Source organism: Cognatundibacterium jejuense, assembly GCF_014284255.1.
Lineage (GTDB): Bacteria > Pseudomonadota > Gammaproteobacteria > Burkholderiales > Burkholderiaceae_D > Undibacterium > Undibacterium jejuense.
Window position 1 is genome coordinate 1 of the sequence record NZ_JACOFV010000019.1, and the last position, 57,671, is coordinate 57,671.

54 protein-coding genes, 1 tRNA gene and 1 pseudogene (1 of these 56 running past the window's edge) are annotated in these 57,671 nt (G+C 46.8%); 34 read left to right on the forward strand and 22 right to left on the reverse strand.

Translation table 11 applies throughout. The features are described 5' to 3' along the window. The 16 genes from H8K32_RS17445 to H8K32_RS17520 all read left to right on the forward strand — a co-directional run. Positions 1-260, forward strand: a 260-nt coding sequence (locus H8K32_RS17445) for an EF-Tu C-terminal domain-related protein (RefSeq protein ID WP_456243415.1), incomplete at its 5' end; no start/stop codon positions are given. A 68-nt stretch (positions 261-328) separates the two neighbouring features. Then, positions 329-404: transfer RNA gene (locus H8K32_RS17450), tRNA-Trp, on the forward strand. Between the two features lie 36 nt (positions 405-440). Then, positions 441-824, forward strand: coding sequence for a preprotein translocase subunit SecE (gene secE / locus H8K32_RS17455; protein WP_186913844.1), 384 nt, complete (start codon positions 441-443; stop codon positions 822-824). Next, the gene (nusG, locus tag H8K32_RS17460; protein ID WP_186913845.1) at positions 824-1,417 is read left to right on the forward strand and encodes a transcription termination/antitermination protein NusG; all 594 of its coding nucleotides are present in this window, start codon (positions 824-826) and stop codon (positions 1,415-1,417) included. Before secE ends, nusG begins: the two co-directional genes overlap by 1 nt. A 145-nt stretch (positions 1,418-1,562) precedes the next feature. Further along, on the forward strand, positions 1,563-1,994 hold the full coding sequence (gene rplK / locus H8K32_RS17465) for a 50S ribosomal protein L11 (protein ID WP_186913846.1): 432 nt from the start codon (positions 1,563-1,565) through the stop codon (positions 1,992-1,994). Then, entirely contained in the window at positions 1,994-2,686 is a 693-nt protein-coding gene (rplA, locus tag H8K32_RS17470) for a 50S ribosomal protein L1 (protein ID WP_186913847.1), read from the forward strand. The genes rplK and rplA overlap by 1 nt, the downstream gene beginning before the upstream one ends. Positions 2,687-2,973: 287 nt before the next feature. Next, on the forward strand, positions 2,974-3,510 hold the full coding sequence (rplJ, locus tag H8K32_RS17475) for a 50S ribosomal protein L10 (RefSeq protein WP_186913848.1): 537 nt from the start codon (positions 2,974-2,976) through the stop codon (positions 3,508-3,510). Positions 3,511-3,561: 51 nt separating this feature from the next. After that, complete coding sequence (gene rplL, locus H8K32_RS17480) at positions 3,562-3,936, forward strand: 50S ribosomal protein L7/L12 (RefSeq protein WP_186913849.1); 375 nt, start codon at positions 3,562-3,564, stop codon at positions 3,934-3,936. Positions 3,937-4,150: 214 nt separating this feature from the next. Continuing rightward, complete coding sequence (gene rpoB / locus H8K32_RS17485; RefSeq protein WP_186913850.1) at positions 4,151-8,257, forward strand: DNA-directed RNA polymerase subunit beta; 4,107 nt, start codon at positions 4,151-4,153, stop codon at positions 8,255-8,257. 273 nt (positions 8,258-8,530) lie between these two features. Beyond that, positions 8,531-12,760, forward strand: coding sequence for a DNA-directed RNA polymerase subunit beta' (rpoC, locus tag H8K32_RS17490; protein ID WP_186913851.1), 4,230 nt, complete (start codon positions 8,531-8,533; stop codon positions 12,758-12,760). Positions 12,761-12,976: 216 nt separating this feature from the next. Next, entirely contained in the window at positions 12,977-13,783 is an 807-nt protein-coding gene (locus H8K32_RS17495; protein WP_186913852.1) for a biotin--[acetyl-CoA-carboxylase] ligase, read from the forward strand. After that, positions 13,776-14,570, forward strand: coding sequence for a type III pantothenate kinase (locus H8K32_RS17500; protein ID WP_343068058.1), 795 nt, complete (start codon positions 13,776-13,778; stop codon positions 14,568-14,570). Before H8K32_RS17495 ends, H8K32_RS17500 begins: the two co-directional genes overlap by 8 nt. An 18-nt stretch (positions 14,571-14,588) precedes the next feature. Then, complete coding sequence (locus H8K32_RS17505; protein WP_186913853.1) at positions 14,589-15,278, forward strand: SPOR domain-containing protein; 690 nt, start codon at positions 14,589-14,591, stop codon at positions 15,276-15,278. A gap of 230 nt (positions 15,279-15,508) precedes the next feature. Beyond that, entirely contained in the window at positions 15,509-16,258 is a 750-nt protein-coding gene (locus tag H8K32_RS17510; protein WP_186913854.1) for an IclR family transcriptional regulator, read from the forward strand. A 60-nt stretch (positions 16,259-16,318) separates the two neighbouring features. Continuing rightward, a complete protein-coding gene (gene hutG / locus H8K32_RS17515; protein ID WP_186913855.1) occupies positions 16,319-17,134 on the forward strand; it encodes an N-formylglutamate deformylase in 816 nt (271 codons plus the stop codon). Then, positions 17,131-18,498 carry a formimidoylglutamate deiminase gene (locus H8K32_RS17520; protein WP_186913856.1) on the forward strand — a complete coding sequence of 456 codons (1,368 nt, stop codon included), beginning with the start codon at positions 17,131-17,133 and terminating at the stop codon, positions 18,496-18,498. The genes hutG and H8K32_RS17520 overlap by 4 nt, the downstream gene beginning before the upstream one ends. Before the next feature lie 74 nt (positions 18,499-18,572). Here H8K32_RS17520 and H8K32_RS17525 read toward each other — a convergent pair whose 3' ends face one another. The 6 genes from H8K32_RS17525 to H8K32_RS17550 all read right to left on the reverse strand — a co-directional run bounded on the left by H8K32_RS17525 (position 18,573) and on the right by H8K32_RS17550 (position 23,663). After that, positions 18,573-19,970 (reverse strand): hypothetical protein, encoded by a 1,398-nt coding sequence (locus H8K32_RS17525; protein ID WP_186913857.1) that lies wholly within the window; start codon positions 19,968-19,970, stop codon positions 18,573-18,575. Positions 19,971-20,019: 49 nt separating this feature from the next. Further along, positions 20,020-21,387, reverse strand: coding sequence for a hypothetical protein (locus H8K32_RS17530; RefSeq protein WP_186913858.1), 1,368 nt, complete (start codon positions 21,385-21,387; stop codon positions 20,020-20,022). Then, positions 21,384-22,232 carry an ABC transporter ATP-binding protein gene (locus tag H8K32_RS17535; RefSeq protein ID WP_186913859.1) on the reverse strand — a complete coding sequence of 283 codons (849 nt, stop codon included), beginning with the start codon at positions 22,230-22,232 and terminating at the stop codon, positions 21,384-21,386. The genes H8K32_RS17530 and H8K32_RS17535 overlap by 4 nt, the downstream gene beginning before the upstream one ends. Continuing rightward, positions 22,225-22,662, reverse strand: a complete 438-nt coding sequence (locus H8K32_RS17540; protein WP_246447454.1) for a GntR family transcriptional regulator — start codon at positions 22,660-22,662, stop codon at positions 22,225-22,227. The genes H8K32_RS17535 and H8K32_RS17540 overlap by 8 nt, the downstream gene beginning before the upstream one ends. A gap of 163 nt (positions 22,663-22,825) precedes the next feature. Then, entirely contained in the window at positions 22,826-23,329 is a 504-nt protein-coding gene (locus H8K32_RS17545; protein ID WP_186913860.1) for a hypothetical protein, read from the reverse strand. Continuing rightward, positions 23,322-23,663: an NIPSNAP family protein gene (locus tag H8K32_RS17550; protein ID WP_186913861.1), complete on the reverse strand. Its 342-nt coding sequence runs from the start codon at positions 23,661-23,663 to the stop codon at positions 23,322-23,324. The genes H8K32_RS17545 and H8K32_RS17550 overlap by 8 nt, the downstream gene beginning before the upstream one ends. A gap of 128 nt (positions 23,664-23,791) precedes the next feature. Here H8K32_RS17550 and H8K32_RS17555 point away from each other — a divergent pair, with 128 nt between their 5' ends. Beyond that, entirely contained in the window at positions 23,792-24,250 is a 459-nt protein-coding gene (locus H8K32_RS17555) for an Lrp/AsnC family transcriptional regulator (RefSeq protein WP_186913862.1), read from the forward strand. A 102-nt stretch (positions 24,251-24,352) separates the two neighbouring features. Here H8K32_RS17555 and H8K32_RS17560 read toward each other — a convergent pair whose 3' ends face one another. Beyond that, positions 24,353-25,408, reverse strand: a complete 1,056-nt coding sequence (locus tag H8K32_RS17560; protein WP_186913863.1) for a 3-deoxy-7-phosphoheptulonate synthase — start codon at positions 25,406-25,408, stop codon at positions 24,353-24,355. 414 nt (positions 25,409-25,822) lie between these two features. Here H8K32_RS17560 and H8K32_RS17565 point away from each other — a divergent pair, with 414 nt between their 5' ends. From H8K32_RS17565 to H8K32_RS17580, 4 genes are all read left to right on the forward strand, one after another. After that, the gene (locus H8K32_RS17565; protein WP_186913864.1) at positions 25,823-26,575 is read left to right on the forward strand and encodes a phytanoyl-CoA dioxygenase family protein; all 753 of its coding nucleotides are present in this window, start codon (positions 25,823-25,825) and stop codon (positions 26,573-26,575) included. 106 nt (positions 26,576-26,681) lie between these two features. Further along, positions 26,682-27,200, forward strand: coding sequence for a superoxide dismutase family protein (sodC, locus tag H8K32_RS17570; protein WP_186913865.1), 519 nt, complete (start codon positions 26,682-26,684; stop codon positions 27,198-27,200). Between the two features lie 185 nt (positions 27,201-27,385). After that, positions 27,386-28,204: an alpha/beta hydrolase gene (locus H8K32_RS17575; RefSeq protein WP_186913866.1), complete on the forward strand. Its 819-nt coding sequence runs from the start codon at positions 27,386-27,388 to the stop codon at positions 28,202-28,204. 166 nt (positions 28,205-28,370) lie between these two features. Continuing rightward, positions 28,371-29,231 (forward strand): substrate-binding periplasmic protein, encoded by an 861-nt coding sequence (locus H8K32_RS17580; protein ID WP_186913867.1) that lies wholly within the window; start codon positions 28,371-28,373, stop codon positions 29,229-29,231. Positions 29,232-29,279: 48 nt separating this feature from the next. Here the strand turns inward: H8K32_RS17580 and lysA are convergent, their stop codons facing one another. After that, entirely contained in the window at positions 29,280-30,527 is a 1,248-nt protein-coding gene (lysA, locus tag H8K32_RS17585; protein WP_186913868.1) for a diaminopimelate decarboxylase, read from the reverse strand. A gap of 133 nt (positions 30,528-30,660) precedes the next feature. Between lysA and H8K32_RS17590 the strand changes: the two genes are divergently transcribed. Both H8K32_RS17590 and H8K32_RS17595 read left to right on the forward strand, forming a co-directional pair. Beyond that, on the forward strand, positions 30,661-31,107 hold the full coding sequence (locus H8K32_RS17590; RefSeq protein ID WP_186913869.1) for an Lrp/AsnC family transcriptional regulator: 447 nt from the start codon (positions 30,661-30,663) through the stop codon (positions 31,105-31,107). 110 nt (positions 31,108-31,217) lie between these two features. Then, positions 31,218-31,739, forward strand: a complete 522-nt coding sequence (locus H8K32_RS17595; RefSeq protein WP_186913870.1) for a peroxiredoxin family protein — start codon at positions 31,218-31,220, stop codon at positions 31,737-31,739. Positions 31,740-31,839: 100 nt separating this feature from the next. Here the strand turns inward: H8K32_RS17595 and H8K32_RS17600 are convergent, their stop codons facing one another. The 10 genes from H8K32_RS17600 to H8K32_RS17645 all read right to left on the reverse strand — a co-directional run bounded on the left by H8K32_RS17600 (position 31,840) and on the right by H8K32_RS17645 (position 39,071). Continuing rightward, on the reverse strand, positions 31,840-32,400 hold the full coding sequence (locus tag H8K32_RS17600) for a hypothetical protein (RefSeq protein WP_186913871.1): 561 nt from the start codon (positions 32,398-32,400) through the stop codon (positions 31,840-31,842). 15 nt (positions 32,401-32,415) lie between these two features. Then, positions 32,416-32,775, reverse strand: coding sequence for a C40 family peptidase (locus H8K32_RS17605; protein WP_186913872.1), 360 nt, complete (start codon positions 32,773-32,775; stop codon positions 32,416-32,418). Positions 32,776-32,873: 98 nt separating this feature from the next. Then, positions 32,874-33,452 (reverse strand): hypothetical protein, encoded by a 579-nt coding sequence (locus H8K32_RS17610; RefSeq protein ID WP_186913873.1) that lies wholly within the window; start codon positions 33,450-33,452, stop codon positions 32,874-32,876. Positions 33,453-33,474: 22 nt separating this feature from the next. Next, a complete protein-coding gene (locus tag H8K32_RS17615) occupies positions 33,475-33,933 on the reverse strand; it encodes a TIGR02594 family protein (RefSeq protein ID WP_186913874.1) in 459 nt (152 codons plus the stop codon). Between the two features lie 60 nt (positions 33,934-33,993). Then, a complete protein-coding gene (locus tag H8K32_RS17620; protein ID WP_222613177.1) occupies positions 33,994-34,548 on the reverse strand; it encodes a hypothetical protein in 555 nt (184 codons plus the stop codon). A gap of 19 nt (positions 34,549-34,567) precedes the next feature. Continuing rightward, positions 34,568-35,095: a TIGR02594 family protein gene (locus tag H8K32_RS17625; RefSeq protein ID WP_186913876.1), complete on the reverse strand. Its 528-nt coding sequence runs from the start codon at positions 35,093-35,095 to the stop codon at positions 34,568-34,570. Then, entirely contained in the window at positions 35,096-35,650 is a 555-nt protein-coding gene (locus H8K32_RS17630) for a hypothetical protein (RefSeq protein ID WP_186913877.1), read from the reverse strand. An 18-nt stretch (positions 35,651-35,668) separates the two neighbouring features. Continuing rightward, positions 35,669-37,405, reverse strand: a complete 1,737-nt coding sequence (locus tag H8K32_RS17635; protein WP_186913878.1) for a LysM peptidoglycan-binding domain-containing protein — start codon at positions 37,403-37,405, stop codon at positions 35,669-35,671. A 38-nt stretch (positions 37,406-37,443) separates the two neighbouring features. Next, positions 37,444-37,659, reverse strand: a complete 216-nt coding sequence (locus tag H8K32_RS17640) for a hypothetical protein (protein WP_186913879.1) — start codon at positions 37,657-37,659, stop codon at positions 37,444-37,446. Between the two features lie 287 nt (positions 37,660-37,946). After that, entirely contained in the window at positions 37,947-39,071 is a 1,125-nt protein-coding gene (locus H8K32_RS17645) for a beta-ketoacyl-ACP synthase III (protein ID WP_186913880.1), read from the reverse strand. Between H8K32_RS17645 and H8K32_RS17650 the strand changes: the two genes are divergently transcribed. After that, positions 39,055-39,252: a hypothetical protein gene (locus tag H8K32_RS17650; RefSeq protein ID WP_186913881.1), complete on the forward strand. Its 198-nt coding sequence runs from the start codon at positions 39,055-39,057 to the stop codon at positions 39,250-39,252. The genes H8K32_RS17645 and H8K32_RS17650 overlap by 17 nt on opposite strands. 103 nt (positions 39,253-39,355) lie before the next feature. On the opposite strand, the gene H8K32_RS17655 is transcribed toward H8K32_RS17650, so the two are convergent. Further along, a complete protein-coding gene (locus tag H8K32_RS17655; RefSeq protein ID WP_186913882.1) occupies positions 39,356-39,985 on the reverse strand; it encodes a YitT family protein in 630 nt (209 codons plus the stop codon). Positions 39,986-40,127: 142 nt separating this feature from the next. Continuing rightward, positions 40,128-42,131 carry a site-specific recombinase gene (locus H8K32_RS17660; RefSeq protein WP_186913883.1) on the reverse strand — a complete coding sequence of 668 codons (2,004 nt, stop codon included), beginning with the start codon at positions 42,129-42,131 and terminating at the stop codon, positions 40,128-40,130. Positions 42,132-42,767: 636 nt separating this feature from the next. On the opposite strand from H8K32_RS17660, the gene H8K32_RS17665 reads away from it, so the two are divergent. Both H8K32_RS17665 and H8K32_RS17670 read left to right on the forward strand, forming a co-directional pair. Continuing rightward, positions 42,768-44,066, forward strand: a complete 1,299-nt coding sequence (locus H8K32_RS17665) for a hemolysin family protein (RefSeq protein ID WP_186913884.1) — start codon at positions 42,768-42,770, stop codon at positions 44,064-44,066. A gap of 31 nt (positions 44,067-44,097) precedes the next feature. After that, on the forward strand, positions 44,098-47,769 hold the full coding sequence (locus H8K32_RS17670) for an EAL domain-containing protein (RefSeq protein WP_186913885.1): 3,672 nt from the start codon (positions 44,098-44,100) through the stop codon (positions 47,767-47,769). Between the two features lie 115 nt (positions 47,770-47,884). On the opposite strand, the gene H8K32_RS17675 is transcribed toward H8K32_RS17670, so the two are convergent. After that, positions 47,885-48,745 (reverse strand): MBL fold metallo-hydrolase, encoded by an 861-nt coding sequence (locus H8K32_RS17675; RefSeq protein WP_186913886.1) that lies wholly within the window; start codon positions 48,743-48,745, stop codon positions 47,885-47,887. A gap of 223 nt (positions 48,746-48,968) precedes the next feature. Here H8K32_RS17675 and H8K32_RS17680 point away from each other — a divergent pair, with 223 nt between their 5' ends. After that, positions 48,969-49,763 carry a sulfite exporter TauE/SafE family protein gene (locus H8K32_RS17680; protein ID WP_186913925.1) on the forward strand — a complete coding sequence of 265 codons (795 nt, stop codon included), beginning with the start codon at positions 48,969-48,971 and terminating at the stop codon, positions 49,761-49,763. Between the two features lie 79 nt (positions 49,764-49,842). Continuing rightward, positions 49,843-51,135, forward strand: a complete 1,293-nt coding sequence (locus H8K32_RS17685) for an HD-GYP domain-containing protein (protein WP_186913887.1) — start codon at positions 49,843-49,845, stop codon at positions 51,133-51,135. A gap of 27 nt (positions 51,136-51,162) precedes the next feature. Here H8K32_RS17685 and H8K32_RS17690 read toward each other — a convergent pair whose 3' ends face one another. After that, positions 51,163-51,822 carry a GntR family transcriptional regulator gene (locus H8K32_RS17690; protein ID WP_186913888.1) on the reverse strand — a complete coding sequence of 220 codons (660 nt, stop codon included), beginning with the start codon at positions 51,820-51,822 and terminating at the stop codon, positions 51,163-51,165. A gap of 392 nt (positions 51,823-52,214) precedes the next feature. On the opposite strand from H8K32_RS17690, the gene dctP reads away from it, so the two are divergent. From dctP to H8K32_RS17720, 6 genes and pseudogenes are all read left to right on the forward strand, one after another. After that, on the forward strand, positions 52,215-53,180 hold the full coding sequence (gene dctP, locus H8K32_RS17695) for a TRAP transporter substrate-binding protein DctP (RefSeq protein ID WP_246447461.1): 966 nt from the start codon (positions 52,215-52,217) through the stop codon (positions 53,178-53,180). After that, positions 53,177-53,740, forward strand: coding sequence for a TRAP transporter small permease (locus H8K32_RS17700; protein WP_186913890.1), 564 nt, complete (start codon positions 53,177-53,179; stop codon positions 53,738-53,740). The genes dctP and H8K32_RS17700 overlap by 4 nt, the downstream gene beginning before the upstream one ends. Beyond that, positions 53,737-55,086 carry a TRAP transporter large permease gene (locus H8K32_RS17705; RefSeq protein ID WP_186913891.1) on the forward strand — a complete coding sequence of 450 codons (1,350 nt, stop codon included), beginning with the start codon at positions 53,737-53,739 and terminating at the stop codon, positions 55,084-55,086. Before H8K32_RS17700 ends, H8K32_RS17705 begins: the two co-directional genes overlap by 4 nt. Then, positions 55,086-56,750, forward strand: coding sequence for a malonate decarboxylase subunit alpha (mdcA, locus tag H8K32_RS17710; RefSeq protein WP_186913892.1), 1,665 nt, complete (start codon positions 55,086-55,088; stop codon positions 56,748-56,750). The genes H8K32_RS17705 and mdcA overlap by 1 nt, the downstream gene beginning before the upstream one ends. Before the next feature lie 8 nt (positions 56,751-56,758). Beyond that, positions 56,759-57,085, forward strand: coding sequence for a malonate decarboxylase acyl carrier protein (mdcC, locus tag H8K32_RS17715; RefSeq protein WP_186913893.1), 327 nt, complete (start codon positions 56,759-56,761; stop codon positions 57,083-57,085). Then, positions 57,082-57,671: pseudogene (locus tag H8K32_RS17720) on the forward strand (biotin-independent malonate decarboxylase subunit beta) (its annotated part continues 280 nt past the right edge of the window); the annotation flags it as partial. The gene mdcC and the pseudogene H8K32_RS17720, both read left to right, overlap by 4 nt.

Below are 57,671 nucleotides of genomic sequence, written 5' to 3' on the forward strand. Positions count from 1 at the left end.
TCTATGTATTGTCTAAAGATGAAGGTGGTCGTCATACACCATTCTTTAACAACTACCGTCCACAGTTCTACTTCCGTACAACGGACGTAACTGGTTCGATCGAGTTGCCAAAAGACAAAGAAATGGTGATGCCAGGTGATAACGTATCTATCACAGTAAAATTGATCAACCCGATCGCGATGGAAGAAGGCTTGCGCTTCGCTATCCGTGAAGGCGGTCGTACTGTTGGTGCGGGCGTTGTTGCTAAGATCATCGAGTAATAATTTAGTTGTAAAGCAATATAGCGACTTGCCAAGGTCGCTATATTGATCAAGTGGTAACAAGCAGTAGGGGTGTAGCTCAATTGGCAGAGCGTCGGTCTCCAAAACCGAAGGTTGTAGGTTCGATTCCTACCGCCCCTGCCACCATCAAGGCCGTAAGGCACCGAAAGTAAATTAAGTATGTCTAATCATTCCGTACAAACTGTAAGTACTTCCAATGACAAATATAAAGTCATATTGGCAGTTGCTGCGCTGGTTTCTGGAATTGCTGCTTTTTATATTCTCGCTGGTCAGTCTACCTGGGTTCGGGTTGCTGCACTGGTAGTCGGTTTGGGTATTGCTGTTGGCTTGGTTGCAGTGTCGGACATGGGCAGAAATTTTGTAGAGTTTGCAAAAGAAGCTGTTCGTGAAACGAAAAAAGTTGTTTGGCCTACACGTAAAGAAGCTGGTCAGATCACAGCGGTCGTGTTTGGTTTTGTTTTGATCATGGCGATTTTTCTCTGGGGAACTGATAAGTTTCTCGAGTTCTTGTTGTATGACGTAATCCTCGGATGGAAAAAATAATGAGCGATAACATTCAGGAAAACGAACAAGGTACAGCGCCAGAGGTGTCTGTACCTAAAAGTGCTAAAAAATGGTACGCAGTGCATGCGTATTCTGGCATGGAGAAAAGTGTCCACCGTGCTTTGTTGGAACGTATTGAACGTGCAGAAATGCAAGATTTGTTTGGCCGTATTTTAGTGCCAACAGAAGAAGTAATTGAAGTTCGTAATGGTCGTAAGGCAGTAACTGAGCGTCGTTTGTTCCCAAGTTATGTATTCGTTGAAATGGAAATGACTGACGATACATGGCACTTGGTGAAAAACACAAGCAAGGTAACGGGATTTATCGGTGGTAAGTCAAATAAGCCATCACCGATTCCTCAGCACGAAGTTGATAAGATTTTGCAGCAGATGCAAGACGGTGTTGAGAAACCAAGACCAAAAGTATTGTATGAAGTTGGTGAAATTGTCCGTATTAAAGAAGGTCCATTCACAGATTTCAATGGCAACGTTGAAGAAGTGAATTACGAAAAATCTAAAGTACGTGTAACAGTAACGATCTTTGGTCGTGCAACACCAGTTGAGTTAGAATTTGCTCAGGTTGAAAAAGTCTGAGTCGGGTAAAAAATATCGTTGATTAGTACGTTAAAAGACGTTTTAAAGCGCACTTTTTAAAACTAATTAGTAAGCAGGCAGAGGAGCCCGGCAACATTGAATGATGTTGTTGGGCGCTACTACTCATTTAATGAAGGAGCCAAACATGGCAAAGAAAATTATTGGTTTTATCAAGCTGCAAGTGCCAGCTGGTAAAGCAAATCCATCCCCACCAATCGGCCCAGCTTTGGGTCAACGTGGCTTGAATATCATGGAATTCTGCAAAGCATTTAATGCACAGACCCAAGGTATGGAACCAGGTATGCCGATTCCTGTTGTGATCACCGCATTTGCTGACAAGTCTTTCACATTCGTGATGAAGACACCTCCAGCAACTTACATGATCAAAAAAGCAGCTGGCATCACTAAAGGTTCTGCTAAGCCACATACTGACAAAGTTGGTAAGATCACTCGTGCGCAAGCTGAAGAAATCGCGACTGTAAAACGCGCTGATTTGACAGCAGCTGATATGGACGCAGCAGTGCGTACTATCGCTGGTTCCGCTCGCTCTATGGGCATCACGGTGGAGGGTCTGTAATGGCTAAGTTATCTAAAAAAGCAAAGTTGCTCGCAACTAAAGTTGATCGTCTGAAAGTGTACCCATTTGATAACGCTATCGCGTTGATCAAAGAATGCGCAACAGCAAAATTCAATGAGTCTATCGACGTTTCTGTACAACTCGGTGTTGATCCTAAGAAATCTGACCAAGTTGTTCGTGGCGCAGTTGTCTTGCCAGCTGGTACAGGTAAAACAGTTCGCGTAGCGGTATTCGCACAAGGCGCAAAAGCTGAAGAAGCTAAAGCCGCTGGTGCAGATATCGTTGGTATGGAAGATTTGGCTGAACGCATCAAAGGTGGCGATATGCCATTCGACGTTGTGATCGCTTCTCCAGACACTATGCGTATCGTTGGTACATTGGGTCAAGTTTTGGGTCCACGTGGTCTGATGCCTAACCCGAAAGTTGGTACAGTAACTCCTGACGTAGCAACAGCAGTTAAAAATGCTAAAGCTGGTCAAGTTCAATATCGTACAGACAAAGCAGGTATCATTCACACTACAATCGGTCGTAAGTCTTTCGCTGATGGTGATTTGAAATCTAACCTGGTGGCTCTGATCGAAGCATTGAACAAAGCTAAACCAGCATCCAGCAAAGGTGTGTATCTGCGTAAAGTCTCTATCTCATCTACGATGGGTGCAGGCGTACGTGTTGATCACGCTAACCTGGGTTAAGTAAAAAATTAAGTCCCTGTGCTGAAAAGTACGGGGCGCATCTTTGGGCTGGATGTTTGGAAATAAACATCCAGAGTGTCAAAGACCGTGGGGCTTAAATCAAGGTTTAAGTTAAACATCTGGAGAGCAATCGACAGAGCCCAACGCAGATGGTGTACCCGATCAAGTTTTGTAGTGAATACTGGTTCGCCAGTGAAACTCCTAACTTCGGACGCCGTGTTCGAAACGATATGAGGGAAGTACATCATTCCGATGTGCCGACTGAGTATCATTAATGGAGGTTGACCGTGAGTCTCAATCTGAATGACAAAAAAGCCGTCGTCGCTGAAGTCTCTGCAAAAGTAGCAACTGCTCAGACTATCGTCGTGGCTGAATATCGTGGCATCCAGGTCGGTCATTTGACGCAATTGCGTGCTTCTGCACGTGCTCAAGGCGTTTACATGCGCGTGTTGAAAAACACACTCGCACGTCGCGCTGTTGAGGGAACTGTATTTGCAAGTCTCGCTTCTGAAATGACCGGCCCGTTGATCTATGCGATCTCGGACGATGCTGTTGCTGCTGCTAAAGTCGTTCAAGACTTTGCAAAAGGCAATGACAAACTGGTTGTTAAAGCGGGTAACTATGCAGGCAAATCGCTGGATAAAGCTGGCGTTGTCGCATTGGCAAGCATTCCTGCGCGTGAAGTACTGTTGGCACAAGTGTTGGGTATGATGCAGGCTCCTGTATCTGCTATGGCACGTGCTCTGGCAGCACTTTCCGCGAAGAAAGCATCCGAATCTCCTGCAGCACCAGTAGCTGAAGCTACTGAAGCTGCAGCAGAGTAAGAACTTTCTGTCAAATACCGTATCAATGTAATTAATTAATTGGAGTTTCAAATGGCAATTAGCAAAGATGATATCCTGGAAGCCGTAGGCGCGATGTCCGTAATGGACTTGAACGACCTGGTTAAAGCTTTCGAAGAAAAATTTGGCGTTTCCGCTGCTGCAATGTCCGCTGGTCCAGCTGCTGCTGGTGCTGGTGCTGCTGCTGCTGAAGAACAAACAGAATTCAACGTAATTCTGGCTGAAGTTGGCGCGAACAAAGTTGGCGTAATTAAAGCAGTTCGTGAATTGACTGGTCTGGGCTTGAAAGAAGCTAAAGACGTAGTTGATGGCGCACCAAAAACAGTTAAAGAAGCAGTTTCTAAAGCTGATGCTGAAGCAGCTAAAAAGAAATTGGAAGAAGCTGGCGCGAAAGCAGAAATCAAGTAATGCTGTACATGGCAAACCTTCGGGTTTGCCAGAGTCAAAGTCAGGAATCTTCTCGAAAGAGAAGATTCCTCTTTGGCTTCTTTGTCGTTCAGGGTTGTTTTGCTGTTTATTAAGACCGAGGGCTGAGACTTGAGGTTTTTTGTCGCAGGGTTGATTTAATTTTGTGACAGGAATCCTGAATTCTCCATCCTTCCTTGTCACTCACGGAGTGTCCATGCACTACTCATTTACTGAGAAGAAGCGTATTCGTAAATCTTTTGCGAAGCGCGCCAACGTCCACAACGTTCCGTTCTTGCTGGCGACTCAAATCGAGTCGTATCAAAGCTTTTTGCAAGAAGACAGAACACCGGCAAACCGAAAAAATGAGGGTCTGCAGTCGGCCTTCACTTCGATTTTCCCTATCGTTTCACACAATGGATTCGCTCGTCTCGAATTCTTATCTTACGTTTTAGGCGATCCGGCATTTGACGTCAAGGAATGTCAACTGCGTGGTCTGACCTATGCGTCACCTTTACGTGCGAAAGTACGTCTGGTGATCCTGGATAAAGAATCCCCGACCAAGCCTGTCGTTAAAGAAATGAAAGAACAGGAAGTCTACATGGGCGAATTGCCTTTGATGACGACCACGGGTTCTTTCGTTATTAACGGTACCGAGCGTGTGATTGTTTCCCAGTTACACCGTTCCCCAGGTGTGTTCTTTGAACACGACCGCGGCAAAACGCACTCTTCGGGTAAGTTGCTGTTCTCAGCACGTATCATTCCTTACCGTGGTTCATGGCTGGATTTCGAATTCGATCCGAAAGATATCTTATTCTTCCGTATTGACCGCCGTCGTAAGATGCCAGTCACGATCTTGTTGCGTGCTATCGGCATGAGCAACGAACAGATCCTGGCTAACTTCTTTGTTTTTGACAATTTCAACCTGCACAATGATGGCGCAGAAATGGAATTTGTTGCAGAACGTCTGCGCGGTGAAGTTGCCCGTTTCGACATCGCTGACAAGTCCGGCAAACTGATCGTTGCCAAGGACAAGCGTATCAACGCTAAGCACGTGCGTGAAATCGAAGCTGGTGGTATCAAACACATATCCGTACCAGAAGACTACTTGTTAGGTCGTGTTCTCGCGAAGAACATCATCGACAACGACACTGGCGAAGTAATCGCTAACGCCAATGATGAACTGACAGAAGAATTGTTAGGCCGTCTGCGTGAAGCCAATGTGACAGATATCCAAACTCTGTACACCAACGATCTGGATCAAGGTGCATACATCTCCCAGACTTTGCGTGCAGATGATACTGCTGACCAGATGGCTGCGCGTGTGGCGATCTATCGCATGATGCGTCCTGGCGAACCGCCAACAGAAGATTCCGTTGAAGCATTGTTCAATGGCTTGTTCTACAGCGAAGAGCGTTACGACCTGTCCGCAGTGGGCCGTATGAAATTCAACCGCCGTATTGGCCGTGATGAATTGACTGGTGCCATGACATTGTCGAACGAAGACGTGTTGGCTGTGATTAAGATCCTCGTTGAGTTGCGCAATGGTCGCGGCGAAGTCGATGATATCGATCACTTAGGTAACCGTCGTGTTCGTTGCGTTGGTGAATTGGCTGAGAATCAATTCCGTGCTGGTCTGGTACGTGTAGAACGGGCTGTCAAAGAGCGTCTGGGTCAAGCTGAAGCCGACAATCTGATGCCACACGATCTGATCAACTCTAAGCCAATTTCTGCTGCCATCCGTGAGTTCTTCGGTTCTTCACAATTGTCTCAGTTTATGGATCAGACTAACCCATTGTCCGAGATCACGCATAAGCGTCGTATCTCCGCCCTGGGACCTGGTGGTTTGACACGTGAACGTGCAGGCTTTGAAGTACGTGACGTTCATCCAACGCACTACGGTCGCGTTTGCCCGATCGAAACTCCAGAGGGACCAAACATTGGTTTGATCAACTCGCTGGCGTTGTACGCTCGTTTGAACGAATACGGTTTCTTAGAAACACCATACCGCAAAGTTGTTGACAGCAAGATCACTAATCAGATCGACTATCTGTCCGCCATTGAAGAAGGTCGCTACATCATCGCTCAGGCGAATGCGACCATCGACGGCGTTGGTACATTGACGGATGAACTGGTTTCTTCTCGTCAAGCTGGTGAAACGATTCTGGTTTCTCCGGAACGCGTACAGTACATGGACGTGGCAACTGGTCAGGTGGTTTCTGTTGCGGCATCCTTGATTCCGTTCCTGGAACACGATGATGCGAACCGTGCGTTGATGGGTGCCAACATGCAACGTCAGGCAGTTCCTTGCTTGCGTCCAGAAAAAGCATTCGTCGGTACTGGTATCGAACGTACAGTGGCAGTTGACTCCGGTACAACAGTACAAGCATTGCGTGGCGGTAAAGTAGATTACATCGATGCGGGCCGTATCGTTATTCGTGTCAACGATGCTGAAGCGCAAGCTGGCGAAGTGGGTGTGGATATCTACAACCTGATCAAGTACACACGTTCAAACCAAAATACCAATATCAACCAACGTCCTATCGTTAAAGTCGGTGACGTAGTTGCTAAAGGTGACGTATTGGCTGACGGCGCGTCGACAGACATGGGTGAACTGGCTCTGGGCCAAAACATGCTGGTCGCGTTTATGCCATGGAACGGCTATAACTTCGAAGATTCGATCCTGATCTCTGAAAAAGTGGTTGCTGATGACCGCTACACATCGATTCATATCGAAGAATTGTCGGTTGTTGCTCGTGATACGAAGTTGGGCGCGGAAGAGATCACACGTGATATCTCCAACCTGGCTGAAAACCAATTAGCACGTCTGGATGAATCCGGTATCGTCTATATCGGTGCAGAAGTGACCGCTGGTGACACACTGGTCGGTAAAGTAACACCAAAAGGTGAAACTCAGCTGACACCAGAAGAAAAACTGTTGCGTGCCATTTTCGGTGAAAAAGCATCTGACGTAAAAGACACATCCCTGCGCGTGCCTTCAGGCATGGTTGGTACAGTCATTGACGTTCAAGTGTTTACTCGCGAAGGTATCCAACGCGACAAACGCGCACAACAAATTATCGATGATGAATTGAAGCGCTATCGCCTCGATCTGAACGATCAGTTGCGTATTGTTGAAGGCGATGCGTTTGAGCGTCTGGAACGTATGTTAGATGGCAAGATCGCTGATGGCGGTCCAGCTAAACTGGCAAAAGGCAGCAAGATCACGAAAGAGTATCTGGCGAGCATCGACAAATACCACTGGTTCGACATTCGTCTGGCATCAGATGAAGCAGCGAACGCATTGGTAGCGATGAAAGATTCTATCGCCGAGAAACGTCATCAGTTTGATCTGGCTTTCGAAGAAAAACGTACCAAGCTGACACAAGGCGATGAGTTGCCACCAGGCGTACAAAAAATGGTCAAGGTTTACCTGGCTGTTAAACGTCGCTTGCAACCAGGTGACAAAATGGCGGGTCGTCACGGTAATAAGGGTGTGGTTTCTCGCATCGTTCCTATCGAAGACATGCCATACATGGCTGACGGTACTCCAGCAGACATCGTGTTGAACCCATTGGGTGTTCCATCACGGATGAACGTTGGTCAGGTTCTGGAAGTCCATCTGGGTTGGGCTGCTAAAGGTCTGGGCTTGCGTATCGGCGAAATGCTGAAAGCAAAAGCACAAGTTGAAGAATTGCGTGAATTCCTGAAAAAGATTTATAACGAATCTGGTAAAACGGAAGACATCGACGGTTTGAGCGATGCTGAAATCCTGGAATTGACGAATAACCTGAAAAACGGTGTTCCGTTTGCAACTCCGGTGTTTGACGGTGCCCACGAAAGTGAAATCCGCCGCATGCTGGATCTGGCTTTCCCTGACCATATCGCGCAACAACTGGGTATGACGCCATCGAAAAATCAGGTAACACTGTTCGACGGCCGCACTGGTGAAGCGTTTGAACGTAAAGTAACTCTGGGTTACATGCACGTTCTCAAGCTGCATCATCTGGTTGATGATAAAATGCATGCCCGTTCGACTGGTCCTTACTCTCTGGTTACTCAACAACCATTGGGCGGTAAAGCACAGTTCGGTGGTCAGCGTTTCGGTGAGATGGAAGTTTGGGCACTGGAAGCATACGGCGCGTCTTACGTCTTGCAAGAGATGTTGACAGTCAAGTCCGATGACGTAAATGGACGTACCAAAGTCTACGAAAACCTCGTTAAGGGCGATCACGTGATCGACGCTGGCATGCCAGAATCGTTCAATGTGTTGGTCAAAGAGATTCGTTCTTTGGGTATCGACATCGATCTCGAACGCAACTAATCAAAAAGCCTGCTACGCGTTTGATAGCGATGTGGCAGGTTTTTTAAGTAGTAACAAGTATTTAGTAGTAAAACCATCGCCCGAATTCGCTTCGGGCGTTGGTCATTCAGCTAGCCAGCAGTTTGGAAGCGGATTTTCGTTCCCGGTATCAGCGGAACCAGCGTCGAAAGACCCGGCTCTCCCGTTGATGCGAACAGGGTAAGGCGAAAGACCTTCTGTTGCAGCACCATTCAGCCACCAAGCGTTTTCAAGCGCTTAACTGGAGTGATATACATGAAAGCCCTGCTCGATCTTTTCAAGCAAGTCCAACCAAACGAACAATTCGACGCGATCAAAATTGGTCTGGCGTCACCGGATAAAATCCGTTCCTGGTCCTACGGCGAAGTTAAAAAGCCGGAAACCATCAACTACCGTACGTTCAAACCAGAACGCGACGGTCTGTTCTGTGCCAAAATTTTTGGCCCGATCAAAGATTACGAATGCTTGTGCGGTAAGTACAAACGCCTGAAACACCGTGGTGTCATTTGCGAAAAGTGCGGCGTTGAAGTGACATTGGCAAAAGTGCGTCGTGAACGCATGGGCCACATTGAACTGGCATCCCCGACTGCACACATCTGGTTCTTGAAATCTCTGCCATCCCGTTTGGGTATGGTACTCGACATGACATTGCGCGATATCGAACGCGTTCTGTACTTTGAAGCATACGTTGTGACCGATCCAGGCATGACGCCGCTGAAAAAATGTCAGATCATGTCTGAAGATGACTACGCTGCTAAATACGAAGAGCATGGCGATGAATTCACTGCGTTCATGGGTGCGGAAGGTATCCGTGAATTGCTGCGTTCTATCGACATCGATCGTGATGCAGAAATTCTGCGTACTGAACTCAAAGAATCTAAATCTGAAGCCAAGATCAAGAAATACGCTAAGCGTCTGAAAGTATTGGAAGCATTCCAACGTTCTGGCATCAAGCCAGACTGGATGATCATGGAAGTGTTGCCAGTGTTGCCGCCAGAACTGCGTCCATTGGTACCGCTGGATGGTGGCCGCTTTGCGACGTCCGATCTGAACGATCTGTATCGCCGTGTGATTAACCGTAACAACCGTCTGAAGCGCCTGATGGAATTACGCGCACCAGAAATCATCACACGCAACGAAAAGCGTATGCTGCAAGAAGCGGTTGACTCCTTGCTCGATAACGGTCGTCGCGGTAAAGCCATGACAGGCGCGAACAAGCGTCCATTGAAGTCTCTAGCTGAGATGATCAAAGGTAAAGGCGGTCGTTTCCGTCAAAACTTGCTGGGTAAACGTGTTGATTACTCCGGTCGTTCCGTTATCGTGGTGGGTCCACAACTGAAATTGCATCAGTGCGGTCTGCCAAAATTGATGGCGTTGGAACTGTTCAAACCATTCATTTTCAATAAACTGGAATTGATGGGTCTGGCAACAACCATCAAAGCAGCGAAAAAACTGGTTGAAATCCAAGAACCTGTCGTTTGGGATATTCTGGAAGAAGTCATTCGCGAACATCCAATCATGTTGAACCGTGCACCTACATTGCACCGTTTGGGTATTCAAGCGTTTGAGCCAGTATTGATTGAAGGTAAAGCGATCCAGTTGCACCCACTCGTTTGTGCGGCATTCAATGCCGACTTCGACGGTGATCAGATGGCGGTTCACGTTCCATTGTCTATCGAAGCACAGATGGAAGCACGCACATTGATGCTGGCATCCAACAATATTCTGTTCCCGTCCAACGGCGAACCGTCTATCGTGCCTTCTCAAGATATCGTTTTGGGTCTGTACCACGGTTCTCGCGAAGCCATCAATGGTAAGGGTGAGGGCATGATGTTCCCTGACGTATCCGAAGCGTTGCGTGCCTGGGACAACAAAGAAGTTGAACTGGCAACGCGCGTGACAGTGCGTATTACAGAATATCCAAAAGATCCAGTCACTGGTGAATTCGTTAAAACAATCAAACGTTACGAAACAACGGTTGGTCGCGCGATCTTGTCAGAAATTCTGCCAAAAGGCTTGCCATTCACCGTACTGAACCGTGCGTTGAAGAAAAAAGAAATTTCTAAACTGATCGATACATCCTTCCGTAAGTGCGGTCTGCGCGCAACGGTTGTGTTTGCTGATCAATTGATGCAAATGGGTTTCCGCTTAGCGACACGCGCTGGTATCTCCATCTGTATCGATGACATGTTAGTACCACCACAAAAAGTCACTCTGTTGGCAACAGCAGAACACGAAGTGAAACAGATCGAACAGCAATACGCTTCCGGTCTGGTAACTGCGGGTGAACGTTACAATAAAGTAGTCGATATCTGGGGCAAAACAGGTGATGAAGTCGGTAAGGCCATGATGGAACAGCTGAAAGTTGAAGCTGTAACACGTCGTGACGGTACTGTCGGCACACAAGAGTCCTTCAACGCGATTTACATGATGGCTGACTCCGGTGCGCGTGGTTCTGCGGCACAGATTCGTCAGTTGGCAGGTATGCGTGGTCTGATGGCGAAACCAGACGGTTCGATTATCGAAACACCAATTACAGCGAACTTCCGCGAAGGTCTGAACGTTCTGCAGTACTTTATTTCCACTCACGGTGCGCGTAAAGGTCTGGCAGATACGGCGTTGAAAACAGCGAACTCGGGTTACCTGACACGTCGTCTGGTTGACGTTACACAAGATCTGGTTGTGGTAGAAGACGATTGCGGTACAGCAAACGGCTCTTCCATGAAGGCGATCGTTGAGGGCGGTGAAGTCAACGTTCCTTTGCGTGAATTGATCCTGGGTCGCGTTGCTGCGAACGATATCGTTAATCCAGAAACACAAGAAACATTGTACGAAGCAGGCACCTTGCTCGACGAAACTTCTGTTGAAGAAATCGAACGTCTGGGTATCGACGAAGTGAAAGTCCGTACACCACTGACATGTGACACACGTTACGGTCTGTGCGCTATGTGCTACGGTCGTGATCTGGGGCGTGGCTCTATGGTGAATGCTGGTGAAGCAGTTGGTGTTATCGCTGCGCAGTCCATCGGTGAACCAGGTACACAGTTGACAATGCGTACGTTCCACATCGGTGGTGCGGCGTCTCGTGCAGCAGTGGCTTCTTCTGTTGAAGCAAAATCTAACGGCACGATCCGTTTCACAGCGACAATGCGTTATGTGACTAACGGTAAAGGCGATCAGATCGTGATTTCCCGTTCCGGTGAAGTCTTGATCACTGACGACCACGGTCGTGAGCGTGAACGTCATAAAGTACCTTACGGCGCAACATTGATCGTTAAAGATGGCATGGTGATCAAAGCTGGTACAGCATTGGCAACATGGGATCCATTGACACGTCCGATCATTACCGAATACACCGGTACTGTGAAATTCGAGAACGTCGAAGAAGGCGTGACTGTTGCAAAACAGGTAGATGAAGTCACCGGCTTGTCAACACTGGTAGCGATCGATGCGAAACGTCGTGGTAGCGCAGCAGGTAAAACACTGCGTCCACAGGTTAAGCTGTTGAACGAACAAGGTGAAGAAGTCAAGATCTCTGGTACCGAACACGCAGTAACGATCGGCTTCCAGGTGGGCGCGCTGATTACCGTGAAAGACGGTCAGCAAGTTCACGTTGGTGAAGTACTGGCGCGTATCCCGACTGAATCACAAAAAACACGTGATATTACCGGTGGTCTCCCACGCGTTGCTGAACTGTTCGAAGCACGTTCACCAAAAGATGCAGGTATGTTGGCTGAGGTAACTGGTACGGTTGCGTTTGGTAAAGAAACCAAAGGTAAGCAACGTCTGGAAATCACCGACATGGACGGCGAGAAACACGAGTTCCTGATCACCAAAGACAAACAAGTTCTGGTGCATGACGGCCAAGTGGTAAACAAAGGTGAAATGATTGTTGACGGCCCAGCCGATCCACAAGACATCCTGCGTTTGTTGGGTATCGAAGCGCTGGCACGTTACATCGTTGATGAAGTTCAAGACGTGTACCGTTTGCAAGGCGTTAAGATCAATGACAAGCACATCGAAGTGATCGTACGTCAGATGTTGCGTCGCGTTGTTGTGGTTAATCCAGGCGACACGAACTACATCGTTGGTGAGCAAGTTGAACGTTCTGACCTGTTAGGTGAAAACGATCGCGTGACTGCGGCGAACGGTATCCCTGCAACATATGAAAATATCTTGTTGGGTATTACCAAAGCTTCCTTGTCGACTGACTCGTTCATCTCTGCGGCTTCGTTCCAGGAAACCACACGTGTTCTGACCGAAGCAGCGATCATGGGCAAAAAAGATGGTCTGCGTGGCTTGAAAGAAAACGTCATTGTTGGTCGTCTGATTCCAGCTGGTACAGGTCTGGCATTCCACCGCGCTCGCAAGTTGAAAGAAACTTGGGAAGCGGATGAGCGTCAAGCAATGTTGGATGCAGAAAAAGCGATTTTTGCTCCAGCCCCTGAAGTTGCAGCATCTGATGTCACTGAAGGCGAAGCTTAAGCTTCTCTGAAGTAATCTGAAAAGGCACCGCAGTTCATTCTGCGGTGCCTTTTTTTATTTCTGTAGGCGGGAGCAACCCACGCGGAACTAACGGCGTGGCGGGTTTGACCCGTCCTGCAAGACGATGAGAAGCGATGGCCAAACAAAGAACGGTGACGACACAAAGCCCTCATAAAGGTATCATGGCACCGTTGCACAATATAATTCTTACCCCTCATGTCTGAACAAACACTCCACGCCTATGCAGTACCCGATGCCAGCAAAATAGCCGCCTTGCGTGATGCGTTCGGCATGTTGCTGGATATCGAAGTCGTACAAGAAACGGGTTCGACCAATAGCGATCTGATGGCGCGACTCACGGAACTACAAAAGCCCGTATTTCGCCTTGCCGTACATCAGACGGCAGGACGTGGCCGCGCTGGTCGCAGTTGGAGTTCCGAGGCTGGCGGCATGCTGATGTTTTCTATTGCCTGGCCGATGACACAGGCGTCGCATCAACTCATGGGCTTACCATTGGCAGTGGGTGTTGCATTGGCGGAGACCCTGCATAGCCTGGATTTGCCAGTCCAATTAAAATGGCCAAATGATGTCTTACGCGACGGTAAAAAGCTCGCCGGGATATTAATAGAAAGCGCTGCAAAAAAAGATAGTGGTACCTGGATCGTTGCTGGCATAGGTTTAAACTTACAAGTGTCCGATACATTTGAAGCACAAATCGGGCGCCCAATAGCTGAAGCACCGTGGTTAGCACGCATGGATAGAAATGCATTAACTGCTGCGTTGCTGAACGCGCTGGCACGCGCATTTGACCAATTTGAACGTGAAGGATTTTCGGCATTTTTAGCGCGCTGGAATAAGCTCCATGCGTACGCAAATCAAGAGGTGCGCATCATTGATCAAGGTCAGGTCTTGCAAACAGGCTTTGCGCTTGGTGTCGATGCCACTGGTTGTCTGGTATTGCAAACAACGAGAGGGCAGGTGAGTATTGTGGCAGGGGATGTTTCTTTGCGACCACTTGAATAAACGAAAAAACGACGACATGCTATTACTGATAGACGCGGGTAATACCCGCATTAAATGGGGTATTCCGGATACCCAACAATTGCCAGCGCCCGCGCAACCACATTGGCTGAAAATCACCTCTGTTGCGCATGATCAGACTGATCAACTACTCGCAGAATGGCAGCAGCACAAGGTCACCCGCATTCTGATTTCTAACGTTGCAGGGTCAGAAGTCAAAACACGTTTAATGAATTTGTTAGCGCATGCGTTTCCAGACCTGACACCCGAATGGTTCGCATCGCAAGCACAATGTGCTGGCGTCACGAACAATTATCAAAATCCGCAGCAATTGGGCTGTGATCGCTTCGCCTCTGCGATTGCCGCCGCCTATTTATATCCATCTCAACATGTGATTGTTGCGACATGCGGTACGGCGACGACCGTCGATGCCGTGACCGCACAATCAGAGTTTGCCGGTGGCATGATCTTGCCTGGTCTTAAACTCATGGCCGAATCGTTAGCGCGAAACACAGCGCAATTGCCACAGGTCGCTGAAAGCATACAAGTCGACCAACCATTCGCCAACAACACCGATCAGGCGATTGTCAGCGGTTGCATTCATGCTCAGGCTGGTGCCATTACTCTCGCCTACCATGCACTACACAAAAAACAAGCGGAACCGGTGATTTGTCTCATTTCTGGCGGTGCCGCGCCTTATCTTTTGCCACATCTGTCATTTCAGTGTGAACATATCGCTAATCTTGTCTTGACGGGACTGTTTGTCGTGGCACAATCAAACCCACGCTGAATTCATCTAATTATTATCATGTTGCGATTTTTTTTCTGGTTTCTGTTGGTTGTTAATGCCTTGATCCTGGCGTTCAATTTTGGCTGGCTAGGCAATTGGCCCTTAGAAACCCATGAACCGGAAAGACTCAAGCAACAACATCATGTGAATCAACTGGTACAGGTTCCAGCCAGCGTGGCATTGGCACCTGTTGCGTCTGCTGCAACAGCGACGGAAAAGAAAAATGAAATTACCGCCTGTATAGAAATCGGCAATTTCTTACAATCTGATGCGCCAAAAGTCGAAGAAAAACTGAAAGTACTCGCGCTGGGTGATCGTCAATCACGGTTGAATGTCAGCGATTCAGCGACCCACATGGTCTACATCCCTTCTCAAGGCAGCAAAGAAGGTGCAGATAAAAAAGTCAGTGAGCTTCGTCGCATCAATGTCACCGACTTTTTCGTGATTCAGGATCAAAGCCCTTTGCGTTGGGGTATTTCTTTGGGTGTGTTTAAAACCGAAGAAGCGGCAAAGCAGCACCTCGCAGCATTAAACACCAAAGGCGTACACACTGCTCGCATCATGCCGCGCACCGTAACGACGAATAAATTCTCGTATCAATTACGGGCATTAAATACTGATGAAAAAGCCAAATTTGACGCGCTGAAAGCTGAATTTCCCGCGCAAGAGGTGCGCAATTGCCAGAATGCCGCCTACGGAAAAAACTGAGTGCTAAATATTTGAGCGGATTGTTAGTGTGGGTGTAACCCGCGCGGTCGTAGTGTCAAACTGCAACCTTACCCCATACTCACCATTCTGCAAGCGGTTGACGGTAGGTGTAACTCAAGGAAACGCCATTAAACCCTCGTAAATTCCCACCAAGCGAGAATTTAAGCTTGAGCTTTCCCCATGAAGTGCTAGCATGGACAGACTAAATTCATTTGTTGGTATTGATTTTTATGAGTCTGAGTTCAGCAGCACCAGTGGCTACGAGTGAACGAGTATTGCATGTGTTGGCATGTGTTGCCAGACAAGGGCAGGCAATGTCCGCGCGTGAGTTGGTGGCGCAAACGGGATTGCCACTAAGCACTATTTATCGCCATCTGACAGCCTTAAAAAAATGGGGCTGGGTGCAAGAGCATGCGCGTAGTGGTTTGTATGAGCCGGGGCCGTTAGCAGTGCAATTAGCACACGGTTTTGATCAGCACTCATGGCTCATGCAAGCAGCACGAGCGGATATTGAGCAACTGGTTGAACGTTCCGGTGAAAGCGTTGGCCTGCTTTGTTATCTGGATGGGCAAGTGATCTGTCTGGATATGCAAGAAAGCCAGCAAGCTTTGCGCTGCTCGTTCGCAAAAGGGCGAGCCAATTCAACAGTACGTGGTGCATCGGCCAAAGCTTTGCTCGCATTTCTGCCTGAGCAAACGCAGTTGCAACTACTTGATCAAAATTTCTTACAAGCGCAGCAAGATAGAACAGCGTTAGAACAAAGCTTGCAACTCATACACCAACAAGGCTACGCTACCAGTGAAAACGAAATTGATGACGGCGTCTGGGGTGTCAGTGCCCCCATTTTTTCTGGCAAACATCAAGTGATCGCCACTTTGTCCTTGATGGCACCAGCGCAGCGTGCAGCGAGCCGCCACAATGATTTGATCCATATGACGGTGACGGCAGCGCATCGTATCAGCCGCGTCCTTCAAGAGTAAAACCTACAATCATAAAACCTACAATAGTAAAAACTAAAAGACCAAAACGGAGAACTTGCTATGAACCCTTCTTTCCATTTTAAAGCTGGCAGCGTGCCACTTTTGATTTCCATGCCGCATGTTGGCACGACCATCGCGCCTGAAGTTGCGGCGCAGATGTTGCCGATTTCTGAGCTCAAAGCCGATACCGACTGGCATTTACCCTTGCTCTATAACATGGCTGACGAACTAGGTGCATCAACGATCGCTGCCGAATATTCACGTTATGTCATAGACCTCAATCGCGCACCGGACAATGCGAATCTGTATCCAGGGCAAGATACGACAGGCTTATGCCCCATAGACACTTTCGACAAACATCCGCTGTACGCGTCTGAAAATTTACCCGGTCAGACAGAAATAGAACGCCGCATTACCACATACTGGCGACCGTATCATCAACAATTAAATGCAGAATTAGAACGACTATTGCGCATCCACGGTCACGTCGTTTTATGGGATGCTCACTCGATTGCATCGGTGGTGCCGCGCTTTTTTGAAGGTAAATTACCAGACCTGAACTTCGGTACTGCCGATCAAAATTCCTGCGCCAGTGGTTTGCAAGAAGCGCTACAACAGACCTTGGCACAATCCGTCGAGAGCCAGGCTTACACGCATATTTTTAATGGCCGTTTTAAAGGTGGCTATATCACACGTCATTACGGTCAGCCACAACGCAACATTCATGCGGTGCAATTAGAAATGAGCCAATGCGTGTACATGAACGAAGCCGCACCATTCGCCTATCGCCCTGACCTTGCACAGCAGGTGCAACCGGTGCTTAAACAAGCGTTGCAAACATGTTTGAATTGGGTACGGCAAGGAGTGTTCAAATGAGCCAGCAAAGCCTATTTGCTGCAAATGCTTACCTGCCGCAGGGATGGACAAAAAATGTACGCCTGCATTGGGATGCCGCTGGTGCTTTAACTGACATTGAAATCGGCGCCCAAGTACACGCTGGAGAAACACAAGCCGAATTTGTTTTGCCGGGAATGACCAATCTGCATTCACACGCATTTCAACGTGCCATGGCTGGCATGACCGAAATGGCAGGTGAATCAAAAGATAGTTTCTGGACCTGGCGCGATCTCATGTATCGCTATGCGTTGCACATCACCCCAGAACAAATACAAGCGATTGCTGCGCAACTGTATATGGAATGTCTGCGTCAGGGTTATACCTCGGTGTGTGAATTTCATTATTTACACAGAGCCATTGATGGTCGTTGGTATGCACGTCCGGCAGAAATGGCGCAGCGTGTGATTGCTGCTGCCACCCAAACTGGCATTGGCATCACCATGTTGCCTGTGTTGTACAGCTATGCCGATTTTAATGCGCAAGCGTTGCGCGAAGATCAACGTCGTTTCAAGACTTCTGTCGATGATATTTTGCGATTGGTCGAAAATCTGGACGCAGAGCGCAGCGCCCAGGTCGAAATTGGTGTCGCTCCACATTCTTTACGCGCCGCCAGCATAGCGCAAATCCGCGAAGTCTATGCAGCGCTGTCAGCACAGCGACCTTTGCATATCCATATCGCGGAACAAACCAAAGAAGTCGATGCTTGCCTTGCCGCGACTGGCAAGCGTCCGGTGGAACTATTGCTGGAAACGGGTCTTGTTGATCAGCGCTGGTGTCTTGTGCATGCGACGCATTTGACCAAAGCAGAAGTACAAGGCATCGCCGCCAGTGGCGCCGTCGCCGGCATTTGCACCACGACAGAAGGCAATCTTGGTGATGGATTTTTTGACCTTCCAGATTACATCGCCGCTGGTGGGCGTTTTGGTATTGGCAGTGATAGCCACGTCTCGCAAAGCCCCGTCGAAGAATTGCGTTGGCTGGAATACGGCCAGCGTCTGCGCTTGCAAGGCCGCAATATCGCCAGCTCTGCTACGCAACGTCAGGTTGGCGATTTCTTGTGGCAGCACGCATTACAAGGCGGCGCACAAGCCAGTGGCCGTCAGGTCGGACAACTCGCCAGCGGCTATCGCGCTGATATGTTGATCCTCGATGACCAGCATCCTAATCTGGCCGGGTTGGCAAGTAGTGCAGTCCTCAATACCTGGATCTTTGCAGGTAACGACAATCTGGTGCGCGATGTGTATGTAGCTGGCAAGCGCGTCGTGCAAGAAGGTCGTCACGTTGAGCAGAGTGAGATTCAGCAAGCTTATGTTGAATGTATGCGGAGTTTGCGGGCTTTATGATGTAGCTTTTGTTGATGTGAAAAACGAGGCCAGATGAGCCTCGTTTTTTTTCGCGTGGATTGTGGGTTCCTTGCTTATTTGCCCTGAACCCGCATGAGCAGTAATTCTCCATTCCAACGTCGGTTGTTAATGCGCATGAGCAGATAACTAAGCATCAGTAAGCACGCAGCATATATGGGACCCACATGAAACAAACGTGCACTACTAAAATATATGCCAAGAAAAATGAATGCACCAACCGTGAATAAACACAGAATAAGTTTCGGCGTTGAAATTTTGCCCGGTTTGTTAAAGCTCGCGAGAAAAATCGCAAGCACATTGGCGAACAAGCATTCAAATGGAAGTAGCCAATAGTTCGGTAACGAGTACACGAACGCGAAGAAATGATCTTTATCGAAAAGCAATGCAATTGCCTGATACGCCACCACGCCGATCAATAGCAACCCACCCTGCATTTCGATAGACGACATCAACATGTTATTCGCGAGTTTTCTTTGTTGAACTTTTCCCGGTAAGAGAAAATATCGCCAGTGTATGTCCTTAACAACTAAGTAACTAGTCAGCACCAGACTGTAAATAAAGAAAACAAATAGGTTGGAAGGAGTTTTTTCTTTGCTGGTCACTTCATCAAAGATATTTGGGAAAAATATGCCGAACTGCATGGCTCCAGTCAACAAACTGCTGAGTGAAACTACAACACCTTTTTTATAATGTATGCCCATCATGTTAGTCACGATGGAATATCTTTGCGTGTGTTTAAGAAGCCCTTGCCATAGTTTGACACTGAGGACTTTTTTGTTTGCGGGAATTCGTATTTTCAAGTGACGATACAATGCCAATAAACAGAGTGGCCAGATCAGTGACAGACCCATGAGAACGATTGCAGGCAATTGATTTATCCAGGATACAAAAAGCGGAATACGACCAGCGAATGATAATGCGATCAGGACGATAAAAAGCGAGCCTAAAATCCACGTGCTTTTACTGCCAGCGAAAAATCCGTAGTGCAGCAGAGAGATAACAAGTATCGAGCTATTCACAATGGAAATCAGCACCGCAGGCATAGCAAATGACCACGGCGAATAGGGAAACAGAAAACCAGTCGCCAATATGGTGCTGGCAATACTCGTATGTTTGAGCAACTCAAACAATATGCCGCGCACATTTTCACGCCATATCCGTAACGGAACCTGCTGAGTTCTCAATACCTTTGCAATCTGCGCGAGGTGAGCAATTTGTTTCCTGGTTTGTATCGTCAATATGAGCGATACACCCGCCGTCAGATATTGTGAAAAATGATAGATATCGTCCGTATATCTGGAATGAGCTGTACTAATCAGACCTGTCAAGGTCACGATCAACACCATCAACGCAAATAGTGCATACAAGACGAAATTACCGACGCTATTATCAGGCCGCAGACGGACAGTATCTGCCCTTAATTGATACGCTGGAACGAGGGAGTTTTTCATATTTTTTTGCGGCAAAATATTGGTCTTTTGATGTCTTCGGCGCTCAGAATTATTTGAATTTTTCAAATAGCAAATGCGCATTCCAGCGACGGTTATTGATGCGCATTGTGTAGTAGGCAAATAGCATCAGCCCCGCAATGTATAAGTAATTCGCCGGAAATAAGGCTATGCTTTTTTGATGACTGAACGTTGGAAAATACATCAGCAAGCCAACGATCGTCATGATGCAAACAATCGCCAAACCTATCATTTTCCACCCGCGTAAAGACGCAAAAAAAATTGCAAGACAGAGCATTGCAGTCCATTCAAACGGTAAGCGCCAGAATTTGGGTATCGTAATGATCGTTTCGTAAGTTGACTGTGGTGCAATGAGCAGACCAATGGTTGTCGCTAAAATGCCCAGGCATAAATAAGCGCTAACCTGCAATCTGATTGTTGAGAAGAGAATAAGGCTGGCGAGGCGTCGTCGTTCTAAGCCACCAGGCGATAGTAAATAACGCCAATGCAAATCCCGGGCAACTAATTGGGCAGAAAACATGACGCTTCCGACCAGTAAAACGAGTAATCTGTTGCATGTCACCCCATCCTCGCCGCTGACAGTATTTGGTATTAACGCCGTTACAACACTAGGCCAAAAAAGGATGTAAATAATTGGCCATAACTGATTCATGATTAAATTAAATGACGAATATTTTTTGTTCCATTTGTACTGCGTTTTTATTTCTGTATAGCGTTTAAGTTCACGACGAATTCGTTCGAGTAAGTCTGGCGGGCTTGTCTTGGTGGTGCTGACATTCACAAGTAATCGATCAACCGGACGCTTAATTTGCCATATCAGCATAGCGGGCATCAAGGCCGCAATAACTAAAAGTAATGCGTTTGAAATTTGATGCAGGCTATTGAATACTATTGTTGTCGTGCGAGATGCTAACAGCATTATGATCGCTAAGCCGTACAGAAAAAGTATGATGCGTTGCCATTTTAAATTCAAGAAGCCATTATTTGCCAATCCGAAGAACACACTCAGTGCACAGCTCAAAGACATCAGCATTAATGAAAAATTCAAGGAAGTCGGTGCGGCGATTAGAAAGTAGACGACCAGTGTGATTGCCGCAACAAGGTAATCTCTGAGCAAATTCTGGCATTCACATTTCAGACTTGCTTGCCAAAGATTTTTCGGCGTGATTTGGTGTTGCAGAACGCGTGAAACTGATGCCAGATTCGCTATTGCTATTAAGACGCGAATCGTCAGCACAAAACAGAACAATCCCGTGAAGATCATCCCAAGATCTGCATCCATTGTCCTTTGCTGAATAACCCGAATAATCATGATCAACAGCACCGCAATACCGATTCCTGTGTACAGGAAAAAATTCAGTACAGTGGTGATGACATTTTCTCTGGCGATGCCTTTCATGCATTCAACTCCAAAAATAGTTCATCAAGCGTCAATGCCTTGCCGCGTTCTGCCAGTTCAGGTTGATGGCGGATGTCGACAATGCAGGTCTCTTTGTCTTCGTTTTTGCTGATGATGACCGAGGGATGGATATCTTCGCTCGCTGGCACCAGACGATAAAATTCCAACATCGCATCCCAGCTATCAAAGGCTTGCAGATGACCGTCGCGCATAAAGGCAACGTGGCTGACGACGCGTTCCAGATCATTGAGCAAATGGCTGGAAATAATCACGGTGCGCTCACGTTCCGCTTGTTGTTCATTCGCCAGATCGCCAAACATCGCCAGCATAAATTCACGGCGGCTGATCGGATCGAGATTGGAGACGGGTTCATCCAGAATCAGTAAATCCGGATCATGCGCGAGTGCCAGTACGAACGATAATTTTTGTTGATCGCCACCGGATAGTTTTCCAACTTGTGTTGTCAATGGCAGGTTCATCCGCACGGCGAGTCGCATGCAGCGGTCTTCATCCCAACGCGCATAGGCTTTGCCAATTTCTCGTAAATGTTCGTACGCCGTCATCCATTCAAATACATCTGGCGTTTGTGCGACGTAACCAAGGCGTTCACGTACTGCATCGCTGAGGTCTAAAGATGAACAGCCAAATAGCGCAGAGCTACCGTTATCTGGTTCACGCAAACCGACCAGCGCTTGTAACAAGCTGCTTTTACCTGCACCGTTACGCCCAACCAGTCCGACCACGGCACCTGCAGGTACGGCCAGATTGACGCCTGCAAATGCGACACCACGTGGATGAAACAGACTCAGTTCTTTGGCTTCTACAACGATTTCCAGATCATTCATATGATTCACCTTTCTCTTTTTGCTTTGTATCTTGCAGACAAGCCAGGAATAGCGCTTGTGCTTCTGCTGTTGGAATACCCAGTTGGGCAGCAACTTGCGCCGCGGCTTCTAAAGACGGACGTAATAGTTCCAGCTTGTCTTCAGTGCTGGACACATTTTGCTGATAAGCGACGGCCATCCCCACACCACGCTTGCGGACGATGCTACCAGCGGTTTCCAGCATGCTGTAGGCCTTGCTAACCGTCATGGGGTTAATCGCAAAATGCAACGCTACTGCCCTTACCGAAGGCAAGTCATCATTTGGCTGCAACTGACCACTGGCGATCAAGCGCTGCACCTGCTCGACGATTTGTCGGTAGATGGGAATAGGAGAGGATGTTTGTATATCGTATAACATGGTGTACAAGTGTATCACTACAATAATACACATTGCAATCGCATGTTAAAAAATAAATTTTAATGACCTGATGAATGGGAGCTGTCAGCGGCTGACAGGGTAAAGTTTCTTTTGAGGTGTTCTGTGTATGCCATTGCCCATGGCGCTCAACGCATCGGGCAATCAGGCAAACCGGCCACTTTGATGACGGTACTAATTAATTTACTTTGCGCATGTCCATATGCCAGTTGGTTTCCCAGGTTTTACCGTTGTCGTTGGACATGGCCTGTTCCCAATGTGCACTGTCGGCGGTGATGTCGGACCAGGTATAGCGTACCAGTATGGCTTGATCTCCCAACATATCAGCGCCTTCGAATACACCGACGCCATTGCTGAATTGACCAACAACCGGGGGATTCAAACTGCCCTGCAGATTCAATCCACCGCTATCGTTATCCAACCAGTAAATGCTCCATAATTTCGTGACAGGATTGAACAGACGCAAGGACATGCCAACCAGATCAGGACGCCATTCTGGCGCAATAAAATCATCGTAATTACCGATGCCACCAGGTAAGGCAGTGATGGTTTGTGAGGCTTCGAAGGTTTCCCATTCTGTACAGGCTTGTAAGCGCTGGCGCAGGCGGCGATTGGTGATGGCCCATGATCCAAATAGAAAATCGAAATCGTGCTTGCCGTCGTGTACTGTAGCATTATTCATGATGTGCTTTCATAGGAAAATGGATCGCAGGAATAACGATGGAATGGGAGCTTTGTATGCACGCTAAGATGCTTTCGCGTGGCCCGGAAAGCCATGCTGCGCTTTGATAAAAATCGGACTGGCATTGTATTAAATCAGTGAGATTTGCGAACTGACGTATCAATACGTAGTCCTGATCCGACCCCGCACCCGAAGAAAGAGAAAATCCGTAATGTAAGACCTTGATCCCGGCAGATGCTTGCAACGGTACTGATTGTGTGGAGACCAGATGATGAAACTGCGCAGACTGGTCAAGCTTTAATTGGTAGCTTCTGATTTCGATGACTTCTTCCACTTTTCCCTCATTTTTATGATTGCTGAAGTAGGTATATGGTAGAGTCGAGCAGCGTATTTACTAATGCAAGATCGAAGCTATTTAGACCGAATCAGCCACATGATTGAAAGACTTTTTGGAGTTTCACTTTGAATTTTGAACTTGATAGTTATGACCGCAAAATTATCGCTTTGCTACAAGAAAATGCGCGGCTGAGCTGGTCAGAAATCGGGCGTCAGATTCATCTGACTTCACCTGCCGTAGCAGAGCGGGTAAAGCGTTTGGAAGAGGCGGGAGTGATCATGGGGTTTACTACCCGGATCAACCTGCGTGCTTTGGGTTATAGCTTTGAAGCGATGATACAAGTCACGGTGGAGTCGCATGACGCATTAGATCGCTGGGCGGCAGCGCATCCTGAAGTGTTGGCAGTGCATGCCACGACGGGCAATCATTGCGCAATTTTACGGTTGGCTGTCAGTGCGCCAGAACACTTGCAAAGCTTGTTGAAATCCTTGGGAGACATCGGTAAAACCTCGACCTCGGTGATCTTGTCATCGCAGTGTGAAGAGCGACCGCGTTTACCTGCGGATCAGTTGCCTAGGAGGTGACTTTTTTTGATGAAAAATAATCCCCTAATATCCATGCGGCTCTCAGGCTTAAAGTCAGCCACGAGGCGCATGAATATTAGGGGATTAAAAAGTAATATAAATTTATTTTGTTCGCAATCTGCCAGCCGCTTCACGCAACATATTTTCTGTGGTTGCCCAATCAACACAGGCATCGGTGACTGAGCAGCCGTATTTGAGTTGGCTCAGATCTGCTGGAATCGATTGATTACCAGCCACGATATTGGACTCAATCATGACACCGACGATCGCGTCATTGCCGTTGGCGATCTGATTGATAACGTCAGCCATGACCAAAGGTTGCAATTCTGGCTTTTTGTAGCTGTTCGCGTGAGAACAATCGACCACAATGTTTGGCGGCAGTTTTGCCTTGACTAATGTTTGCTGTGCCATCGCAACCGAGACCGTATCGTAGTTAGGTCGATCACCACCGCCGCGTAATACCACATGACCATATTGATTGCCGCTGGTGCGCACGATAGAGACACGCCCCTGACCATTCAGCCCCAGGAAAGAATGGGGATGCGAAGCGGATAAAATCGCATTAATCGCAATGCTGATATCGCCATCAGTACCGTTTTTAAAACCGACCGGTGTCGATAAGCCTGATGACATTTCGCGGTGCGTTTGTGACTCCGTGGTGCGGGCGCCGATTGCCGTCCATGCAATCAAATCACCGAGGTATTGTGGCGAAATCGGATCAAGCGCTTCAGTACCCGTTGGTAAGCCTAATTCGCACACATCGAGTAAAAACTTGCGAGCTTTTTCCATGCCCTGATCAACGCGGAAAGAGTCATCCATATCCGGATCGTTGATATAACCTTTCCAGCCAGTCGTGGTGCGTGGTTTTTCAAAATACACACGCATGACTAAAACCATCACGTCTTTGACTTCTTCTTGCAGTACCTTCAGGCGACGTGCGTAATCTAAGCCGGCAACGGGATCGTGGATAGAGCAGGGCCCGACGACAACGAAAAGACGTTTGTCTTTACGTTCCAGAATGTTACGCAGGGTTTCGCGGCTTTGTTCAACCACGTCACCTGCCAGATCGCTCAATGGCAAACGGGCGTGTAATTCTTCTGGTGTAGGCATGTTGTCAAACGAGCTGACATTGATATTTTCTAAAATGGTATGGGTCATTGTGTTTTAAGCAAAAATTGAATTCGGGGGGATTCCGGACTAAGCGAGCAATCAACGGAGCAACGCACAGGCTGGGTAGCGGCGGAAGCAAGGTGAACAAGCGCCACCTGATCCAGTGTGAGGCTCAGGCATAAAAAGAGATGCGAACTCGTGGTAACAAGTGGCAACGCAGGCGTATTAAGCTGCAAACAAAGCTGCAAACTAAGCAGCAAACTAAGCAGCAAATCTAGCGCGGAATCAGTTTCAATACCTATTATGCCGCATTTTTGACGCGCTGCAAAAATACCAGTTGTCTGATCGGTTATCGATATCTGTTATGCATCAATAATATGGATAGCACTTGATCTGTTACCTATCACTTTTTGTTGCACGTGGCACAATAGCGTTTTGTGCTTATATGAAATGGCAGAAGTCATGCTTAGTACCGCTCAATTACAAGAATTTCAGACACAGGGTTTTTTGGTCTTACGCCAGGCTGCCCCAGCCGCATTTTGCGAGCAAGTCATTGCTTATGCCGAACAACAATTGGCAGATCATGTGCTGCCGATAGAATACGAGGCTGATACGCGTTATCCCGGAGCACCGGCCTCACGTGAGGCTGAGGGCGGTCACACAGCCCGACGCTTGTTACAGGCCTACGCCCGTGAGCCGTTGCTGGCCCAGTGGGCAACCGGAGAAACTTTGTCTGCACCTTTACTGCAATTGCTAGGCGAAGGTGCGTTGATGTCTCAAGTGCATCACAATTGCATCATGACCAAGCAACCTCAATATTCGACTGCGACGGGCTGGCATCGCGATAGCCGTTATTGGAATTTTGAGAGAGCAGAACTGGTGTCGTCATGGCTGGCATTGCGTGATGAGACGATCGAGAACGGTTGTTTGCTGGTCATTCCTGGCTCACATCTGATCAGTGTCGATGCGAAACAGTTGGATCCTGCCCAATTTTTGCGTACTGATCTTGTGCGGAATCATTCTTTGTTGGCGCAGGCTGTACCAGTCGCACTCAGACAAGGCGATGTTTTGCTGTTCCATAGCAATCTGTTTCATGCAGCAGGAAAAAACCAGACCGCTGCGACCAAATTCTCTATGGTCTTTACTTATCGTGCCGCTGATAATCTGCCGCTGGCAGGTTCCAGATCGGCCAGTTTACCGGAACAAACACTTTAAGCAAAAGCAGGTATAGTGGGCACCTGAAAGGCGCGACCAGAATTGGTTTCGAAGGCGCTTCTATAGAATTTATACTCAACCCTATTTTTCTTTAACAGGAGTAAGCATGTCATCTACATTGAAATTATGCGTACTGGCGAGCGCACTATTGGCTGGTCTGGCGCAGGCACAAACGGTGGAATTACAATTCGTTGATGCCAACGGTATTGTCGGCCCGGCTGGTAAAGTGACTTTGGAAGATACCGCGTACGGCCTACTTATTACGCCAGATCTGTCTGGCTTGCCTGCAGGTGTTCATGGTTTTCACGTGCATGCCAATCCATCCTGTGCGCCTGGCATGAATAACGGTGTGGCAACGCCAGCACTGGCTGCCGGTGGTCACTGGGATCCGGAAAAGACCAATGAACATCTTGGACCTTACGGTAAAGGCCACAAAGGCGATTTGCCAGCCTTGTATGTCACTGCGGACGGTAAAGCAACATATCCAGTACTTGCGCCACGCCTTAAAGCCGCTGATTTGGCGGGGCACGCCATCATGGTGCACGCTGGTAGTGACAATCATAGCGATCATCCAGCACCTTTAGGCGGTGGCGGAATGCGTATGGCGTGCGGCGTGGTTTCCTGAAAGCGACCTCCACGAATCTGAAGTTTCTATTTTCACAGAAATCCCGAAAACCTTACGCAAGCAAATCGTGGCGTAAGGTTTTTTTTCATATGGTGCTTATGTTCTCGCGCGGCTATTTCAATTTTTTCCTGTCCTTTGTCTTTGCATTGCTGTGCCAGCCTGTGATCTGTGCCGCGCAAAATCAAATGCTTCCAACTATCACTACCGTCTCAGCATGTGGCGACCGGACTCCGTTGAAATTTGATCTGATGATACCCAAAGCGCCAGCATTGGCTGCTTACCCCGCGGTGATCATCGTGCATGGTGGTGGTTGGATGGGCGGCAGCAGAAAAGACTATCAAGGCTTGCAATCTCTGTTAGCCAATATGGGGTTGGCGAGTATGAGCGTAGACTACCGGCTGGCACCGCAAGCACTCTTTCCTGCGCAGATTGAAGATCTTAACTGTGCAATTCGTTGGTTGCATCAACACGCTGCTGAACATCAGATTGATCCTGAACGGATCGCAGGCTTTGGTATTTCAGCAGGTGCACATTTGACAGCATTGGCTGCGCTGACACCAGACAAGTGGAATACCGTTGATCGCAGCAATCAATCCAGTGATCGCTTACGTTGCGCGGTATTGCATGCGCCACCTTTAGATTTTCCGGATTGGTGGCAAACTGCTGATCCACAGATCACTGGCACCATGTCACCGCGCTTTATGCTGAATAATTTGTTTGGCAAAGATTTTTCACAGGCGCAAAGCACATATAAAGAAGCAAGTCCGTCGACCTATGTGACACATGCGCAAAAAGAGAAAACACCACCATTGCTGATTATTCACGGAGAACAGGATGTCACCGTGCCTATCCGTGCTTCACAGACCCTGGTTGATCAGCTTGCTGCACGTGGAATCGCAGCAGAGTTGATGCGGATTCCCGATGCTGATCACTTCGGCTTTGGTTCGCACACCAGACAGGTGGTGGAAAAAATTCGCAGTTTTTATGCGCAATGTCTGAAGTAAACGATTTGACTGGCAATATGGCCATCGATAAGTTATCCATAAGGACACTGAACGACTTTACTTGATAGAAAAAAATATTGTCGCTAAGATATCCCCAATTTGTGAACCAAAACCAGTCATCGTATGTCCCAAGCATGCTTCAATATTTGTCAACCTCAGGAATGTGATGAAATTAAATAAAGTAATCCTGAATTACGCCGCCGGGTTAAGCTTGCGAACGACGTTGGTATCTGCGCTTCTGAGTGTTTTTTTCTTGGTTCAAAGTGGTGCCGCAACTGCTGCCACAAAAGATCCTCAAGCAGTGGTAGATAGCAAAGCTGCGCAGGAAGTTGTTTTCCTGACCAATGATGCGGTTGATGCCAAGGGGCAGCCTATGCCCATGGATAACGTCAGCAATTTACTTGACTATATCGCCATGGAAGAGAAGTTTAAGTTGCGATGGGTGCGTACGCCCTGGCAACGCGCAGTCAAAGTGGCTGAATCAGGCGGTGGTGTGATTTATGGCATGAGTCGTGTCAAAGACCGTGAAAAAATTTATCACTTCTCGTTACCAGTGCAACTCCATTACGTATTTTTGGTAACACGTTCTGATGCTCAATTTACTTACAATAGTTATGTTGACTTGCGCGGTAAGACGATCGGCATTCCACGCGGGTTTATGTTTAACGATGAATTTGAAACGCTTCGCGACAAATTGTTTAAAGTCGAAAATGATGGCCACGATACCATCGCTCGCCTCAATAAACTGATGTTCAAACGCATGGACGCTGCCTTATTCAATTCCGCAAATAAGAATCCACGGTTTTTAGAGCGTCGTTTGCAAAATGCCAGGGTTGATCAGCAAGGCATGTTCCCACAATTCGATAATGTAGAAATTACTGTATTACCGAAACCCGTTTTTATTGATGCAGTTCATTTTGCTGTGCGTGCGGACAAAGATGACGGCATTATCGATAAAATCAATGACGCCATTTTGAAAGCCAGAAAGGCAGGCATTCTGGAAGATATTCCAAGTTCTTTCAATTAGGATATAAATACAGAGGCATCTAAAAAATTTAGACGCCTCTGTTTATGATTACAATTCCAGTGCAATCAATTCTTGTATCGTCTGACGGCGACGAATTTGTGTCACCTTCTCGCCATCAACCAAAATTTCCGGAATCAAAGGACGCGAATTGTAGTTCGAAGACATGCTGGCGCCATAGGCTCCCGTGTCATGGAATACAAATAAATCGCCAATGTCACAGACAGGTAAATCCTGCGATGTAAGCACGCCGCCTTCTTCTTGTGTGAACACATCACCTGATTCGCATAAAGGCCCGGCGACCACGCTGGCGCGCAGCTCGTTAGTGCGCGGCGTGCCATTTGCAGCGAGAGCACTGATGCGGTGGTAGCTACCATACATGGCTGGACGAGCGAGGTCATTAAAACCAGCATCGACCAAGGCAAAGAAGTTTTTGCCGCTTTGTTTTTGTGCTCGTAATTCAGAAATTAAAATACCAGATTGCGCGACCAGAAAACGTCCTGGTTCAATTTCCATACTGATTTTGTGTCCCAGATGTGCTTCGATTTCTTTGCGTGCTTTATCCCAGATCTGGAAATAATGCGCGGTATCGACAATCGCTTCGCCTTCACGATACGGGATGGATAGACCACCGCCAATCGAGATCGCTTGTAAATCACGCCCAGCGAGTTTGACCTGGCTGATCATCGCATCGCATACGCTTTGCAAATGATCGTAGTCCACACCAGAACCGATGTGCATGTGTAATCCGATGAGTTTCAGACCATATTGATCAATCAACTGATACGCCGCTGGCAATTCTTCAAACCAGATTCCGTGCTTACTCTGTTCGCCACCGGTATTCGTTTTACGGCTATGGCCATGACCAAAGCCTGGATTGATACGCAACCATACCGGATGTCCAGGGTGCGCCTCACCAAGTTGTTTGAGCATATCTGGTGAACCGCAATTGACCGGAATATTTAACTCCACCACGCGCTTCAATGCGTGACGATCTAGCAGATCTGCCGTGAACACAATTTGTGCATGGGTCTGATCAGTATCCTGTGTTGGTGTAAAACCAGCCACTAGTGCGCGTTCCACTTCACCAAGTGAGACAGAATCGACCATCACACCTTCTTCACGCATCAGTCGCAACAAATGGATATTGCTCGATGCTTTTTGAGCAAAGCGAATTACATCAAATTGTTTCAACAGACCGATTTGCTCCCGAATAATGCTGGCATCGTACGCCCAGCAAGGGGTTTGATATTCTTGTGCAATCGCTGCGATCTGGGCATTGCTGATATGGGTTGCCATGATGATTTTCGGATAGTCTGAAGAGTTTAGTGTAAGCTCTACTTTAACAAGCAGTTTCATGTAGATGAATAGTGATTCATAAGCAATTCAGATGCAGATGATGGAATTCAATTGAAAATGACGATAAAACCTTATGAATCCCAAGATTGATCAATTTGACCAAAAAATCCTGCAATTATTGCAACAAGATGCCCGTATGTCGCATGCAGAAATTGGTCGTCAGGTACACCTGAGCCAGCCAGCGGTATCCGAACGCATCAAGCGGCTCGAAGCGTCTGAAGTGATCCGCGCGTATCGTGCTGATATTAATCCCAAAGCCTTGGGTTACCAGATTACGGCCATGATACGCTTGTCGACGCAGCAGGGCAGACCCTATGCGCAGTATGTCGCGACTTGTCCTGAAATTATTGATTGCTATACCGTCACCGGTGAAGATGGCGCTGTCATGCGGGTATTGGCAACCGATGTCGAGCATTTGCAGCGTATTATTAATGAGTTAAATGTGTTTGGCTCAACCTCGACAGCGATAGTCTTGACCACGCACGTCGCCGGAAAAGCCATTACCGCACCGCAGTTATAGTGTTGCAGGCTGTGCTTTGCGCCTGCGCAAGCAAAGCCCGTGCTGAACTTCTATAATGGCAGACTGTCATATTGCAACTGTGCGCCCCTATTATTGTCAAAGAGAGAACCATGCTAGAACCGTCTTCCCCGCGTAAATTCCGGTTATTCGCTATCGTTGCCGCTGCGGCTTTGATCGTGTTGGGCGTCTTGTTTTATCAATCGCTGTCTGGCAAAACCACAATCCCCGACGTGACTTTTACCAATTTGAAGGGTGAAAAAATCAGTGCCCAAAGCTTACGTGGCAAAGTCGTCATGGTCAATTTCTGGGCAACCTCGTGTTCGACGTGCGTCGCTGAAATGCCCAAGATGATCAGCACCTACAACCAATATCATAATCAAGGCTTGGAATATGTGGCAGTGGCAATGAGTTATGATCCAGCCAATTACGTTTTAAATTATGCTGAAACACGTCAGTTACCATTTCAGGTTGCACTCGATGTTGATGGCAAATTAGCGCAAGCATTTGGCGAAGTAAAAATGACCCCGACGACCTTTGTCATCGATAAGCAAGGCAATATCTTAAAGCGTTATCTTGGTGAACCTTCGTTTGATGAGTTGCATGGCATACTTGAAAAAGCACTCAAGGCGTAACTAGCGATGACGAAATATCGCTCCGGCGACGTTACGATTGCAATGTCATCAATGTGAGTTCGTGTATCCGGTGAGGGCGGGTGGATACCCTGTGATTGATTTACACCCCAAACCCGATATTAAAAGGCTTGGAAACACGGCATAAACTTCGCTCAAAAATCTTCGCACCTTCTTTAGGTTTAGCCTGATCGAGCTTAATGCCTTTAATGACGGTAGAAATACCAGTTAAACCTTTTTTAGGATCAGCGTTGGCACCGATTCCCATGATTGTCAGGTAGCCATCCTTAGGATAAATAATGTACATGCCATGGTAGCCTTCGCTTGCTGTATTCTCATTTGCCTGATGCAAACCTTTTCTAATTTTTTGTATGATTTCTTTCTTTCCATTCCAGATATCTTGCAATTTATGGCCATTTACTAGAGTTAACATCCCATACGAAAAAAAACCTATTCCTGACATTCCATCACCATAGTTATGCCAGCATTCATCACGATCATCGTTATGTTTATTCTCTAAATACTGCTTAAATATTGGTGAGTTATAAAAATCAGCTTCTCCGACGTTTCGCATTTTGACATCGAGACTCTTTGTTCCAGCACAAGCTAATTGCGTTAACATTGAAGTGATAACGAAGACTTTAATATACAATCTGATTTTCATAATTTCCCTTGCAGGTTAACGGTATTCATGTGGATCAAAACTATCTTTTTCATTGATTTTTATAGCTTTTCCAAAATATAGCTGCGCCGCTTTAATATCAACTTCCTGCAACCCCTTCTCCTGCTCTTTCTCCGCAAATTTTTGATACGCAATCGGCACAAAATACTCAACGCCTTTACTAGTCGGATCAGGGTATTCAATCAATATCGTATCGTGCTGATTGCCTCCCAACACCAGCATCTTTCCTTTCCATGTGCCATACACAAAGCAAACATGCCCACCACCATTGCGCCTGCAATAACGAATGGCGCCATAAATCGGTTTGTTAATTTTGACGAATTTATCTGGATTGTTGTGGCAGAAATGAGAGCTCATGAATCCTGTAGGTGCTGATAGATAGCGTTTTTAAGCAATTAAAGTTTGCAATATCAATACCGATTTAACTAATCACAGTTATCCCAACAATTTTTACGTCAATGAACATGGAGAGCGCCCCGGGAATCAATGGCAAAAGGTTTTGTAACTCGACATAAACTACGTTCAAAAATCTTAGCTCCGACATTGGGAAAGGTTTGATCGAGTTTAATATCTCTGAGAATAGGAGAAATGCCTGTCATTCCCTTGTTAGGATTTGCATTGGCGCCAATTGCCATAATTGTTAATTGTCCATTTTCTGGCTTAATTATGTACATTCCGTCATATCCTGATCGGCTAGTGAATTCATCCTCTTTATGCATTATTTTTCTTGCGAGCTCTAAGGCCTCTCTGTCACCGAAAAAAATGGAACGAGCCAACTCAGTGTTTATACCCGGCGGTAGCTTAGTTATAGTCATCTGCCCTATTCCATTACCACCTTCACCGAAATGTCCCCAGCATCGATCAGATTTCAATTCCTGATTATTTAAGTTTTCTAAATATTTTTTGAAAATTGGAGAATTTATAAACGATGTATCTCCGATATTGACTAATATCACGCTAAGGTAACTAGTGCCGGCAAATACACTGTAAGTATAAAAAATCAATAAAAAAGCTATGAAAAAATTTGATCTCATATTCATTATCCGAACGCTTAATTTAGCTATTCTTTTTTGATTTTAATGATTTAGGAACCGCATCGCCCATTGCCATTTTTAAGGCAATAATATCTATTTCGGGCAATTCTTTGTCTTGCTCAGCTTCCGCAAATTTTTGATACGCGATAGGGACATAAAAAGATACTCCTCCATAGGTAGAATCTGGATGCTCAAATAAAATCGTGTCGGATTGATTTCCGCCAAGAACAACCATTTTTCCATTTAATGTGCCATACACAAAGCAAACATGCCCACCACCATCGCGCCTGCAATAGCGAATGGCGCCATAAACAGGCTTGCTAATTTTGACGAATTTGTCCGGATTGTTGTGGCAGAAATGGGAGCCCATGAATCCCGTGGGGGCGGGGGAATAGCCGGCTTCTCGCAAACAATAATTCACAAACGAAGCGCACCATGCATTGGCGTCACCAGCTAAAGTAGGGTTGCCATCATATTTCACGCCACCTGCTTTGCTTTCTACCCCTCCGGCTCGGTCGTTGTCTAATAGTGAGTGATTCACTTACACCCCAAACCCAATATTAAAAGGCTTAGAAACACGGCATAAACTTCGCTCAAAAATCTTCGCACCTTCTTTGGGGTTAGATTGATCTAACTTAATGCCTTTAATGACCGGAGAGATGCCAGTTAAACCTCTTTTAGGATCATCGTTTGCACCGACTCCCATGATGGTCAGGTAGCCATTCTTGGGAAAAATAATGTACATGCCGTGGTAGCCTTCGCTCGTCGTATTCTCGTTTGCTTGATGTAATCCCTTTCGAATTTTTTGTATGATCTCTTTCTTTCCATTCCAGACATCATTCAGCTGATATCCGTCTTCCAAATAAAACATTCCATAATTTAAATAATAAATGCCAGAAACTCCGTCACCATAACGATGCCAACATTCATCTACTAAGTTGTTGTCTGTGTTATCTAAATATTGTTTGAAAATAGGTGACTGATAAAAATCCTTATCTCCAAGATTTCTTAACTTAACATCAAATCCTTTAGTTCCTGCATATGCAAGATGAATACTCAAAAAAATTAGAATAAAAAATCGAGTTATCAATAACATCTTTATCATCTCCTAAAAATTAGCGGTAGTCGTCACCTGAACCACGCTGTTGCCCAATTGCCACTGCGGCACCAAAATATTTTCGAGCGGCAAAAATATCAACTTCCTGCAATCCCTTCTCCTGCTCTTTCTCCGCAAATTTTTGATACGCAATCGGCACAAAATACTCAACGCCTTTACTAGTCGGATCAGGGTATTCAATCAATATCGTATCGTGCTGATTGCCTCCTAGCACCAGCATCTTTCCTTTCCATGTGCCATACACAAAACAAATATGCCCACCACCATCGCGCCTGCAATAGCGAATGGCGCCATAAACAGGCTTGCTAATTTTGACGAATTTGTCCGGATTGTTGTGGCAGAAATGGGAGCTCATGAATCCCGTGGGTGCAGGGGAGTAGCCGGCTTCTCGCAAGCAATAATTCACAAACGAAGCACACCATGCATTGGCGTCACCAGCTAACGTAGGGTTACCATCATATTTCACGCCACCTGCTTTGCTTTTTACCCCTCCGGCTCGGTTGTTGTCTAATAGTGAGTGATTCACTTACACCCCAAACCCAATATTAAAAGGCTTAGAAACACGGCATAAACTTCGCTCAAAAATCTTCGCGCCTTCTTTAGGTTTAGTCTGATCGAGCTTAATGCCTTTAATGACGGTAGAAATACCAGTTAAGCCCTTTTTAGGATTAGCGTTGGCACCGACTCCCATAATGGTCAGGTAGCCATTCTTGGGATAAATGATGTACATGCCGTGGTAACCCTCACTTGCAGTATGTTCATCCGGTTGGTGTAGATTTTTTCTAATATTCTGTATTGCTTCTTTGTTGAAATTGAAAATGTCTTGTATGGTGTGCCCATTTATAAGACGCAAAAAACCATAATTGAGATAATGTATCCCCGAAACGCCATCTCCATAATGCTGCCAACATTCATCGAAATGGTAATTTCCGAAATTATTTGTAAATTGCTTAAAAATCGGAGATTGATAAAAATCGCTATCCCCTAGATTTTCCAATTTAACATCAAGACCTTTTGTACCTGCGAATGCCATTGGAATTGCCATTAAATTTAATAAAAATATTCTGGTAATAAATAACATTTTTTGTATCCATTAAAATTATGCCATTGGGTCTGTTTGACCAGCACCTGGATTTTCACGAATATCAATTGCCCCACCAAAATTTAATCGAGCAGCATTAATATCAACTTCCTGCAACCCCTTCTCCTGCTCCTTCTCCGCAAACTTTTGATACGCAATCGGCACAAAATACTCAACGCCTTTACTAGTCGGATCAGGGTATTCAATTAGTATCGTATCGTGCTGATTGCCTCCTAGCACCAGCATCTTTCCTTTCCATGTGCCATACACAAAGCAAACATGCCCACCACCATCGCGCCTGCAATAGCGAATGGCGCCATAAACAGGCTTGCTAATTTTGACGAATTTGTCCGGATTGTTGTGGCAGAAATGGGAGCTCATGAATCCCGTGGGTGCAGGGGAGTAGCCGGCTTCTTGCAAGCAATAATTCACAAACGAAGCGCACCATGCATTGGCGTCACCAGCTAAAGTAGGGTTGCCATCATATTTCACGCCACCTGCTTTGCTTTCTACCCCTCCTGCTCGGTCGTTGTCGGTGACCAGGCGATGGAAGTTTTGTGTTTTTGTGATGACGTCTTCTTTTTTACCTTGCCATAGCGCCGCCTCGTAGGCTGCAATGATCATCCACGGGGCGATTTCTCTGCTGACGGGCACCAGTGCTAACGGTGCGCCTTTGCCACCCTTGCTACGCACTACGGGGACATTGTTGGGTATGGCGGATAAATCTTTGGCTTTTTTATGCTCTGACATTAAATGGGAAATTTGTACAATCGGTACAGTATGCCCGCGAGAAATTCCCTTACCGTCTATCCACAGTAATTGTTCTGGAAAAACGCCATTACCGTTTAATTGATTGATTTTTTTTAGCTCGTCTTCTGTCGTTTTGAATTGCGCTGCTATTTTGGCGAGCGTGTCACTTGGCTTTACTCTGTATTCATGCGGTGGTTTGATCGATTCCGCATCTGCTGGGGCTGCATGGCTCATGGTTGAGGCCTTTGCATAAATCATTTCTGATACCAGTAAAAAGAATCCTGAGGGCGTGGTTCTCGTTAGCACTTTAAGAATTTCTGAAGTGCCATTAGACAGCTGCTGTCTGATAACAGTGTAGTCGTCCCCTTGAGGGTGAGGAATTGTTGGGAATTGGCCAAATTTGTCGGCTTTGATGATTGTCGATTTGCCCTTGTGCTCGACGTGCAGTTCTGCGTGAGGAATAGGTTGAGAGCCATTAGTAACGATCAAACTGGTCGCCTCTATCCATGTTTCTTTGCGTGTCCGGATATCTTTGTCATAGCCTTCCATCGTTTGAATGGCATTGACTAACTTATTGAGATCAGCATCAGAGAACTCGCCAATGCTAGCGTCGCTGGAAAAGCCAGTACTGTGCGTCACCATATCTAAATAGTGCTGCGGATCGTTGCCATCACCTTGGGGGGCATATTTGGGTAGCGTTTCAGCGATGGTCTTTTTACCGTACTTACGTTTGAGTGACTTTTTTAGCTCAGCTTTGCCAGTTTCATAGTCGGGAAAAATAAAGAAAAAATGTGGCTCGGGATTGCTCACTTCAGCAAAACCGATGTAAGCCTGGGTTTTTTTGGGTGCAGGCAATCCATTGACAACAGGAGAACTCATGTTTCCACAGTTATTGAGACGCCAACACAGGCTGCCACCTTCACGCAATAGTCGACGGCCTTCTTTGGTGACAAATTCTGCGACTTTATGATCCCTGTGATAGGTGGCTTTAACAAATTCAGTCATGATAACGATTCACTTTCCTTTTTCCTTGCTCGTTCACGTTAAGGTGAAAGCAATTGGTTGAAGTTTAAAAACGCATGATGTTGATCTTGCACACCGTGATAGCGATTTGCATAAATTTCTGCCCAATCCACATCTGATGACTCACTGTCAGCTTGTGTTACTTCAACGTGCTCATGTTCATGTTCGACCTTGCTACTTGCGGGTAGCTTGGACGCAGGTAATTGGCGAGCTTCATTGCTGATGTTGAAATGCAAGGCGCTGAAAAGAACAAAAATCGTAGCGAAAGATAAAACTTTGCGGAAGGATTCTTACGAACAGATGCTTCTATTACATCTTGCAACTTTTACCGTTAAAGACGCTGATGCGTTGTAGACATGCTGCTCTTTGTGGCTATATGGCTAAGATAAACCTTGTGAACGGGAGAAGGTAGGATGTGAAAAAATACCCATCGTTACGTAAAAAAAAACGCCTTAAACCGGATGGTCTAAGGCGTTTTTCTTTAACTGTTTCAGCGGCGCTGAAACAGTGGCAGTAAGGATGTTTAGCTCAGTTTTTTAACCACAACGCAGCCGATTGAGTAGCCAGCACCGAATGAGCAAATAACGCCAATGGAACCAGGTACTAAATCGTCCTGATGTTTGTGGAAAGCGATGATAGAACCAGCGGATGAAGTATTCGCATAGGTATCAAGAATCGTCGGTGATTCTTCAGTTGTCGCATCACGACCGAGTATCAAACGAGCGATCAGCAAGTTCATATTCAAGTTCGCTTGATGTAACCAGAAACGGCGCACGTCAGTGACTGCCAATGAGGCATTGGTGACGGTATTCGTAATCATTTCAGCTGCCATCGGGCAAACTTCTTTGAATACTTTGCGGCCTTGTTGACGGAATAGCTTGTCTGGTTTGCCGATGCCAGATTCATCGGCGCGATTCAAGAAACCGAAGTTGTTGCGGATGTTGTTGGAGAATTGCGTTTTCAGTTTCAAACCAACGATTTCAAACTGGTGTGCAGACGTTGCGAGATCGGCGCGTTCCACCAGAATCGCGGTACAAGCATCACCAAAAATAAAGTGACTGTCGCGATCGCGCCAGTTTAAGTGACCGCTGGTGATCTCCGGATTAACCACCAATACCGCTCGTGCCTGACCGCTTTGAATCGCGGTGACAGCTGCCTGAATGCCAAAAGTGGCTGATGAACAAGCGACATTGATATCGTAGCCATAACCATCAATACCCAGTGCGTTTTGAATCTCAACAGCCATTGCAGGATAGCCGCGCTGCATGTTACTCGCTGCGCAAATCACCGCATCGACGTCAGCAGCAGTACGACCAGCGCGCTCCAGTGCCTGTTTTGCCGCTGCAACTGCCATTTCGCACATGATCGATGGCTCGTCATCGCTACGCTCAGGAATACGTGGCACCATACGGTTGATATCCAGCACGCCGTCTTTATTCATTACATAGCGGGATTTAATGCCAGAAGCTTTTTCAATAAAAGCTACGCTGGATTCTTCTAATGCAATAACTTCTCCAGCCGCAATGGCAGTCGCATTTTCAGCATTGAATTGCTGCACATAGCCGTTGAAACAAGCAATCAGTTCTTCATTGGAAATCGATTCAGAGGGTGTGAACAGGCCGGTGCCGCTGATGACTACATTGTTCATCGTTTTACTTTCTGTTTTGGGGCGCGCGGCCTCCGCTGGTCAAGGACGCCGAGACTGGCATCCTGGAAATCGGTGGCGTCGTGCCCTGATGTTGTGTATGGTGGATGCGCAAAATGCGCGACCTTGTCGCTCGATTTTACACAAAAATAATGACGGATTAGGATTTATTGCACAGAAATAGAGTGCTTATTCGATCGGGCTGACGCAACACCGCTTATGCTGCGTTGCACTCTCCTGGCAGTGCAAAAGCACTCTCAGCGTCGGTCATTCTTGCCGTATCAGTCTCACGCTGACATGTATCGCCCGGGCCGATGGTTGAGGCTGATCGCCAGATTCAGAGCGAACGCACCAAGTATCGATGCTGCCAGAGCCATTGGCGTGACTACGGTCAGTGACGCTAATACAATGCAAATATCCAGACCCATTTGCAGCTTGCCAGCGCGAAGTCCACGGGTTTGTTGCAGATAAAGTGCCAGAATATTAATACCGCCTAAGCTAGCTTGATGTCTGAATAGCACGACAAACCCGACACCCATCAATAAGCCGCCTATCAGGGCAATATAAAACGGTGTCCATTGCGTGACGTTAATCAATTGCAGGAAATGTGCATGAAAGCCTGATAACGTGGAGACCAGTGCTACCGAGCAAAACGTTTTGAGCGTAAATTTCCACCCCATGCGTTTCCATGCCAACCAATAAAATGGCAAATTAATCAGAAAAAACACTAAACCAAATGACAGGCCTGTCCGGTAATGAATCAAAAACGCCAGACCCGCGGTACCACCAGTCAGTAACCCAGCTTGGTTGAATAAGGCAATACCCAGAGAAACAAATAAGGTGCCCGTGACGATCGCCAGCACATCTTCCACCAGACTATGCGGCACAAAGCGTTTGGAGGGACTAGGCTGGGTCATGTTGAGTGAAATTTATGCGATGAAGGAAACAATCGATTGTACGCGCTTCAATTTAAGAAAAAGCCTTTCGACGTGGCGACTTGATATGCGTCAAGCCGCCACAGCAAACTCACTTTTGTATTAAACTGCCAGCCTGAATCGATCAGCTTTCAGCGGTTTTTTCTTGCTCTTTAGCAGGCAAAAAGAAATCTCTGGTGCCCGAAACAAAGCGCTTCATTAGCAAGCGGATCAGATTGCCACCGTTGCCAAAACTTGCTCTGCGTGAACGCAATGCCACCAACATCGCAAGGCTAAAGCTTACTGTCAGATTGACCATACCGATCAAGATAATTCCAAATAGCGTATAGACCGCTAAATGCCAGCTCATGTGGTTGTCCATTCCCGCCAATGCAAACGCAAAATTCGCACTGGAGAAAGTAATATGCCGGATGTCGATAGGCAATCCAAAAAACTTACCAAATTGCCCAATCGACCCAAGCATAATACCGAAGAAAAAATTACCAGCCAGGGCACCGAGGTTATTACCTATGTATTCAGTAATCTGGAATAAGCGCTGTTCACCGAGTATTTTTCGCAACCATTTGAGCTGTCGCAGACGCGCAGGGATATTCGAATAGCTCGCTTTGTTATCGTAATAGCCTGAAATTAATCCGGATAAAAACAAACAAATCCCGGCAATCGCAGCGTGTGGTAACGCCAGACTGCCGAACGGGTCTAGCTCATGCAACAGATACTGCGCTTTTTCAGGGCTGACCAGGTGTTCACCATAAATCCCATGCCAAGCCCACGCAATCGCAAACGCAGTCGGCATGGCCAGACCGATATTGCCGATGATCGCGATAAATTGTGAACGGAAAACTCTCACAATCAGCTCAACCAGTTCATCGAGTTTTTGCTTACTGTCGTCAAGCGCTTTGGCAATCAGCGCGGCGGTCATCGCGGGCTGTTTGGTTGCAATCGTAAAGTGCAAAACGTGCACCAACATAAAGCCAAATGAATAGTTTGCGCTATACAAAAGCGCAAAACCAAACGGCGCCAATGCCAGCGTTCCAAACAGAATTTTGATCATTGCCATAAAGCCGACAATAAACCCGGCGCCCAATGCCGAATACAGCATATCTAGCCACTCAGCGCGGGTATTCGTGACGTAATGCTCACCACTTTTACCTGCACGCTCAGTCACTTGCAGCGACAATAGCTCAGTATTGGTTTTCATTAATTCGCGCAGACTATGGCGTTTATTATCTGCGGTAACCAGCTCTTTGAGTAACTTGGTACCTATGCCGATACTGGTTTGGGGTTGGCGGCTATCGAGTAGCTGCAAGAGCGTGCGTAAGCGGGCAATACTTTGATCCAAGCGTAGCAACAGTCGCGTCAAGCTGACTGATACACCTGCCACTGCTGCCGTGCGACGTATGCGGCTGGCGATGTCTTCACATTGTTCTAACAATACTTCTATATGTTTGGCGTCATCCCGTTTTATGTGGTGATCCATGAGCCACTCACGGTAGCGTACGATGTATTCATTGATGCCATCGTTCTGACGCAAAAATGGTGACTCGAATTTTTCTATTTCAGGATAATTGCGCACCAACTCGGCTTCTAAACCTATGTTGGTAATCCTGTATGAAAGTACCTGTATTGCATTGAGCACTTCATTCGCCAATGTTGCATGGGTGTAGCGCACTCGTTGGGTGCGAAAGCCGATCGCGCGGATGACGTCATGCCAGACCTCATCCGTTACCGCATTGACCCACACATAGTCCTTAGGATGATCAAAAATTTGGCCGAAAATATCGCGTACGTAATCATCATTGACCAGTGGCGGTAGCAGTTTGGAGAATAGTCTTTGCGCTCCTGCCCCCCAAAAACCATTGTTTAAGGTAATCCCCGTGTCCGTCAGTAAATGGACCAGTTTGCGTGATGTAATGACCTGCACCAGATATTCGCGCAAGGTTTTCTGCCATACAGGATTTTGCTGTAATACATAGCAAAATGCCCGCAAATTATCGGTGGCACGCTGCGCATCGTCAGATCGTTGAGGGCGCATAAACGCAATCAACGACCGCAAGCAGCGCACATCGTTGAACGACGGTGTTGTATTGAGGCTGAGGTTGATTTCAGCCAATATAGTATCCAAAGACAAATCTTTCTCCTTCTCAGACTGACGAAAAGCCGCACCCGCTGCGTTATGACTCCTTGCCGTACGTTTGTACTGTCTGCGTCGCCATGCCTTGCCGGTGCGGCTTTGCGTCAGTCTTGTTTAATGCCGAAAAGCCGTTCCTGCTGCGTTATGGCTCCTTGCCGTACGTTGAGCCCTTCTCGCGCATGCCGGAGAGGGGTAGGGATGAGGGTGGTTGGTGAACCGAGAGATAAAAATCATGAGAGACTAACAGCATTTTTTCTCATACTGCCTCAACCCATCCTTGACACTACCCGCTAGCGAGCGCGACGTTTGTCTCTTAAAAACATAATTAACTGCAAATGTAATTTTTTTCCAAATTTTAGCAATGTAAATCAAATTGCAGAGCGTAAAAGCCGTGACAAACAGTTGGAATCATTATCCGACAATGATTGTACTTGCTGCCCAACGCTTTTCATTCTCACAATTAAGCTCATATGGGGACGAATTTGTAAAAAACTTAACTTGTTATGACAGTGAAACAATGTGACCATAAAATGCTACTCAACGTTCCATGGTTTGATCTGCATCGGCGTAAGAATGTGCATGATGCTTTAAATTAGTCTAAAGTGTTGTGATGTTTACTACTAGGGTTTCATGTTGGAAAATTTTTTTCTGGTCGTTGCCGCGCTTTTACTGGTGTTGTTAAATGGTTTTTTTGTTGCCGCTGAGTTCGGTCTGGTCAAGTTACGTCAGACTCGTGTGCGCAGCATTGCCAAAACCTCGGGTTTGCGTGGTCGTTTGTTAGTCACAGTACATCAACATCTCGACACCTATCTGTCGGCGTGTCAATTAGGTATTACGCTCGCGTCTCTTGGGCTCGGTTGGATCGGTGAACCCGCTTTTGCCAGGTTGTTATTGCCTATTTTTGATTTGTTGAAAGTGTCCTCGGTGGAAATTATTCACGGAGTGTCTTTTTTCTTTGCTTTCTTTGTGATTTCGTTTTTACACATCGTGGTCGGTGAATTGGCACCAAAATCGATGGCGATCCGGATGCCTGAGCGCGTTTCATTATGGACAGCGCCAGCTTTGTACGCGTTTTATTGGGTCATGTATCCGGCTATCTGGATGCTCAATTACAGCTCGAACAAAGTGTTGAAATGGGTTGGGTTGGATGTCGCACATGGCAGCGACAGCCATTATTCTCCGGAAGAATTAAAGCTGATCTTACGTGGTAGTCATACCGGCAACAAAGAAACCCGCGATGAGTGGAGCATCATGGCGCAGGTGCTCGATTTTGGTGGCCTGGAGATTTCAGACCTGATGCGTCCTATCAATGAAGTGGCCGCCATGTATAAGGGCATGAGCCTGGAAGAAAACATGAGTACGGCAACCAGAAATCGTTTCAGCCGCTATCCTTACTTCGATGAAGATGAAGAAACGGTATTGGGTATGTTGCACCTGAAAGATTTATTTCTGGCGCAACTGGCAGGCAAAAAGCTGGATGATCTGAGCAAGCACTTGCGTCAGGTTGAATATGTGCCGCCAAATATGCCCGCCTTAGAATTGTTCCGCCGTTTTCGCAAGGGTGCACCGCATTTTGCTATTGTCGGCCACAAAGGAAGCAGGCCAGTCGGCTTTTTGACTTTGGATAATTTGCTAAGTGCTTTGGTCGGACAGATTCGGGATGAATTCCGTCAAAATGAAAATGACTGGACCTTGTTAGATGATGGTACCTTGATAGGAAAGGGAAGTTTGCCTTTATATACTTTGGGCATGGCTCTGGGCTTTGATCTTGATAGCGACGAGGTCGAATCGATAGGCGGCCTGATTATGCAAAAATTGGGCGATTTGCCAGTTGAAGGGCAAAAAGTTGAATTCGAAAAGTTTGATGCTGTCGTTAAAAGAATGAACGGTCCGAGAATTATTCTGGTACGTATTTATCCTAAAGAAGTCTGAGTTTTTTCTATGTGAAATAGAAGGTTTTTAAGTGAAACTTATACCGACGCATCGTAGCTTGTCCGCCTATACCCGAAGTTTTTGGTGGCTGTTGCTTGTCATGCTGGCATTTGCACTGATGTTAATCTTTTATGTACGTTCTGCTGCAGAAGTTGAGCATGCAAAAGATCTGCGCTTTGAGTCCTATATTCTGTCTGAAGAACTACGACAATCATCCAACGACCTGACCCGTATGGCGCGTAGCTATATTGCTACTGGCGACAGTCGATTTCCGCGTTACTATCAGGAGATACTTAATATTCGAGATGGTAAACGCCCGCGTCCCGCTACCAATCGAGCCAACTATTGGGAAATTTTGTCTGAGAAAGAGCAACAGGAAATGAGTACACCAGTTACTCGTTTTCAAGGTGGTAAAACAATTTCTATGCTCGATTTGATGCGTCAGGTCGGCTTTACTGAGGCAGAATTCGCTAAGGTAGCCGAAGCAAAAAAAGAATCTGATGCGCTCACTGCAACAGAGCGCAAAGCAATGCACTTGTTTGAAATGGCTGGTGATAAAGATCAAGTCAGTCGCGAAGAAGCAAGGAAGTTGTTATATGACGAATCGTATCAACATGCAAAAGCTTCCATCATGCATTCTATCGATGACGCCTATCACTTTATGGATATGCGCACTGCAGATTTACTTCATGATGCGCAAACCTTAAACTCTCGACTCAGGCTGTGTTTCATTTTTTTCGGTCTCCTATTTCTGTCTTTGTTGTGGCGCGCGCAACGTGCTTTAAGTGAAACACTGGGCGCACCTTTAGAAGAAATTTACTCCTTACTGGCACAAATTGGCAGCGGCAATTTTGCACAAGTAATTCAAGTCGAGCCAAGGCAAGAAGCTAGTATCAAAGCCTGGATCGCATTGACTCAACATAAATTAGCCATCTCTGAAGAGAAGCACGAAGATATCAACGAGAAGAATCGCCGCTTAACAGGTTTGTACAATGCATTAAGTCAGTGTAATCAGGCCATCGTTCGTAGTCACTCTGAGCAGGATCTGTTTGAAAAAATTTGCCATAGTGCGGTGGCCTATGGCGGTATGAAAATGGCCTGGATAGGCATCATCAAGCAAGATACGCAAGAGTTTGTTCCTGTTGCCTATTATGGTGTTGACGGGAAGGAATATATCGAAGGGCTGACTATCTCGCGCAAACCAGATAGCAATGGCCAGTTAGGTCCGATTTCCTGCGTGCTGATCAATAACGAACCCATGTGGTGTCAAAATTTTGTACAGGATGTCGCAAGTTTTCATTGGTATGAACGCGGTGCGCGTCATGGTTGGCAATCGATGGCCATTTTACCTTTACATAAAAATGGTAACGTCGTCGGTACCTTTAATTTATTTTTGGACAGAATCAATGCCTTTGATGAAGCTTCGCGCCAGTTGTTGTTAGAAATGACGATGGATATCAGCCATGCTTTAACTCGCTTTGAACTGGAACGGACAAACGAGCAATCCCGCAAGGCAGAAGGCTTACGTAGCTTTATGCTGGAAAAAATTAACAGTAGCTTATCCCTGGCAGAGATTTTGAGGGACGTGGTGCTGGAACTGGAAAAAATTATCCCTGACAGTATTTGTTCCATCATGCTGGCGAGCGAAGATGGAAAGTGTTTGAAACTTGGCGCTGCCCCCCATTTGCCGGATTTTTACTGTCAAGCGATTGATGGACTGGCGATCGCCCCAGGCGTAGGTTCTTGCGGCAATGCGATTGCTACCGGCCAAAGAACCATCGCGGTAGATCTTACGACTCACCCGTTCTGGGAGCCCTATAAATCATTGACTGAACAAGCAGGTTTGGGATCATGCTGGTCAGAACCAATTTTGTCTTCATTAAACAAAGCACTGGGCGCCTTTGCGATTTATCACAGAGCAGCGGCGATTCCACAAGAATTCCATTTGCATCTACTGCAAATGGCGGCGCATTTTATTGCGATTGCCATTGAACGTAAACAATCTGAAAATAAATTACGTAAGCTTTCACAAGCTGTCGAGCAGAGTTCCAATGCCATTATTATTACAGACGGTCACGCCAAAATTGAATATGTGAATGCCGCATTCTTAACAAGCAGCGGTAAAACGCTGCATGAAGTCATCGGCAAACGACCATATTTAAATCAAAGCGATCGAACTTCTAAATCAAGTTATAAAACGATGCTGAAAGCTTTGCGCCGCGGCGAAAACTGGCATGCAGAGTTAACGCATTTTGATCGTTTAGGTAGTGAGCACACCGATTTTATTCAGGTGTCTCCAATTCGGGACGAGGCAGGACAAATAAGACATTTCTTATTTGTACAAGAAGATATTACTGAAAAAAAACGCAGCGAGGAACGGATACAATATCTGGCACATTTTGATGCCCTGACAGGAATCGCTAACCGGACTTTGCTAGAAGAACGCGCGCGTTATTCGCTTGGCCGCGCTGTGCGTTCGAAAGAGCCTTTGGCGGTAGTGTTTTTTGACATTGATCATTTTAAGGACATCAACGATTCCTTGGGACATAGCTTTGGTGATGCTTTGCTGGTCGAATTATCGAAACGTTTGGTAAGCAGTTTGCGTGCTGAAGATACTATTTCACGTTTAGGTGGCGATGAATTTGTTCTTTTATTACCGGGCATTGATAGTCATGGTGTCGAGGCGGTTGTGCAAAAATTAATGCACATCGTCAATGCGATTTACCGCATCGGAGAAATTGAACTCAATATTACGACATCGATGGGGATTGCAGTGTTCCCTGAAGATGGCAAAGACCTCGAAACTTTATCCAAGAATGCTGATTCGGCGATGTACCGGGCAAAGCGCGAGGGACGCAACACTTATCGCTTTTTCACTCCGGAAATGCAAGCACGCTCCGCACGTCATCTTGAACTGGTCAACGCTTTACGCTATGCGCTGGAAAAGGAACAGCTCTCTTTACATTATCAACCGCAAGTATCGATAGCCAGTGAAGATGTGATAGGCGTAGAAGCGCTGTTACGTTGGCATCATCCTGAAATGGGCAATATTTCTCCTGATGAATTTATATCGGTTGCAGAAGAGACAGGGCTGATTTTAAACATAGGTGAATGGGTGATCCGTACAGCCGTGACACAACTGAAATCCTGGCATCAGCTTGGCTTTTATGGTTTACGTATCGCCGTTAATTTATCAGCTGTGCAGTTCCGCCATGGAGATTTGCCAAATACTGTGACGCGAATTTTACAAGAAGCGGATTTGAAGGCTGAGTTTTTAGAATTAGAACTGACCGAAAGTGTCGCCATGCACGATCCGGAAGGCGCTATTGGTATCATCAAGCAGTTGTATGAGCGCGGGGTACGAATGTCGATCGACGATTTTGGGACTGGATATTCATCCCTGAGTTATTTGAAAAAATTTAACGTCTATAAACTTAAAATTGATCGTAGCTTTGTACGCGATATTTATACTGATCCTGAAGATAAAGCGATTGTGAGTGCCGTGATCGGTATGGCTAATAGTTTGGGCTTGAAGACGATTGCTGAGGGTGTTGAGACCTTTGAGCAATTGGAGTTTTTGCGTCAGCAGGGATGCGCAGAAGTTCAAGGTTACTATTTCTCCAAGCCTTTGCCTGCGCCGCAATTTGAGGAATTTATGCAGAGTCGTCAAAGTGCACGTGGCGGAGTGCGGTTGGTGTTGTAGATACTATAGCTAAAACATGAGCTTCAATAATAGCAGTTTAAACCTGTCGAACATTTCGAACATTTCGAACAATCGACCACACGCTTGCACCAGCTGTGCACTAATTTGCCTCAACTCAAAGCTGATTCAACGGAATTTTCAAATAACTCACACCATTGCTTTCTGGCTCGGGAAATTGGCCAGCGCGGATGTTGACCTGTATCGCAGGCAGCAATAAAACCGGCATGTCCAGTCCAGCATCACGTTTTTGCCGCATGCTGACAAACGCGTCTTGAGTCACGCCGTCATGTACATGAATATTATGTGCCTTTTGTTCCGCCACCGTTGTTTGCAAAACAGGTAAACGCCCTGCTGGTGGATAGTCGTGGCACAAAAACAGCCGGGTACCGGCTGGAAGTGCGAGTAATCTTTGTATCGATGAAAATAGCTGATACGCATCGCCACCTGGGAAGTCACAACGTGCGGTGCCCACGTCTGGCATAAACATGGTGTCACCAATGAACACGGTATCTGCAATCTGGTATGCCATATCTGCGGGCGTATGACCGGGTAGGGAAATTGCTCTGGCAGTGAGTTTTCCTATCGAAAAAATTTCATTGTCTTTGAACAGAATATCAAATTGCGATCCATCGGTAGTGAATTCCGGTTCCAGATGGAATATTTTTTTAAACACCTCCTGAACCTGATCGATGTGTTCGCCAATGGCAATTTTTCCACCCGCTTGCTGGCGCAGATAATGTGCTGCGGATAGATGATCAGCATGCGCATGTGTCTCTAAAATCCATGCTAAATTTAAACGTCGAGTGCGCAAAAAATCTAAGACTTTGTCTGCATTTAAAGTATGCGTTTTGCCGGATTTGGGATCGTAATCAAGCACCGGGTCGATTACCGCCGCATGTCCACCTTCCTCGTCATACACGATATGTGTTGCGGTGCTGGTGTGCGGATCAAACAAACTTTCAATGATTGGATTCATAAGCGTAGTCTCGAAAAATTTGGCTCAATGTTTTCGGGTAACGAACATTGCTTTCCATTTGTGTGTCATAGATCAGAAAATTCGCAACAATTAGCAAAATTTCTAGACAAGGCAAGCTTAAGTGGTAAAGCGTTGTCGTTGCAACGAAATCGCATTATTATGCATTATTCGAATAAGCTTATGTGTTTTTTGATATAAGGGGTTGCTAGTGTTGTCTTTGACAATGTTGTTGATCATCATTGCTGGGAGCGTCGTCGGGCTTGTGATGGGTTTGACTGGCGCTGGTGGGGGCATTTTGGCGGTACCTGCGCTCATTTATAGCCAGGGCTGGACAATGCAGCAGGCAATGCCAGTCGCTTTGTTGGCGGTGACCGTTGGGGCCATGATAGGAGCTATCGAAGGTTTTAGTAAAAAGCTAGTCCGTTACCGCGCTGGCTTTGTGATGGCTCTGGCGGGAAGTTTTCCAACCTGGTTAGGGGTACATATTGCTCACCGCATTTCCCAATACTGGCTGATGCTGAGTTTTGCGATGATATTGCTGCTGGTGGCGACACGACTTTTTATACAGATACGTCAACACGGGGCGAATGAGCACGAAAGAAATACTCTGGCGAACATTAACGCCAATACCGGGCGTTTTGACTGGACACCTAAAACAGCAGCGGTGATTGCAGGCATTGGCAGCATTGCGGGTCTGAGTTCGGGCTTATTGGGTGTTGGTGGTGGATTTATTATTGTTCCGATGTTGCGTCATTTTACGAATGTCAGCATACAAGGCGCGGTTGCGACGTCCTTGTTTGTGATTTCGCTGGTAGGCATGATAGGTGTGAGTTCGGCTTTGATGAATGGTGCCGAATTACCATTGCAGCTTTCTGCAATTTTTGTCGCGACCACGGTGGCCGGAACTATGCTTGCACGTAGAATAGTCAGCTATCTGCCTGCTCAGATAGTGCAAATCATTTTTATCCTTTTGTTGTCAGGCGTTGCATCTAGCTTGCTGTATCGTGTTTTTGCCTGAGCTCGCTCGGTGCGAATTACGCAAAACATTTGAGGTCAGACTGTTAAAATAGGTATCTCGTTTTTTATAACGCCAAACCATGTGTGCAACACCTATTACCGTTAATGTCCCTGTAGAGCAGTTATGCATAGGTTTATACGTTCATCTGGATGTTTCCTGGCTTGATCATTCGTTTGCTTTAAATAGTTTTAAAATTAAAACTGAGCAAGAGATCGTTGCACTCAAACAGTTAGGCCTGAAGACGATTCGCGTCAATCCATCTAAGTCCGATTGCCGCCCACTTCCTCCTGTTCCGCGCACGCCTGGTCAGCCAGAAGCTAGTACAGCCGTCGCCATTGTGACACCAGAGGAACAAGAAAAAATCAAAGAAAAACGTGCGAGAGTAGAGCGCTTGATCAAAGAGCGCGCAGCCATTGCTGAATGCGAAAAGCAGCTACTCAAAGCGGCAGGCACACTCAAAAATATCACAAAAAATCTCTTCGCCAGACCGCAAGAATCAGTTAGACAGGCAGACGAATTAATTCAACAAATGGTCGATTCGCTGCTGGTCGATAAAGACATTGCCATTCACTTAATGAACGATAAAATTGTTGGTGAAGAAACGTATTACCATTCATTGAACACGGCAGTGCTTACCATGATGGTCGCTAAGGAATTATCCTTTTCTGCCGCAGATATTAAATTATTGGGAATGGGTTGCTTGTTTCACGATATCGGCAAGATAGAAATTCCGGATCGCATCGTCAATAAGACTTTTGAATTGACACGTGCAGAACAAAATCTGTTGCAACAACACTGTCATTACGGTCAACAAATTGCAGAAAAGTTAGGACTGTCAAAGCCTATCGTCGATATCATCACACAACATCACGAATACGCGGATGGCAGCGGTTATCCAAGTTTTTTACGTGGCGATAAAATTTCTCCGTTAGCCCGTATCGTGGCAGTGACCAATACCTACGATAATTTGTGTAATCGCCCAAATCATGCTGATTCTATGAGCCCGCATGAGGCGATGTCGTATATGTTTGGCAAAATGCGTAAGCAGTTTGATCCCGCTGTCTTGAATCTGTTTATCCGCAGCATGGGCATTTACCCGCCGGGAACCATCGTCAAGCTCTCTGATGCTACGTTAGGTATGGTTGTCGCGGTAAATTCCGGCAAGCCATTACGGCCTAGCGTCTTAATTTACGATCCAGGCGTGCCAAAAAGTGAGGCGATCATTCTCGATCTCGAACATGAGCCTATCCTGGAAATCAGTGAAAGTCTCAAGCCTGCGCAGTTATCGGCAGAAGTTTACGATTATCTGAGCCCTCGCAAACGAACTACATACTTTTTTGATTCGGAACGACAGAAAGCACCGGCTCATTGACCGCTAGGCCCGAGCTAAACGATTATCTTAAGTGGCAGCACTGAGCTTTTTCATGGACGCGATCAGATCGGCAAATCGTTCACCCTGGATAATAATATGCCCACGCAGCATTTGCGCTGCCAGTTCCCCATCGCCAGCAATGATTGCAGCGACAACTTGATCATGTTCATGAAAGGACATTTTGACGCGGTCACGAACACGCAACTGCAAACGTCGGTAAGGACGTAGGCGCCGATGCAGATTCATCGCCTGCGTTGACAAAAACTCATTGTGACTACCTTGATAAATCAGCTGATGAAATAACTCATTCTGATAAAAGTAATCGTCACTGTCGCCACTTTCACTTGCTTCCTTACAGGCACGATGCGCAGATTGCAAGGCTTGCATCTCTTCGTTGCTCATACGTCTGGCAGCCATACGGCCACACATGGCCTCAAATTCAGCCATCACTTCAAACATTTCCACCAATTGTTGCGGACTAACCGTAGCGACCTGAGCACCACGACGCGGTCGCATATCGATAATCCCCATCGAAGCCAACTGTATCAGTGCTTCACGAATGGGTGTACGTGAGACGCCAAATTGGCTTGCCAGTTCAGTTTCGTCAAGGTGATGTCCTGGTTGTAACTGTCCCATCGCGATCATTTCTTCGATTTCTTCACGGAGGCTGGCAGAGCGGTTTTTCATACTGATATTCCCAAACAAACGGCTATTAAGTTTTTTCAGTATATATTAATGTTGACTTTGAATGCAAAATAAACGATCTTGTATACAAGAATAGCGAAAACACGAACAACATCAAATTGCATCGACGATGTAAAAGCTTGCATAGAAGTAAAGTACAGACCTCATACTTCAGCAGTCAAGGCGATCAAAGTTCGGTCAATAACAGTAGAGGAGCATCACAGAATCGCTCCCGCATAAGTTTTAAAACAATAAACTTAGGAGACAACATGTTTATTTCAAATCGCACACGTCCTGGCTGCGTTGCTGCTAAAAGCACCAGCAACGACACTCAAACTCCAAAAGCTGGCAGGAGAAATCTATTGCAAGCTTTGAGCCTCGCACCTTTAGCTGCCATGTTGCCAGCCAAGGTGTGGGCACAAAATCAGCTATTGAAAATATCGCATCAATTTCCCGGCGGAACTGCCGACAGTGGTGATTTCCGAGATCGCATCTGCCGACAATTTGCCGCTGAAGTTGAAAAACGTAGCAATGGCAGTTTGAAATTTGAGATTTATCCCGGTTCATCGTTAATGAAAACCAATGCGCAATTTTCTGCCATGCGCAAAGGGGCGCTCGACTTGTCTCTGGTTCCGTTGTCCTATGCTGGCGGCGAAGTGCCTGAAGTAAATATTGGGCTTATGCCAGGTCTGGTACCTTCTTATGAAGTGGGTGCGGCCTGGAAAAATGCTGAAGTAGGCAAAGAATTGAGCCGTATTTTGCAAGAAAAAGGCATCGTTATTGTGAGCTGGATCTGGCAGGCGGGCGGTGTTGCGTCACGTACCAAAGCGGTCGTCGATCCGGACGACGTAAAGGGAATGAAGATCCGTGGTGGTTCCCGGGAAGTTGATTTGGTCTTAAAAGCCGCTGGTGCTGCTGTGGTTTCTTTGCCTTCCAATGAAATCTATGCCGCCATGCAAACGGGAGCGATGGAAGCGGCGATGACTTCATCGACTTCATTGATTTCATTCCGTTTGGAAGAAGTATCTAAATTTTTAACCACCGGTCGTGGTCAAAGTTACTGGTACATGTTGGAACCACTAATGATGTCTAAAGTGGTGTTCGATCGCTTGAGCAAAGACCAGCAAAACATCATCATGAGTGTTGGTGCTGACATGGAAGCTATCGCCATAAAATCAGCCAAACAAGACGATCTCGCTGTAGCTGCCGTCTATGAAAAAAAAGGGGCGAAAGTTGTCGATATGAATGCTACGACAGTCAAAAAATGGCAAGCAATTGCGCGTACAACAGCATGGAAAGATTTTGCTGACCGCAACGAAAGCTGTGCCAAATTGATCAAGCTGGCGGAGAAGCTCCTATGAGTCACGGCTTCGAAATCCAGCCAGCCCAACTAGCTGCGTTACCACAACAAAAATGGCTGCGGGTTCTAGTGCTTAGTATGGCATTTCTTAACCGACAAATCGTCCGATGTTGCATGGTAGCGATGTTTGTCGCTACCTTGATCTTGACGTATTCTGTGATCAGTCGTTACCTATTTAATGCACCCACCGACTGGCAAGACGAAGCCTGCGTTTTTATGCTGATTGGCGTCAGTTTTTTCTCAGCGGCGTCCGTGCAATCATATCGGGGTCACATAGGTATCGAAGTGTTGTCTTCGCTGTTGCCAGCCAAAGTGAATGCGATCAGGTTGATATTGGTGGATGTGATTAGCTTTGTATTTTGTAGTTTTTTTTCCTGGAAATCCTGGACGCTTTTTTATGAGGCCTGGACTGAAGGGCAGACCACTTCATCTACATTTGCACCACCATTATGGATACCGTACGCCATGATGGCGTTTGGCATGAGCTTATTGTCCTTGCAAATTGTCCTGCAAATCCTGACTGCGATGCTCGCTAAAGAACCGAAAAAGGAGCTGGCATGAGTCCTCTGAGTTTAGGAATTTTTTACGCTATCGCGACCTTGGTAGTCATGTTTTCAGGTATGCCAATTGCATTCGCTTTGGGCGTGGTTGCGAGTTGCTTCATGTACTTCTTTATGCCAGCGGCATCTCTCGATACCATTACGCAAAACGTGTATGAGGAAATGGCATCGATTACCTTGTTATCGATACCGCTGTTTATTTTAAAAGGAGCAGCGATAGGTAAATCTTCTGCTGGTAAAGATTTGTACTCTGCCATTCACGCGTGGTTGCATAAGGTGCCGGGCGGTCTGGGAATTGCCAACGTATTTGCTTGTGCAATGTTCGCTGCCATGGCAGGGTCATCTCCCGCCACATGCTCTGCCATTGGATCAGCAGGCATACCAGAGATGCGGCGACGTGGCTATTCCCCTGGATTTGCTGCCGGAATCATTGCTGCTGGTGGCACCTTAGGTATTTTGTTACCACCATCCATCACGATGATTTTGTATGCGGTGGCAGCGGAACAATCTTTGGGACGCTTATTTTTAGCTGGTGTTGGACCAGGCGTTTTATTGGTGATTTTATTCGCCGGCTACGCCGTGTTTCGGGCGCGTAAAGAATATGCGATTGCGTATGAGGCATATCAAAAAGACGGTGTTCAATCGGCCTATCTTGAGAAGGAACATTTCAGCATTAAGCAAAAAGTAGAAATGCTGCCGCGCGTATTACCATTTGTGATTTTACTCATTGGTGTCATGGTCGCTTTGTACGGCGGTTATGCGACACCATCAGAAACGGCAGGTTTAGGCGCTCTGCTCGCGATGGGTTTAATTGCGATTGTGTATGGTGTTTGGCGACCACGTCAGATCGCACCGTTTATTTCAGCGACGATCAAAGAATCGACAATGCTGTTGTTCATCATTGGTATGTCTTTGCTTTACTCGTATGTGATGAGCTATCTGAACATCAGCCAGTCAGCGGCGCAATGGGTAGTGGCTTTGCATTTGAGTAAATGGTTGCTGTTGACGGTCATTTTGGCGATGGTGGTTGTGTTTGGCTTTTTCTTGCCGCCAGTGTCGATTATTTTGATGATGTGCCCGATCATTTTGCCGCCTTTGAAAGAGGCCGGTTTTGATTTGATCTGGTTTGGTGTTGTGATGACCATCGTGATGGAAATGGGTTTGATCCATCCACCTGTTGGATTGAACATTTTTGTGATTAAGAATATTGCACCAGATATCTCACTGAAAGAAATCATCTGGGGTGTTCTGCCATTTTTGGGGTTAATGCTGTTGGCGGTGATTTTATTATGCGTGTTTCCGCAAATTGCAACAGCATTTCCAGATAGTCTTATGGGAGTCAAATAATGGCCTCTGAAGGTCGCTGGAACACATTGCAAACCAACCGCCAGCAACGTTTGGCGCGTGTGGCACAAATTTTAGGAAGCGATTTGCAAGGCAGGATATTTCCTCAGCAAAGAATAAAAGATGTGCTGCATGCGACCTTAGAAGTCGGCGACCGCGTTTGCATAGAAGGAAATAACCAGAAGCAGGCTGATTTTTTGGCTAAGGCGCTGACGCAACTTGATCCACAGCGCATACACGGTCTGCACATGTTGCAATCGGTACTCGCCTTGCCTGAGCATCTGGATGTGTTTGAAATAGGAATCGCCAATAAGCTCGATTTCTCTTTCTCGGGACCACAAGCGGGGCGCCTGGCAAAACTGGTTTCTGCTGGCAAACTTAATATCGGTGCGATTCACACTTACCTTGAATTATATGCACGTTATTTTGTTGACCTGACGCCACGCGTGGCGCTGGTTGCGGCACAAGCGGCAGATCGTCATGGGAATTTGTACACTGGTCCCAATACGGAAGATACGCCGCCCATTGTCGAAGCGACTGCGTTCAAATCGGGCATCGTGATTGCACAAGTCAATGAAGTGGTCGATGTGCTGCCGCGCATTGATATTCCCGCAGATTGGGTCAATTTTGTGGTGCAGGCACCAACGCCCCATTACATCGAGCCTTTGTTCACACGTGATCCCGCTTTGATTTCTGAAATACAAATTTTGATGGCGATGATGGCGATCAAGGGTATTTATGCAGAATACGAAGTCAAACGTCTCAACCACGGTATCGGTTTTGATACTGCTGCCATAGAATTGCTTTTGCCGACTTACGCTGCATCATTAGGGCTCAAAGGTAAAATCGCCAGCCATTGGGCATTGAACCCGCATCCTGCTTTAATTCCAGCGATAGAGGCAGGCTTTGTCACCTCCGTACATTCGTTTGGTTCTGAGCTCGGTATGGAAGACTATATTCGTGCGCGGTCAGATGTGTTCTTTGTCGGTGCTGATGGCTCCATGCGTAGTAATCGTGCCATGAGTCAGGCGGCAGGACACTATGCCTGTGACATGTTTATCGGCTCGACCTTACAAATTGATTTGCAAGGTAATTCATCAACTGCCACTTTAGGTCGGATCGCTGGTTTTGGCGGAGCACCCAACATGGGTGCCGATGCGCGTGGTCGACGCCATGCCAGCCCTGCATGGTTAAAGGCGGGACGTGAAGCCCGCGATGGTCAATACGCGATGCCACGGGGGCAGAAATTAGTGGTGCAAATGGTGGAAACCTTCCGCGAACATATGCAACCCGCTTTTGTTGAAACATTGGATGCCTGGCAACTCGCTCAACAAGCTAAGATGGAATTGCCGCCGGTGATGATTTACGGTGAAGATGTGAGTCACATTCTGACTGAAGAAGGCATTGCCAATCTCTTATTGTGCCGCAGTGATGAAGAGCGCGAACAAGCGATTCGTGGTGTCGCTGGTTATACGCCAGTGGGTTTGGGCAGAGACCTGCGCATGGTCGAGAATTTACGTGATCGCGGTATCATCAAACGTCCGGAAGATCTGGGCATAGACAAGCGGCTGGCTACGCGTGATTTGCTGGCGGCAAAAAATATGAAAGATCTGGTGCGCGCCTCGGAGGGTTTGTATCAGCCGCCGAAACGTTTCAGAAACTGGTGAGGAAAAGTATGGAAACTCTGGTATTCCGCTTTGAAAACGGCACACGAAAATTGGACAGTGCAGCGCAATTAGTCGGTGTTGTGAGTTCCGGCAACCTGGAAGTATTGGTCAATCAGACCGATTTGCAATCGGCGTGTGAAATTGAGGTCAACACCGCGGCCATCGGTTTTGCAGCAATATGGGAAGCGGTCATGAAAGACTTCCATGCACGTTGGCAATTGGCTGATGTAAGGATTGCGATTAATGATATGGGGGCAACACCAGCGGTAGTGAGTTTGCGTCTTGATCAGGCGATAGAATCGAGTCTTGAAGCGAGTCTGGAAGCAAAAAAATGAATAGCTATATCGAAGCGACAGCGCGGCAACGCATCCATGCCGTCATCGACAATTTTACTGAAATGCTGGTGCCGGCAAAACAATGGACCAGTCCGCATCTGCCGCAATTAAATGCCGCCGTGTCGTTTGACGATGGCGTAGTGATAGGGTATGGCACGCTTGCTGGTCGGCGCGTGTTTGCTGCTGCGCAGGAAGGTGGTTTTATGGGCGGTGCTGTTGGTGAAGTTCACGGCGCCAAATTAGTCGGTTTAATGCGCCGTGCGGTTGTCGAAAAACCTGCGGCTGTGATCTTGTTGGCCGAGTCCGGTGGCGTGCGTTTGCATGAAGCGAATGCGGGATTGATTGCAGTGTCAGAAGTGATGCGAGCCGTGTTTGCAGTGCGGGCAGCAGGCGTACCGGTGATCGTATTAATCGGCGGCAGCAATGGTTGTTTTGGTGGAATGGGTATTGTTGCCCGTTGCGCCAATATCGTTGTCATGTCGGAAGAAGCGCGCCTTGCGATGTCAGGCCCGGAGGTCATAGAAACAGCCAATGGCGTAGAAGAATTTGATTCCAAAGATCGCGCTTTGGTGTGGCGCACTACTGG

Coding starts and splice junctions, on each gene's coding strand:
- secE (WP_186913844.1), top strand. CDS start 441: ATGTCTAATCATTCCGTACAAACTGTAAGTACTTCCAATGACAAATAT.
- nusG (WP_186913845.1), top strand. CDS start 824: ATGAGCGATAACATTCAGGAAAACGAACAAGGTACAGCGCCAGAGGTG.
- rplK (WP_186913846.1), top strand. CDS start 1,563: ATGGCAAAGAAAATTATTGGTTTTATCAAGCTGCAAGTGCCAGCTGGT.
- rplA (WP_186913847.1), top strand. CDS start 1,994: ATGGCTAAGTTATCTAAAAAAGCAAAGTTGCTCGCAACTAAAGTTGAT.
- rplL (WP_186913849.1), top strand. CDS start 3,562: ATGGCAATTAGCAAAGATGATATCCTGGAAGCCGTAGGCGCGATGTCC.
- rpoB (WP_186913850.1), top strand. CDS start 4,151: ATGCACTACTCATTTACTGAGAAGAAGCGTATTCGTAAATCTTTTGCG.
- rpoC (WP_186913851.1), top strand. CDS start 8,531: ATGAAAGCCCTGCTCGATCTTTTCAAGCAAGTCCAACCAAACGAACAA.
- H8K32_RS17495 (WP_186913852.1), top strand. CDS start 12,977: ATGTCTGAACAAACACTCCACGCCTATGCAGTACCCGATGCCAGCAAA.
- H8K32_RS17505 (WP_186913853.1), top strand. CDS start 14,589: ATGTTGCGATTTTTTTTCTGGTTTCTGTTGGTTGTTAATGCCTTGATC.
- H8K32_RS17510 (WP_186913854.1), top strand. CDS start 15,509: ATGAGTCTGAGTTCAGCAGCACCAGTGGCTACGAGTGAACGAGTATTG.
- hutG (WP_186913855.1), top strand. CDS start 16,319: ATGAACCCTTCTTTCCATTTTAAAGCTGGCAGCGTGCCACTTTTGATT.
- H8K32_RS17520 (WP_186913856.1), top strand. CDS start 17,131: ATGAGCCAGCAAAGCCTATTTGCTGCAAATGCTTACCTGCCGCAGGGA.
- H8K32_RS17525 (WP_186913857.1), bottom strand. CDS start 19,970: ATGAAAAACTCCCTCGTTCCAGCGTATCAATTAAGGGCAGATACTGTC.
- H8K32_RS17530 (WP_186913858.1), bottom strand. CDS start 21,387: ATGAAAGGCATCGCCAGAGAAAATGTCATCACCACTGTACTGAATTTT.
- H8K32_RS17535 (WP_186913859.1), bottom strand. CDS start 22,232: ATGAATGATCTGGAAATCGTTGTAGAAGCCAAAGAACTGAGTCTGTTT.
- H8K32_RS17540 (WP_246447454.1), bottom strand. CDS start 22,662: ATGTGTATTATTGTAGTGATACACTTGTACACCATGTTATACGATATA.
- H8K32_RS17545 (WP_186913860.1), bottom strand. CDS start 23,329: ATGAATAATGCTACAGTACACGACGGCAAGCACGATTTCGATTTTCTA.
- H8K32_RS17560 (WP_186913863.1), bottom strand. CDS start 25,408: ATGACCCATACCATTTTAGAAAATATCAATGTCAGCTCGTTTGACAAC.
- H8K32_RS17565 (WP_186913864.1), top strand. CDS start 25,823: ATGCTTAGTACCGCTCAATTACAAGAATTTCAGACACAGGGTTTTTTG.
- sodC (WP_186913865.1), top strand. CDS start 26,682: ATGTCATCTACATTGAAATTATGCGTACTGGCGAGCGCACTATTGGCT.
- H8K32_RS17575 (WP_186913866.1), top strand. CDS start 27,386: ATGCTTCCAACTATCACTACCGTCTCAGCATGTGGCGACCGGACTCCG.
- H8K32_RS17580 (WP_186913867.1), top strand. CDS start 28,371: ATGAAATTAAATAAAGTAATCCTGAATTACGCCGCCGGGTTAAGCTTG.
- lysA (WP_186913868.1), bottom strand. CDS start 30,527: ATGGCAACCCATATCAGCAATGCCCAGATCGCAGCGATTGCACAAGAA.
- H8K32_RS17590 (WP_186913869.1), top strand. CDS start 30,661: ATGAATCCCAAGATTGATCAATTTGACCAAAAAATCCTGCAATTATTG.
- H8K32_RS17595 (WP_186913870.1), top strand. CDS start 31,218: ATGCTAGAACCGTCTTCCCCGCGTAAATTCCGGTTATTCGCTATCGTT.
- H8K32_RS17600 (WP_186913871.1), bottom strand. CDS start 32,400: ATGAAAATCAGATTGTATATTAAAGTCTTCGTTATCACTTCAATGTTA.
- H8K32_RS17605 (WP_186913872.1), bottom strand. CDS start 32,775: ATGAGCTCTCATTTCTGCCACAACAATCCAGATAAATTCGTCAAAATT.
- H8K32_RS17610 (WP_186913873.1), bottom strand. CDS start 33,452: ATGAGATCAAATTTTTTCATAGCTTTTTTATTGATTTTTTATACTTAC.
- H8K32_RS17620 (WP_222613177.1), bottom strand. CDS start 34,548: ATGTTATTGATAACTCGATTTTTTATTCTAATTTTTTTGAGTATTCAT.
- H8K32_RS17630 (WP_186913877.1), bottom strand. CDS start 35,650: ATGTTATTTATTACCAGAATATTTTTATTAAATTTAATGGCAATTCCA.
- H8K32_RS17635 (WP_186913878.1), bottom strand. CDS start 37,405: ATGACTGAATTTGTTAAAGCCACCTATCACAGGGATCATAAAGTCGCA.
- H8K32_RS17650 (WP_186913881.1), top strand. CDS start 39,055: ATGACTACATTGTTCATCGTTTTACTTTCTGTTTTGGGGCGCGCGGCC.
- H8K32_RS17645 (WP_186913880.1), bottom strand. CDS start 39,071: ATGAACAATGTAGTCATCAGCGGCACCGGCCTGTTCACACCCTCTGAA.
- H8K32_RS17655 (WP_186913882.1), bottom strand. CDS start 39,985: ATGACCCAGCCTAGTCCCTCCAAACGCTTTGTGCCGCATAGTCTGGTG.
- H8K32_RS17675 (WP_186913886.1), bottom strand. CDS start 48,745: ATGAATCCAATCATTGAAAGTTTGTTTGATCCGCACACCAGCACCGCA.
- H8K32_RS17680 (WP_186913925.1), top strand. CDS start 48,969: ATGTTGTTGATCATCATTGCTGGGAGCGTCGTCGGGCTTGTGATGGGT.
- H8K32_RS17685 (WP_186913887.1), top strand. CDS start 49,843: ATGTGTGCAACACCTATTACCGTTAATGTCCCTGTAGAGCAGTTATGC.
- H8K32_RS17690 (WP_186913888.1), bottom strand. CDS start 51,822: ATGAAAAACCGCTCTGCCAGCCTCCGTGAAGAAATCGAAGAAATGATC.
- dctP (WP_246447461.1), top strand. CDS start 52,215: ATGTTGCCAGCCAAGGTGTGGGCACAAAATCAGCTATTGAAAATATCG.
- H8K32_RS17700 (WP_186913890.1), top strand. CDS start 53,177: ATGAGTCACGGCTTCGAAATCCAGCCAGCCCAACTAGCTGCGTTACCA.
- H8K32_RS17705 (WP_186913891.1), top strand. CDS start 53,737: ATGAGTCCTCTGAGTTTAGGAATTTTTTACGCTATCGCGACCTTGGTA.
- mdcA (WP_186913892.1), top strand. CDS start 55,086: ATGGCCTCTGAAGGTCGCTGGAACACATTGCAAACCAACCGCCAGCAA.
- mdcC (WP_186913893.1), top strand. CDS start 56,759: ATGGAAACTCTGGTATTCCGCTTTGAAAACGGCACACGAAAATTGGAC.